60 protein-coding genes (2 of these 60 cut by a window edge) are annotated in these 54793 nt (G+C 76.0%); 36 read left to right on the top strand and 24 right to left on the bottom strand.

Features of this window, described 5'->3' with window-relative positions; genetic code table 11:
• Positions 1-200, bottom strand: the beginning of a protein-coding gene (locus tag D0Z06_RS03425; protein ID WP_199522103.1) for an ASCH domain-containing protein. Its footprint begins 307 nt before the window's first position; 200 of the gene's 507 nt are visible here — the first part of the coding sequence; its start codon is at positions 198-200; the stop codon falls past the left edge of the window.
• A 473-nt stretch (positions 201-673) separates the two neighbouring features.
• On the opposite strand from D0Z06_RS03425, the gene D0Z06_RS03420 reads away from it, so the two are divergent.
• Together D0Z06_RS03420 and D0Z06_RS03415 are read left to right on the top strand one after the other, a co-directional pair.
• A complete protein-coding gene (locus D0Z06_RS03420) occupies positions 674-1711 on the top strand; it encodes an alpha/beta fold hydrolase (protein ID WP_158579864.1) in 1038 nt (345 codons plus the stop codon).
• A gap of 44 nt (positions 1712-1755) precedes the next feature.
• Positions 1756-2445 (top strand): class I SAM-dependent methyltransferase, encoded by a 690-nt coding sequence (locus tag D0Z06_RS03415; protein ID WP_117375957.1) that lies wholly within the window; start codon positions 1756-1758, stop codon positions 2443-2445.
• A gap of 7 nt (positions 2446-2452) precedes the next feature.
• Here the strand turns inward: D0Z06_RS03415 and D0Z06_RS03410 are convergent, their stop codons facing one another.
• The 4 genes from D0Z06_RS03410 to D0Z06_RS03395 are packed head-to-tail and all read right to left on the bottom strand — an operon-like array spanning position 2453 to position 6064.
• Positions 2453-3085, bottom strand: coding sequence for a response regulator (locus tag D0Z06_RS03410; protein WP_117375956.1), 633 nt, complete (start codon positions 3083-3085; stop codon positions 2453-2455).
• Entirely contained in the window at positions 3082-4329 is a 1248-nt protein-coding gene (locus D0Z06_RS03405; RefSeq protein ID WP_233517421.1) for a sensor histidine kinase, read from the bottom strand. Before D0Z06_RS03405 ends, D0Z06_RS03410 begins: the two co-directional genes overlap by 4 nt.
• Entirely contained in the window at positions 4326-5165 is an 840-nt protein-coding gene (locus D0Z06_RS03400) for an ABC transporter permease (protein ID WP_117375954.1), read from the bottom strand. The genes D0Z06_RS03405 and D0Z06_RS03400 overlap by 4 nt, the downstream gene beginning before the upstream one ends.
• The gene (locus D0Z06_RS03395; protein ID WP_117376108.1) at positions 5162-6064 is read right to left on the bottom strand and encodes an ABC transporter ATP-binding protein; all 903 of its coding nucleotides are present in this window, start codon (positions 6062-6064) and stop codon (positions 5162-5164) included. The genes D0Z06_RS03400 and D0Z06_RS03395 overlap by 4 nt, the downstream gene beginning before the upstream one ends.
• 201 nt (positions 6065-6265) lie before the next feature.
• On the opposite strand from D0Z06_RS03395, the gene D0Z06_RS25650 reads away from it, so the two are divergent.
• From D0Z06_RS25650 to D0Z06_RS03345, 10 genes are all read left to right on the top strand, one after another.
• The gene (locus D0Z06_RS25650) at positions 6266-6736 is read left to right on the top strand and encodes a hypothetical protein (protein ID WP_199522102.1); all 471 of its coding nucleotides are present in this window, start codon (positions 6266-6268) and stop codon (positions 6734-6736) included.
• A gap of 204 nt (positions 6737-6940) precedes the next feature.
• Entirely contained in the window at positions 6941-8131 is a 1191-nt protein-coding gene (locus D0Z06_RS03385) for an inositol-3-phosphate synthase (RefSeq protein WP_233517420.1), read from the top strand.
• Positions 8128-9030, top strand: coding sequence for a hypothetical protein (locus D0Z06_RS03380; RefSeq protein ID WP_117375952.1), 903 nt, complete (start codon positions 8128-8130; stop codon positions 9028-9030). The genes D0Z06_RS03385 and D0Z06_RS03380 overlap by 4 nt, the downstream gene beginning before the upstream one ends.
• 67 nt (positions 9031-9097) lie before the next feature.
• Positions 9098-10150, top strand: a complete 1053-nt coding sequence (locus tag D0Z06_RS03375) for a methyltransferase domain-containing protein (RefSeq protein WP_233517419.1) — start codon at positions 9098-9100, stop codon at positions 10148-10150.
• Positions 10147-11250, top strand: coding sequence for a Gfo/Idh/MocA family protein (locus tag D0Z06_RS03370; RefSeq protein WP_117375950.1), 1104 nt, complete (start codon positions 10147-10149; stop codon positions 11248-11250). The genes D0Z06_RS03375 and D0Z06_RS03370 overlap by 4 nt, the downstream gene beginning before the upstream one ends.
• Positions 11154-12026, top strand: a complete 873-nt coding sequence (locus tag D0Z06_RS03365) for an MBL fold metallo-hydrolase (protein ID WP_117375949.1) — start codon at positions 11154-11156, stop codon at positions 12024-12026. Before D0Z06_RS03370 ends, D0Z06_RS03365 begins: the two co-directional genes overlap by 97 nt.
• Positions 12023-13471 carry a YcaO-like family protein gene (locus D0Z06_RS03360; protein WP_117375948.1) on the top strand — a complete coding sequence of 483 codons (1449 nt, stop codon included), beginning with the start codon at positions 12023-12025 and terminating at the stop codon, positions 13469-13471. Before D0Z06_RS03365 ends, D0Z06_RS03360 begins: the two co-directional genes overlap by 4 nt.
• Entirely contained in the window at positions 13468-14412 is a 945-nt protein-coding gene (locus tag D0Z06_RS03355; RefSeq protein ID WP_233517418.1) for a sugar phosphate isomerase/epimerase family protein, read from the top strand. The genes D0Z06_RS03360 and D0Z06_RS03355 overlap by 4 nt, the downstream gene beginning before the upstream one ends.
• Positions 14409-15617, top strand: a complete 1209-nt coding sequence (locus tag D0Z06_RS03350; protein ID WP_117375947.1) for a glycosyltransferase family 4 protein — start codon at positions 14409-14411, stop codon at positions 15615-15617. The genes D0Z06_RS03355 and D0Z06_RS03350 overlap by 4 nt, the downstream gene beginning before the upstream one ends.
• Positions 15617-16363 carry a PIG-L deacetylase family protein gene (locus D0Z06_RS03345; RefSeq protein ID WP_117376106.1) on the top strand — a complete coding sequence of 249 codons (747 nt, stop codon included), beginning with the start codon at positions 15617-15619 and terminating at the stop codon, positions 16361-16363. Before D0Z06_RS03350 ends, D0Z06_RS03345 begins: the two co-directional genes overlap by 1 nt.
• 65 nt (positions 16364-16428) lie before the next feature.
• Here D0Z06_RS03345 and D0Z06_RS25210 read toward each other — a convergent pair whose 3' ends face one another.
• The gene (locus D0Z06_RS25210; RefSeq protein WP_158579863.1) at positions 16429-16581 is read right to left on the bottom strand and encodes a hypothetical protein; all 153 of its coding nucleotides are present in this window, start codon (positions 16579-16581) and stop codon (positions 16429-16431) included.
• An 11-nt stretch (positions 16582-16592) separates the two neighbouring features.
• Positions 16593-17147 (bottom strand): S8 family serine peptidase, encoded by a 555-nt coding sequence (locus tag D0Z06_RS03340; protein ID WP_117376105.1) that lies wholly within the window; start codon positions 17145-17147, stop codon positions 16593-16595.
• 190 nt (positions 17148-17337) lie between these two features.
• Between D0Z06_RS03340 and D0Z06_RS03335 the strand changes: the two genes are divergently transcribed.
• The 5 genes from D0Z06_RS03335 to D0Z06_RS03315 all read left to right on the top strand — a co-directional run bounded on the left by D0Z06_RS03335 (position 17338) and on the right by D0Z06_RS03315 (position 22145).
• On the top strand, positions 17338-18849 hold the full coding sequence (locus D0Z06_RS03335; RefSeq protein ID WP_233517417.1) for an AlkA N-terminal domain-containing protein: 1512 nt from the start codon (positions 17338-17340) through the stop codon (positions 18847-18849).
• On the top strand, positions 18846-19367 hold the full coding sequence (locus D0Z06_RS03330) for a methylated-DNA--[protein]-cysteine S-methyltransferase (protein ID WP_117375945.1): 522 nt from the start codon (positions 18846-18848) through the stop codon (positions 19365-19367). Before D0Z06_RS03335 ends, D0Z06_RS03330 begins: the two co-directional genes overlap by 4 nt.
• 131 nt (positions 19368-19498) lie before the next feature.
• Positions 19499-20587, top strand: a complete 1089-nt coding sequence (locus tag D0Z06_RS03325) for a DNA recombination protein RmuC (RefSeq protein WP_233517416.1) — start codon at positions 19499-19501, stop codon at positions 20585-20587.
• Between the two features lie 80 nt (positions 20588-20667).
• Entirely contained in the window at positions 20668-21180 is a 513-nt protein-coding gene (locus D0Z06_RS03320; RefSeq protein WP_117375944.1) for a hypothetical protein, read from the top strand.
• A gap of 173 nt (positions 21181-21353) precedes the next feature.
• Positions 21354-22145 (top strand): DUF6542 domain-containing protein, encoded by a 792-nt coding sequence (locus tag D0Z06_RS03315; protein WP_147331972.1) that lies wholly within the window; start codon positions 21354-21356, stop codon positions 22143-22145.
• Between the two features lie 72 nt (positions 22146-22217).
• Here D0Z06_RS03315 and D0Z06_RS03310 read toward each other — a convergent pair whose 3' ends face one another.
• Positions 22218-23186 carry a 4-hydroxy-3-methylbut-2-enyl diphosphate reductase gene (locus D0Z06_RS03310; RefSeq protein ID WP_117375942.1) on the bottom strand — a complete coding sequence of 323 codons (969 nt, stop codon included), beginning with the start codon at positions 23184-23186 and terminating at the stop codon, positions 22218-22220.
• Positions 23187-23395: 209 nt separating this feature from the next.
• Here D0Z06_RS03310 and D0Z06_RS25645 point away from each other — a divergent pair, with 209 nt between their 5' ends.
• Genes D0Z06_RS25645 through D0Z06_RS03295 form a run of 3 tightly spaced genes read left to right on the top strand, consistent with a single transcriptional unit; the run spans position 23396 to position 26130 of the window.
• Positions 23396-24616 (top strand): hypothetical protein, encoded by a 1221-nt coding sequence (locus D0Z06_RS25645; protein ID WP_199522100.1) that lies wholly within the window; start codon positions 23396-23398, stop codon positions 24614-24616.
• Between the two features lie 57 nt (positions 24617-24673).
• The gene (gene xseA / locus D0Z06_RS03300; RefSeq protein ID WP_117375941.1) at positions 24674-25894 is read left to right on the top strand and encodes an exodeoxyribonuclease VII large subunit; all 1221 of its coding nucleotides are present in this window, start codon (positions 24674-24676) and stop codon (positions 25892-25894) included.
• On the top strand, positions 25891-26130 hold the full coding sequence (locus tag D0Z06_RS03295) for an exodeoxyribonuclease VII small subunit (RefSeq protein ID WP_117375940.1): 240 nt from the start codon (positions 25891-25893) through the stop codon (positions 26128-26130). Before xseA ends, D0Z06_RS03295 begins: the two co-directional genes overlap by 4 nt.
• A 51-nt stretch (positions 26131-26181) precedes the next feature.
• Here the strand turns inward: D0Z06_RS03295 and D0Z06_RS03290 are convergent, their stop codons facing one another.
• Both D0Z06_RS03290 and D0Z06_RS03285 read right to left on the bottom strand, forming a co-directional pair.
• Positions 26182-26433: a hypothetical protein gene (locus D0Z06_RS03290; protein WP_117375939.1), complete on the bottom strand. Its 252-nt coding sequence runs from the start codon at positions 26431-26433 to the stop codon at positions 26182-26184.
• Between the two features lie 143 nt (positions 26434-26576).
• Positions 26577-27179: a DUF4245 domain-containing protein gene (locus D0Z06_RS03285; protein WP_117375938.1), complete on the bottom strand. Its 603-nt coding sequence runs from the start codon at positions 27177-27179 to the stop codon at positions 26577-26579.
• A 57-nt stretch (positions 27180-27236) separates the two neighbouring features.
• Here D0Z06_RS03285 and glpX point away from each other — a divergent pair, with 57 nt between their 5' ends.
• A complete protein-coding gene (gene glpX, locus D0Z06_RS03280) occupies positions 27237-28295 on the top strand; it encodes a class II fructose-bisphosphatase (RefSeq protein WP_199522099.1) in 1059 nt (352 codons plus the stop codon).
• A gap of 95 nt (positions 28296-28390) precedes the next feature.
• A complete protein-coding gene (locus tag D0Z06_RS03275) occupies positions 28391-29023 on the top strand; it encodes a hypothetical protein (RefSeq protein ID WP_117375937.1) in 633 nt (210 codons plus the stop codon).
• Positions 29024-29060: 37 nt separating this feature from the next.
• Here D0Z06_RS03275 and D0Z06_RS03270 read toward each other — a convergent pair whose 3' ends face one another.
• Together D0Z06_RS03270 and D0Z06_RS03265 are read right to left on the bottom strand one after the other, a co-directional pair.
• A complete protein-coding gene (locus D0Z06_RS03270; protein ID WP_117375936.1) occupies positions 29061-29765 on the bottom strand; it encodes a DUF1707 SHOCT-like domain-containing protein in 705 nt (234 codons plus the stop codon).
• 84 nt (positions 29766-29849) lie between these two features.
• Entirely contained in the window at positions 29850-30971 is a 1122-nt protein-coding gene (locus D0Z06_RS03265) for a chromosomal replication initiator protein DnaA (RefSeq protein WP_117375935.1), read from the bottom strand.
• Positions 30972-31143: 172 nt separating this feature from the next.
• Between D0Z06_RS03265 and D0Z06_RS03260 the strand changes: the two genes are divergently transcribed.
• The 4 genes from D0Z06_RS03260 to D0Z06_RS03245 all read left to right on the top strand — a co-directional run bounded on the left by D0Z06_RS03260 (position 31144) and on the right by D0Z06_RS03245 (position 36410).
• Complete coding sequence (locus D0Z06_RS03260) at positions 31144-32547, top strand: class II fumarate hydratase (protein ID WP_117375934.1); 1404 nt, start codon at positions 31144-31146, stop codon at positions 32545-32547.
• 92 nt (positions 32548-32639) lie between these two features.
• Entirely contained in the window at positions 32640-33956 is a 1317-nt protein-coding gene (locus tag D0Z06_RS03255; protein ID WP_117376103.1) for a citrate synthase, read from the top strand.
• Positions 33957-34081: 125 nt separating this feature from the next.
• Positions 34082-34291 carry a hypothetical protein gene (locus tag D0Z06_RS03250; protein WP_117375933.1) on the top strand — a complete coding sequence of 70 codons (210 nt, stop codon included), beginning with the start codon at positions 34082-34084 and terminating at the stop codon, positions 34289-34291.
• A gap of 151 nt (positions 34292-34442) precedes the next feature.
• On the top strand, positions 34443-36410 hold the full coding sequence (locus D0Z06_RS03245; RefSeq protein WP_117375932.1) for an NlpC/P60 family protein: 1968 nt from the start codon (positions 34443-34445) through the stop codon (positions 36408-36410).
• Between the two features lie 142 nt (positions 36411-36552).
• Here D0Z06_RS03245 and D0Z06_RS03240 read toward each other — a convergent pair whose 3' ends face one another.
• The 9 genes from D0Z06_RS03240 to D0Z06_RS03200 all read right to left on the bottom strand — a co-directional run bounded on the left by D0Z06_RS03240 (position 36553) and on the right by D0Z06_RS03200 (position 43244).
• On the bottom strand, positions 36553-37320 hold the full coding sequence (locus D0Z06_RS03240) for a hypothetical protein (RefSeq protein ID WP_117375931.1): 768 nt from the start codon (positions 37318-37320) through the stop codon (positions 36553-36555).
• Positions 37317-37661: a hypothetical protein gene (locus tag D0Z06_RS03235; protein ID WP_117375930.1), complete on the bottom strand. Its 345-nt coding sequence runs from the start codon at positions 37659-37661 to the stop codon at positions 37317-37319. Before D0Z06_RS03235 ends, D0Z06_RS03240 begins: the two co-directional genes overlap by 4 nt.
• A gap of 129 nt (positions 37662-37790) precedes the next feature.
• Positions 37791-38891, bottom strand: a complete 1101-nt coding sequence (locus D0Z06_RS03230; protein ID WP_117375929.1) for a sigma-70 family RNA polymerase sigma factor — start codon at positions 38889-38891, stop codon at positions 37791-37793.
• 71 nt (positions 38892-38962) lie between these two features.
• Positions 38963-39454, bottom strand: a complete 492-nt coding sequence (locus D0Z06_RS03225) for a hypothetical protein (protein WP_233517415.1) — start codon at positions 39452-39454, stop codon at positions 38963-38965.
• Between the two features lie 193 nt (positions 39455-39647).
• Entirely contained in the window at positions 39648-39938 is a 291-nt protein-coding gene (gene csrA / locus D0Z06_RS27250) for a carbon storage regulator CsrA (RefSeq protein ID WP_255419328.1), read from the bottom strand.
• Between the two features lie 68 nt (positions 39939-40006).
• On the bottom strand, positions 40007-40411 hold the full coding sequence (fliW, locus tag D0Z06_RS03215) for a flagellar assembly protein FliW (protein ID WP_117375928.1): 405 nt from the start codon (positions 40409-40411) through the stop codon (positions 40007-40009).
• A 33-nt stretch (positions 40412-40444) separates the two neighbouring features.
• The gene (gene flgL, locus D0Z06_RS03210; protein WP_117375927.1) at positions 40445-41344 is read right to left on the bottom strand and encodes a flagellar hook-associated protein FlgL; all 900 of its coding nucleotides are present in this window, start codon (positions 41342-41344) and stop codon (positions 40445-40447) included.
• A gap of 5 nt (positions 41345-41349) precedes the next feature.
• Complete coding sequence (gene flgK, locus D0Z06_RS03205; RefSeq protein WP_117375926.1) at positions 41350-42762, bottom strand: flagellar hook-associated protein FlgK; 1413 nt, start codon at positions 42760-42762, stop codon at positions 41350-41352.
• On the bottom strand, positions 42759-43244 hold the full coding sequence (locus tag D0Z06_RS03200; protein ID WP_117375925.1) for a flagellar protein FlgN: 486 nt from the start codon (positions 43242-43244) through the stop codon (positions 42759-42761). The genes flgK and D0Z06_RS03200 overlap by 4 nt, the downstream gene beginning before the upstream one ends.
• A 166-nt stretch (positions 43245-43410) precedes the next feature.
• Here D0Z06_RS03200 and D0Z06_RS03195 point away from each other — a divergent pair, with 166 nt between their 5' ends.
• On the top strand, positions 43411-44331 hold the full coding sequence (locus tag D0Z06_RS03195) for a sigma-70 family RNA polymerase sigma factor (protein ID WP_233517414.1): 921 nt from the start codon (positions 43411-43413) through the stop codon (positions 44329-44331).
• An 82-nt stretch (positions 44332-44413) separates the two neighbouring features.
• Positions 44414-45394, top strand: a complete 981-nt coding sequence (locus D0Z06_RS03190; protein WP_117375924.1) for a hypothetical protein — start codon at positions 44414-44416, stop codon at positions 45392-45394.
• 610 nt (positions 45395-46004) lie between these two features.
• Here D0Z06_RS03190 and D0Z06_RS03185 read toward each other — a convergent pair.
• The 3 genes from D0Z06_RS03185 to D0Z06_RS03175 all read right to left on the bottom strand — a co-directional run bounded on the left by D0Z06_RS03185 (position 46005) and on the right by D0Z06_RS03175 (position 48875).
• Entirely contained in the window at positions 46005-46703 is a 699-nt protein-coding gene (locus D0Z06_RS03185) for a TylF/MycF/NovP-related O-methyltransferase (protein ID WP_199522098.1), read from the bottom strand.
• Positions 46704-46965: 262 nt separating this feature from the next.
• A complete protein-coding gene (locus D0Z06_RS03180) occupies positions 46966-47751 on the bottom strand; it encodes a class I SAM-dependent methyltransferase (protein WP_117375923.1) in 786 nt (261 codons plus the stop codon).
• Between the two features lie 44 nt (positions 47752-47795).
• Positions 47796-48875: a glycosyltransferase family protein gene (locus D0Z06_RS03175; RefSeq protein WP_117375922.1), complete on the bottom strand. Its 1080-nt coding sequence runs from the start codon at positions 48873-48875 to the stop codon at positions 47796-47798.
• 335 nt (positions 48876-49210) lie between these two features.
• Between D0Z06_RS03175 and D0Z06_RS03170 the strand changes: the two genes are divergently transcribed.
• From D0Z06_RS03170 to fliF, 8 genes are all read left to right on the top strand, one after another.
• Positions 49211-50035, top strand: a complete 825-nt coding sequence (locus tag D0Z06_RS03170) for a flagellin N-terminal helical domain-containing protein (protein WP_117375921.1) — start codon at positions 49211-49213, stop codon at positions 50033-50035.
• 102 nt (positions 50036-50137) lie between these two features.
• Positions 50138-51478: a flagellar filament capping protein FliD gene (gene fliD / locus D0Z06_RS03165; RefSeq protein WP_117375920.1), complete on the top strand. Its 1341-nt coding sequence runs from the start codon at positions 50138-50140 to the stop codon at positions 51476-51478.
• 52 nt (positions 51479-51530) lie between these two features.
• Positions 51531-51917 (top strand): flagellar export chaperone FliS, encoded by a 387-nt coding sequence (fliS, locus tag D0Z06_RS03160; protein ID WP_117375919.1) that lies wholly within the window; start codon positions 51531-51533, stop codon positions 51915-51917.
• The gene (locus D0Z06_RS03155) at positions 51914-52267 is read left to right on the top strand and encodes a hypothetical protein (protein WP_117375918.1); all 354 of its coding nucleotides are present in this window, start codon (positions 51914-51916) and stop codon (positions 52265-52267) included. Before fliS ends, D0Z06_RS03155 begins: the two co-directional genes overlap by 4 nt.
• Before the next feature lie 297 nt (positions 52268-52564).
• Positions 52565-52912, top strand: a complete 348-nt coding sequence (gene flgB, locus D0Z06_RS03150; protein WP_117375917.1) for a flagellar basal body rod protein FlgB — start codon at positions 52565-52567, stop codon at positions 52910-52912.
• Positions 52909-53313 (top strand): flagellar basal body rod protein FlgC, encoded by a 405-nt coding sequence (locus D0Z06_RS03145; protein WP_117375916.1) that lies wholly within the window; start codon positions 52909-52911, stop codon positions 53311-53313. The genes flgB and D0Z06_RS03145 overlap by 4 nt, the downstream gene beginning before the upstream one ends.
• A 2-nt stretch (positions 53314-53315) precedes the next feature.
• Positions 53316-53639 carry a flagellar hook-basal body complex protein FliE gene (gene fliE, locus D0Z06_RS03140; RefSeq protein ID WP_117375915.1) on the top strand — a complete coding sequence of 108 codons (324 nt, stop codon included), beginning with the start codon at positions 53316-53318 and terminating at the stop codon, positions 53637-53639.
• Positions 53639-54793 carry the 5' portion of a flagellar basal-body MS-ring/collar protein FliF gene (fliF, locus tag D0Z06_RS03135; protein ID WP_117375914.1) on the top strand. The gene runs 429 nt beyond the window's last position, so the window shows 1155 of its 1584 coding nt (coding positions 1-1155); it begins with the start codon at positions 53639-53641; the stop codon falls past the right edge of the window. The genes fliE and fliF overlap by 1 nt, the downstream gene beginning before the upstream one ends.

The following is a 54793-nucleotide window of genomic DNA, read 5'->3' as shown; positions in this document are numbered from 1 at the left end:
AAGTCGGCGACCAGCGCCGCGGTCGCCCGCTTGGGCCCGCGCAGCACCAGCGCGAGCAGCTCGTCGGCGAGCTCGGCGGAGTCGCCGAAGTGCTCCACGGTGTGCTCGTCGCCGGCGGTGACCGCCTCCGGCCGCGCGGCCGCGTAGCCGGCCCACAGCTCCGCGGCGGCGGCCCGGTCCTCGGGCGCCGGCGGGGTCACCGGGTCCGCCGGGCGGTGCGCGCCCGAACCGGGCCGGTCGCGGCGACGTGGCCGCCGACCACGACCGCGGGACCCGGCGGGGCCCAGGTCACGGCCGGGGGAACGCGGCCGCCGGCATCGCGGCGCACCGGTCGGCGGGGGTTCATCGCGCGGGCTCCTCGGCAGGGTGGGTGACGTCCTGGGCCGGTGGGTCTGCGGCAGCGGCCACGCGGGCGCCCGGATCGGCGGTCCGGCGGTCAGCCCGATGATCCACCCGGTCGACTGCGCGGTGCGGGTCGGGGCCGCTCGCGCGCGATCGATGTCCCGCTACCGGACAGCCCGCCGGCCGGGATGTCCGGTGCAGGGACGGCGATCGTCTCGTGGGCACCGGCACCGGACGGCGATCGTCTCGTGGGCACCGGCACCGGACGGCGGCCGCGACCGGACGGCGACCGCCCTCACGGCCCGCGGGACCCCTGGGGGAGACTCCCGCGGTGCGCACCTCCACCGCGGCCGCCGCCGGCCTGACCGCCGCCGGCCTCGTCGCCGGCACCGCCCTCGTCGCCGGCACCGCCCTCGCCCGCCGCCGCCGGGCCCGCACCGCCGCCCCGGTCCCCCCGCGCACCCCGGAGCCCCCACTGGACGGGCGCAGCCGCACCGTGCTGACCGAGGACGGCGTCCCCCTGCACGTCGAGGTGTTCGGCGCCGAGCAGCCGTCGGTCATCGTCGTCCTGGCGCACGGCTACGTGCAGTCCTCCCGGCTGTGGGCCGGCCAGGTCCGCGACCTCACCGCCGCGCGCCCGGACCTGCGCGTCGTCACCTACGACCACCGCGGCCACGGCTCCTCGGGCCCGACGCCCCGGGACCGCGCCACCATCGAGCAGCTGGGCCGCGACCTGGCGCGGGTCGTCGAGGAGGTCGCGCCGGCCGGCCCGGTCGTGCTCGGCGGCCACTCGATGGGCGGCATGACGCTCATGGCGCTGGCCGAGCAGCGTCCGGAGCTCTTCGGCGACCGGGTCGTCGCCACCGCCTTCGTCGCCACGAGCTCCGGCGACCTCGCCGCCGCGACGTGGGGCATGCCCGCGCCGGTGGCCCGTGTCGTGCAGCGGCTGCTGCCCCTGCTCAACGAGCGGGCGGTGCGCGCCGAGCAGGCCGGCCGGCCGCGCCGCGTCGGCGGGTTCGACATGCGGCTGATCTTCAGCCCGGACGCCCACCCCGGGGACGTCGCGGCCGCGCTCGAGGTGCACCGCGCCTGCTCGGCGGAGACGGTGGCCGCGTTCCTCCCCACCTTCACCGACCACGACCGCGCCCGGGCGCTGAAGACGCTGGCCGGCCTGCCGGTGCTGGTGGTCGGCGGTGAGCGGGACCTGCTCTGCCCACCCGACCACAGCCGGGTCATCGCCGACGCGCTGCCCGGGGCCGAGCTCGTCGTGCACCCCGGCGTCGGGCACATGGTGCAGATGGAGCGGCGCGCGGAGGTCAGCGAGCGGCTGGTCGCGCTGGTCGATCGGGCGGTGCCCGCGGCGGGCTGACCACACCGCGCACCGCGTGCCCCGGGGCTGGCTACCGTCGGGGCATGGCAGCGGAGGGGGACGCCGGCGTCGGGCTCCCGCCCGACCCCGGGCTCGACCCCGCGCTGACCGACATCGACGCCGAGCGCCAGCGGGCCGCCCTCCGGCGGACGGCGGCCTTCGTCGAGGAGCACATGCCCACCGCCCGCTCCGTCGGCGGGGCGACGCCCGTGGAGGGCAAGCTCCGGCTGCTCGACCTGGCGCTGGACCTCGCGCCCGCCGACGGCCTGGTCCTCGAGTTCGGGGTGGCGGGCGGGGACACGCTGCGCCGGATCGCCGCCCGCCGCGCGCCGGTGCACGGCTTCGACTCCTTCCAGGGGCTGCCGGAGGACTGGCGCACCGGCTTCGAGCGGGGCGCTTTCGCCGCCGACCCGCCCGACGTGCCCGGGGCCGTGCTGCACCCGGGGCTGTTCGAGGACTCGCTGCCGCGGTTCCTCGCCGGGCACCCCGGGCCGATCGCCTTCGCCCACCTGGACGCCGACCTCTACAGCTCGACGGCGACCGTGCTCCGGGAGGCCGCGGACCGCCTCGTCGCCGGCAGCGTCCTGCTCTTCGACGAGTACTTCAACTACCCCGGCTGGGAGCGCCACGAGCACCGGGCGTTCACTGAGTTCGTCGACCGCACCGGCCACGGGTTCGACTACGTGGCCTACAACCCGCTGTGGGAGCAGGTGCTGGTCCGGCTCACGAGCTGAGCCGCCGTCACGCGCCCGGTGCTGGCAGCAGGCCGCGCTCGACGGCGACCATGACCGCCCGGGTGCGGTCGTCGACGCCGAGCTTGGCGAACACCCGCAGCAGGTGGGTCTTCACCGTCGCCTCGCCGATGTACAGCTCCCGCCCGATCTCGGCGTTGGTCAGCCCGCGGGCCACCCCGGCCAGCACCTCCAGCTCCCGCGCGGTCGGCGCCTCGGGCGCGGGCGCGCGCAGGTGCGACACCAGCCGGGCGGCCACCGGCGGCGCCAGCACCGTCTCCCCGCGGGCCGCGGCGCGGACGGCGTCGGCCAGCTGCGGCAGCGGCGCGTCCTTGAGCAGGTAGCCGGTCGCCCCGGCGCCGACGGCCCGCACGATGTCGGCGTCGGTGTCGTAGGTGGTCAGCACGAGCACCCGCACGGCGGGGTGGGCCGCGCCGATGCGCTCGGTCGCGGTCACGCCGTCCATCCGCGGCATCCGCAGGTCCATGAGGACGACGTCCGGCGCGCGCTCGGCCACCAGGGCCAGCGCCTCCTGCCCGTCGCCGGCCTCGCCCACGACGGTGAGGTCCTCCTGCGCGTCGAGCCAGCCGACCAGCCCCCCGCGGACGACGGGGTGGTCGTCGACGACCAGCACCCGGATCACGGCCCCGCCCCGGACGCCGGCACCCGCACGGTCACCCGCGTCCCCGTCCCGGGCGCGGAGGCGACGTCGACGGTCCCGCCGACCTGCGCCACCCGGCCGCGCAGCCCCTCCAGCCCGGCGCCGGGCGCGGCCGCGGGGTCGAAGCCGACGCCGTCGTCCTCGACGTGCACCGACACCTGCCCGGCAACCCGGACCAGCCGGACCACCACCGCGGAGGCCCCCGCGTGCCGGCGCACGTTGGTCAGCGCCTCCTGGGCGCCGCGCAGCAGCACGACCTCCTCGTCGCGGCGCAGCTCCGGCCCGGTGCCGAGCGCGCCGGTGTCCACCCGCACGGCCAGGCCGGTCTCCCGGCCGAACCGCTCGGCCAGCCGGTGCAGGGCCTCCACCAGGGTCGACTCCTCCAGCCCCACCGGCCGGAACGCGGCCACCACCGCGCGCGCCTCGGCCAGGTTGTCGCGGGCCACCTCCTCGATGACCGCGAGCCGCTCCCGCGCGGCGGCCGGGTCCCGGTCCAGCTGGGCGGCCGCCGTCTGCGCGAGGACGACGATGCTCGTGTAGCCCTGGGCGAGGGTGTCGTGCACCTCCCGGGCCAGCCGCTCCCGCTCGGCCAGCACCCCGCGCTCGCGCTCGGCCGCGGCCAGCTCCGCGCGGGTGCGCTCCAGCTGGTCGATCAGCTGGGCCCGCTGCTCGCTCTGGTGCAGCACCCGGCTCACCCACAGGCCGAGCGCCAGGCTGAACAGCAGGCTGATCCCGGTGGAGACCAGGGCGTCCTGCGCGGCGTCCCCCGAGGCGGCGCTCGCCACCGGGCCGATCGCGCTGGCCACGGCCAGCAGCACCGTCCAGGCGATCCCGGTCGTCGTCCCGCCGACCACGAACCACACCTGCGGGTAGGCCAGGAACAGCAGGAAGAACATCGTCGGGTCGGTGAAGCCGAGCACCGCGAAGCCGGCGACCAGCACGGTGAGGTAGAGCGGGCTGCGCAGCCGCAGCCCGCCGGCCGCGATCGCCGGCGCGCCGGCCAGCGCGTAGGCGACGGCCAGCACGGCGAGGACGGCGAGCACCACCGGCCGCACGCCCTCGGGGCGGGTGGCGGTGGTGACCACCGCGAGGGTCCAGACCGCCGCGGAGATCACGTGCATCCCGGCCACGGTCGCCCGCCACCCGCGCTCGGAGAGCGGGAAGCCGCCGTCCCCCTCCCCCGGCTCGGGGAGGAGGACGGCGGCCCACGCGCGGCCGCGGGTCACGTCCCGCGCCGCCAGCGGAAGGTCCGGGCGCACACCACGGCGCCGATGATCACCCATGCGGCCAGCACGAGGGCAGTGGTCCCGTGCTGCCACGACCCCGCCTGCTCGGCGACGGCGGCGGAGTCGGGCAGGAAGACCGACCGCATGCCCTGCACCATCCACCTCAGCGGGAAGACCGCGGCCACCGTGTCCATCCAGCCCGGCAGGTCGGAGTCGATGAAGAAGACCCCGGAGATGAACTGCAGCACCACCGCGAAGGCGGGGATGCCGGCGCCGGCCGACCGGGCGCTGCCGACGACGCCCGCCACCGCGATGCCGAGCACGGTGCCGGCCAGGATGCCCAGCACGACCACCCACGCGAAGGTCAGCCAGCGGGCGGGCTCGGTGGGCAGCGGGACGTCGTAGGCCAGCCGGGCCACGGCGAGCAGCACGGTCAGCTGGACGACGGTGGTGAGCACGACCTGCCCGGCCTTGCCGATCCCGTAGGACAGCGGCGGGGTGCCGAGGGTCTGCAGCCGGGCCAGGTCGCCGCGGTCGCGCTCCTCGGTGACCGCGGTGCCGACCGCCTGGAAGCTGGTCAGCATCACGCCGGTGGCGGCGATGCCGGCCAGGAAGTACTGCGGGAACCCGACCCCGGGCAGCACCTCCTCGTCGCCGAAGACGGACGCGAAGATCACCAGCATGATGACCGGGTAGGCGAAGGAGAAGACGACCTGGCCGGCGTCGCGGACGAACAGCCGCAGCTCCAGGCCGATCCGGGCCAGGCCCACGGTGACCGCCGAGGGCGGCGCGGGCGGGGGCGCCGCGGCCGGGCGGGGCAGGGTCGGGGCGGTCATCGGGGCTCCCCCTCCGGGGTGGCGACCAGCCGGAGGTAGACGTCCTCCAGGCCGGGGCGGGTGACGGTCAGGCCGGGCACCTCGCCGGCCGGGGTGGCGGCGAGCAGGTCGCGCAGCAGCGCCGACGGCGCGGGGGTGCCGACCTCGCGGGTCGCGCCGTCCTCGGTCCAGCGCACGGTCGCGACCCGGCGCAGCTCCCCGCCGAGCTCGGTGGGCGCGGCCACCTCGACCAGCCGGCCGGCGGTGATGACGCCGACCCGGTCGGCCAGGTGCGCGGCCTCGTCGAGGTAGTGGGTGGTGAGCAGGACCGTGGTGCCGCGGTCGCGCAGCCCCTCGACCAGGCCCCAGAACGCGCGCCGGGCGACCGGGTCCATGCCGGTCGTGGGCTCGTCCAGGAACAGCAGCTCCGGGTGCCCCTGCACCCCGAGGGCCACCTCCAGCCGCCGGCGCTGGCCGCCGGAGAGCTTGTCCACCCGCCGCCCGGCGGCCTCGGACAGGCCGACGTCGGCCAGCAGCTCCGCGGTGGGCACCGGGGTGGCGTGGTACCGCGCGTAGTGGTCGAGGGTCTCCCGGACGGTCAGCGCGTTGCCCGCCCCGGTGGTCTGGCCCACCACGCCGATCCGGTCCCGCCACGCGCGGTCGCCGGTGGCCGGGTCCCGGCCCAGGACGGCCACCTCCCCGGCGTCGCGCCTGCGGACACCCTCGAGGACCTCCACCGTGGTCGTCTTGCCCGCCCCGTTCGGGCCCAGCAGCGCGAGAACCTCACCGCGCCGCACCTCGAGGTCGACGCCGTCCACGACGGCCCGTCCCCCGTACCGCTTGACCAGGCCGCGCACCCGCACGGCCGGCTCGTCGGGCGCGGTCCCCGCGGGGGCCGGCGCCGGCTGGATCGCTGTCATGGCGACGAGACTGCCGCCGGCCGCGGCCCGCGCGGGACGGCCGACCGGCCGGTCCACCGTCCACCGGCCGGTGGACGGCGCCGGCCCGCCGCTCGGCCGACCGGCCGCCGGGAGGGCGTCGGCGGTGGCCGTTGCATGACGCCCGGATGACAGCTCGCCGCCCAGCACGCGCCGCGACCCGGGTCACCCTAGCCTCGGTGCATGACATCGACACCGAGTCCCAGGGTGGCCGCCGGCCTGCTCGCCGGTGGTCTCGCCGTCGTCGGCCTGTCCGGGTGCGGTGGAACCGCGGAAGACGCGTCCTCGGCCGTCGAGAGCGCCGCGACCGCCGCCGAGTCCGCCGGCGAGGCGGCCCAGTCCGCCGCGGAGTCGGCCCGGTCCGCGGCGGAGTCGGCCGGGTCCGCCGCGGCGTCGGCCGCGGAGGACGCCGCCTCCAGCGTCGACTGCTCCGGCACCTCCTGCTCGGTCACCCTGACCGGGGAGGGCGCCCAGGTCGACGTCCTCGGCAACCGGATCGCCTTCAACGGCGTCCAGGACGGCCAGGCCAGCCTGACGGTCGGCGGCACCGAGGCCACTTGCACCCAGGGCCAGAGCGTCGCCGCGGGCCCGCTGAACCTCGAGTGCAGCACCGTCACCGCGGACGAGGTCACGCTCACCGCCTCCCTGGGCTGACCCCGGGTCGACCGGCACCACCTCCCCCACCCGGCGGGGTCCCGCGCGGCCGGCCCCGGTCGGGCCGGGCCGCGTCCGGCGGCCGATCGCGGACTCACCGCGCGGACCCCGGCGGCCTGTGCCAGGCTCGGTTGTGCGAGACCTGATCCAGCACAACCAGCGGAGGTTGCGTTGCACGGTACGTCCCGTCGAGTCGGCGTCGCGGTGGTCGGTCTGGGGGGTGCGGTCGCCACGACCGCGGTGGCGGGGCTGGAGCTGTTGCGGCTCGGCGCGGTCGACCCCGACGGGCTGCCCCTGGCAGGGGTGGAGGTCGGCGGGGTGCCCGTCGAGGTCGCGACCGGCCTGGCCGGTTACGGCGACCTGGTGATCGGGGGCTGGGACCTCGACGGCGCGGACCTGCGCAAGGCCGCGGAGCTGCACGGCGTCCTGGACCACCGGCAGCTGGAGCAGGCCGGCCCGGCGCTGTCCGCGCTGACCCCGTGGCCGGCGGCGGGCGACGCCGACTTCTGCCACAACGTGACCGGCGGCAACGTGGTGCTGGCGCGGACCCGCCGCGACCAGTCCGACGCCGTGCGCGCCGACCTGCGGCGCTTCCGCGAGGAGCACGGGCTCGACGGGCTGGTCCTGGTCAACCTGGCCTCCACCGAGCGCTGGCCCGACCCGGCCGCCCCCGCGTTGCAGACCGCGGCCGCCTTCGAGGAGGGGCTGGACGCCGACGACCGCTCGATCACCCCGGCGATGGTGTACGCCCACGCCGCGATCAGCGAGGGCGCCGGGTACGTCAACTTCACCCCGTCCCTGGCCGCCGACGTCCCGGCGCTGCTGGAGCTGGCCGCCGCCCGCGGGGTGCCGGTCGCGGGCAAGGACGGCAAGACCGGCCAGACGATGATGAAGACCGTCCTGGCCCCGGCCTTCCGCAGCCGCGCGCTGACCGTCGAGGGCTGGTACTCCACCAACATCCTGGGCAACCGCGACGGCCTGGCCCTGGACGACCCCGACTCCCTGTCGAGCAAGCTGCAGACCAAGGGCAGCGTCCTCGACTCGATCCTCGGCTACCCGGTCGAGGACCACGTCGTCCGCATCGACTACTACCGGCCGCGCGGCGACGCCAAGGAGGCCTGGGACGCCATCGACCTGGTCGGCTTCCTGGGCCAGCGGATGCAGGTCAAGGTCGACTTCCAGTGCCGCGACTCCATCCTCGCCGCCCCGCTGGCCATCGAGCTGGCGCGGCTGACCGACCTCGCCCAGCAGCGCGGCGAGGGCGGGGTCCAGGAGCAGCTGGGCTGGTTCTTCAAGGCGCCCATGACCGCCGACGGCGAGGTCCCCGAGCACGCGCTGCACCGCCAGGAGCGCGCGCTGCTCGACTGGCTCGCCGAAGGGGCCCCCACCCGGTGAGCGGCGGGCCGGCCCCGCTCGAGGAGCTGCGCCCGCTGCTGGCCGAGATCGGGGACGCCAAGCGGGTCCGGGTCGCCGGTGCCCCCGGCTCCCTGGCCGAGCAGGCCTTCGGCCGCGCCTGGGGCCGCCTGGTCGCCGGGGAGGACCCGGCGCTCGTCGTCCGGTCGGAGACCGCGGCGGCGGTGACCCGGGCCCGGCTGGCCGGGATCGACGGCGCGGTGCTGCGGACCGCGGGCCTGGAGGACGCCGAGGCCCTGGCCGTGCTGCGCCGGTCCTTCGACGAGGTCGCCGGGCCGCTGGACCCGGACCTGGCCGCGGACCTGCGCGGGGCCCTGGCGGTGGACCTCCCGCGGCCCGGGCCCCCGCCGCCGCCGGCCGAGGTGCTCAACCGGCAGCCGCGGGCCGGGGCCACCGCCCCCGGCCGGGCGCGGGTCGTGGTCGAGCCGCCCGAGAGCCACGGCGACCACTGCCTCACCGTGGCGGTGTACGGCGTCCTCACCGCGCCGCTGTTCGGCGCCGACCCGGTGCCGCCGTTCCTGGTCGGCCTCGCCCACCACCTGCACAACGTCGCGCTGCCCGACGCCGGCTTCGCCGGCGAGGTCCTCCTCGGCGGGGCCCTGCCCCGGGTGCTGGCCACCCTCGAGGAGCGGGAGCTGGCCGCCCTGCCCGGGCCGCTGGCCGCGCGGCTGCGGGAGGTCCTGGCGCTGCGCGCGGACGCCGGGCCCCCGGAGGCGCGGGCCTTCCACGCCGCCGACGTCCTCGACCGGGTGCTGCAGGTGCACCACCACGCCCGCGCCGCGGCGTTCACCGCCGAGCAGGCGCTCGACGACCTCGAGCTGGTGCACGCCGGGCCCGTGCAGGGCTTCCACCTCGAGGTGCTGGCGGCGGCAGGGCTGTGAGCGGGCGGCCGCGTGACGGGGAACGGGCGGGGAGCGGGGCGGGCCGCGGGAGCGGGCGGGTGACGTGGTGACCCTCGCCCCGCCCGTCCCCCTCGTCGACGGCATCCCCTTCGCCCGGGCCGGCCGCGAGGACCTCCGCGCCGAGGTCGCCGGCCTGGTCGCCGCCGGCGAGCCCGCGCGTGCCCGGGTGCTGCTGCTGGCCGACGCCGACGACTGGTGGACCGAACCCCCGCCGCCGGCCGAGCAGCTGGCCCGCGTGCCGGCCGCCCGGACCCTCCGGGAGGCCATGGACCTGCTCGGCATGGGCCGGGTGGCCGACTACTTCGCCCACCGCTGGTCGGACCCCACCCACCTGGCCGGCCTGGCCCTGCTGCAGCAGCACTGGCCCGGCCGGCGCCCGGTGGTCGACGTCGCCTGCGGCATCGGCACCCAGCTGCGCGAGCTGGCCCGCCGCGGCTGCACGGGGCTGGTCGGCGTCGACGTGGTGTGGGCCAAGCTGTGGCTGGCCCGCCGCTTCGTCTGCCCCGGCGCGCGGTACGTGTGCGCCGACGTCACCGCCGTCCCGGGGCTGACCGTGCCGGGCACCGCGGTGGCCGGCCTGGACGTGCCCCAGCCGGCCTACGTCCTGTGCTCGGACGCCTTCTACTTCATGCGCGACAAGCCGGCCGCCGCGGCCGCGCTGCACGCCCTGGCCGGCCCCGGCGGCACCGTCGCGGTCGGCCACGCGCACGTCACCGACCCCGCCGGCGAGCCGTCGACCCCGGAGGGCTACGCCGCGGTGCTCGGGGCCGACCTCCTCTACGACGACGGGGAGCTGACCCGCGCACTGCTCGAGGGCCGCCCGCCCCGCCCGGCGGCACCGGCCGAGCTGCACGGGAGCGAGGCGGTGGCCCTCGTCGCCGGTGACCCGCGCCGGCCGGCACCGGTCGACCTGGGCGAGCCGCTGCCCCCGCTGCGCCCCAACCCGCTCTACGTCGACGGGGTGCGCACCTGGCCCAGCGACCGGTACGGCGCCGAGTACGGCCCGCGGTCGGGGTACCTGCCCGAGCGCTGGCCGGACCCGCTGCCGCCCGACGCGGCCCGCCGCCGGCTCCTGGTCGACCTGCCGGAGGCCTGGTGACCCGCGCGGGGAGCGACGTCGTCGGCTGGGGCGTCGCCGGCTGCGGGTGGGTGGCCCGCGACCACGCGCTGCCCGCGCTGCGCGCCACCCCGGGGGCGGAGGTGGTGGCGCTGCACGACCGGGACGCCGACGCCCTCGCCCGGGTGGGCGGCGACACCCCCCGCGGCACCGACCTCGCCGCCTTCCTCGCCACCCCGGGCCTCGACGCCGTCTACGTCGCGGTGCCCAACGCCGCCCACCGGGCCGTCGTCGAGGCCGCCGCCGGCGCGGGCCGCGCGGTGCTCGTGGAGAAGCCGCTGGCCGCCGACGTGGCCGACGCCGAGGCGCTGGTCGCCGCCTGCCGGGAGGCCGGCGTGCTGCTGGGCACCGCCTACGACCAGCGCTGGCACCCGGCCCACGCCCGGCTGCGCGAGCTGCTGCCCGAGCTGGGCACGGTGACCGCCGTCCGCGTCGTCTACTGCTGCTGGCTGCCGGCCGACTGGACGCCGGACGGCGCCCCGCACGACAACTGGCGGGTCGACCGGGCCCGCGCCGGCGGGGGCGCGGCGATCGACCTCGCCCCGCACGCGCTGGACCTGGTCGGCGTGCTGCTCGGCGAGGACGTCGTGGAGCTGACCGCGCTGCTCCAGCGGCGGGTGCACGGCTACCCGGTGGACGACGGGGCGCTGCTGGCCGGCCGCACCGCCGGGGGCGTCCTGGTCGACCTGCACGTCGCCTACAACACCCCCGACGCCCTGCCCCGCCGCCGGCTGGAGGTCGTCGGCACCCGCGGCATGGCCGTCGCCGTGGACACGATGGGCCAGACCGCGGGCGGCTCGCTGACCCTGCACCGCCCCGAGCCGGTCGACGTCCCCTTCGCCGGCACCGCCCCGTTCGCCGCCCAGTTCGCCGCCTTCACCGCCGCGGTCGGGGGGACGGCGGCGGTGGACGTCGCCTGGCCCCACGACCCCGACCGCGACCTGCGCCTGCACCGCCTGCTGCTGCGAGCCCTGGAGGACGCACGATGGCCAACCCCTACCGCGGCCTGTTGCCCGACCTGCCCGCCTACGCCTGCACCAACTGCGGGCACTGGCAGCGCTGGCCGGCGCCCGGCCCGCTGACCTGCCCCGTCTGCGCCGACGTGCGCAACGCGCTGCCCGAGCACGGCTTCGAGTTCGTCACCGCCAAGCAGGCCGACGAGCTGGTCACCGGTTTCTGGCGGCCCACCGCGGTGGAGGGCGTCACCGAGTTCGGCACCGAGCCGCGGTTCGGCCTCGACAGCCGCGGGTGGGTGGTCGAGACCGACGCCGGCCTGGTCGGCTTCGAGTGCGCCCCCTGGTACACCGCCGACATGCTCGCCGAGCTGCGCCGGATGGCCGGCGAGAAGGGCGGCCTCGACGTCCTCGCCTCCAGCCACGTGCACGGCTACGGCGCGCTGTGGCAGCTGCAGGCCGAGCTGGAGCCGCGGGTGGTGTGCGTCGGGGTGCGCGACCTGGAGTGGACCAAGGCCTTCCGGGTCACCTGGCCCGCCGACGACGTCCTGGAGCTGGCCCCCGGCCTGACGCTGCACCGCACCGGCGGGCACTTCCCCGGCCACTCGGTGCTGCACGACACCCGCCGCGGGGTGCTCTTCTGCGGTGACTCGCTCAAGGTCGACCTCGACGACGACGGCACGCCGGTCGCCCTCTCCGCGCACAAGGCGTTCCACGCCCAGATCCCGCTCTCCCACGGCGAGCTGCGCGAGTACCTCGCCGTCGTCGCACCGCTGCAGTTCGACACCGTGGCCACGCCCTTCGAGCTGGTCCGCGGCGTCACCACCGACCACGTGGTCCGCCTGGTGCAGCGGCTGCTGGCCGGCCCGCCGGACGCCGCTCCCGTCGCGCTGGCGGAGCTGTGACCCCGGCCGAGCGGTACCGGGCCTCGTTCCCGCCGGTCGAGGAGTTCGCGGTCGAGGGCCTCGACGTCCTGGACGTGCCGCTGCACAGCGCCTTCCTCGTCGACTCCCCCGCGCACGCCGGCGGCAGCGGCCTGGGCTACGGCGCCACCCGCGAGGAGGCCCGCACCGGGGCGCTGGGCGAGATGGCCGAGATGGCGCTGTCGGCCCGGGCCCTCTCCGCGCGCCCGCGGGTGCAGGCCTCGTACGCGGAGCTGGTCCGGCAGGAGGGCCGCGACCGGGTGGCCGACCCGCGCACCCTCGCCCTGGAGGCGGGCAGCCCCTACGACGAGGACCGGCCGCTGCAGTGGCTGCCGATGACCCGGTGGTCGGACGCCGGGACGGTGTGGGTGCCCGCCGAGCTGGTCGCCTCCGGGCCGGCGGACCTGCCCGGCGACCCGCCCCCGGCGGGCTGGCTGACCACCGTGGTCACCAACGGCCAGGGCGCGGGCTTCGACGTCGACCGGGCGGTCGCGCACGCCCTGCTCGAGGTGCTGCAGCGCGACGGCAACGCCACCGCCTTCCGGGCCATGGACCGCGGCGTGGTGCTCGACCTCGGCGGGCTGCGCGACCCCGACGCGTGCGCGCTGCTCGACCGGCTGGCCGCCGCGGGCATCGAGGTGCTGGTCAAGCTGGCGAGCACCGCCTTCGGTGTGGTCGACGTGTACGCGGTCGGCTGCTCGCGGGACGGCTCCGAGCCGGTGCCGGTGATGGCGACCGCGTGCGGGGAGGCCGCGCACCCCGACCGGGACACCGCCGTCCGCAAGGCGCTGTTCGAGTTCGCCGCGGCCCGCAGCCGCAAGGCCTTCATGCACGGCCCGCTGGACCGGGTGGCCGCGGCCACCCCGCCCGGCTACCTCGACGCGTGGCTGGCCGGGCACCCGCCCGAGCGGCTGGTCGAGGAGGACCGGGCGCTGGAGGCGATGCTCGGGTGGACCCGGCAGGGCACCGCCGCCCTGGTCGACCAGCTGCGCGGCACGGTGCTCTCCCGGCGGGAGACCGTGCCGCTGACCGACCTCCCGACCTGGGCCGGCGGGGACCTGCTCGGCACGCTGACCGGGCGGCTGGCCGCCGAGGGCCTCGACGTGCTGGTCGACGTGCACCGCTCCGACGGCGAGGCGGTCGCGGCGAAGGTGCTCGTGCCGGGCCTGGAGGTGGAGACGATGTCCTACGGCCGGATCGGCGAGCGCGGCGTGCGCCGGCTGCTGGAGCGCGGCGACCCGCTGGTCGCCGTCGGCCCGGACCCGGGCGGCTGGGCGCGGGTGCACCTGACCGCCGACGCACACGAGCGCCTCGGCGGGCCGGCCTGGTTCGACCGGTCCGGGGCCGCGGCCCGGGTGGGGCCGCTGTACGCGCTGTACCGGGAGCCGGGCCGGCACGTGGCCGCGACGGCGGGAGCGGCCCGGTGACCGGCCGCGACGGCGGGAGCGGCCCGGTGACCGGCCGCGACGGCGGGAGCGGCCCGGTGACCGGCCGCGACGGCGGGAGCGGCCCGGTGACCGGCCTGCGCTACGCGTACAACACCAACGGGCTGACCTCGCACCGGCTGGACGACGCGCTGGCCCTGCTCGCCGACACCGGCTACGCGGGCGTCGCCCTGACCCTCGACGTGGTGCACCTCGACCCCTTCGCCGACGACGCGTTCGCCCAGGCCGAGCGGGTGCGGGCCCGCTGCGACGCGCTCGGCCTGGGCGTCGTGGTCGAGACCGGCGCCCGCTTCCTGCTCGACCCGCGGGTGAAGCACGAGCCCACCCTGGTCTCGCCGTCGGCCGCGGGCCGCGCCCGCCGGCTGGCCTACCTGCGGCGGGCCTGCGACCTGGCCGGCGTGCTGGGCGCCGAGGCGGTCAGCTTCTGGGCCGGGGTGCCGCAGCCGGCGGTCGACCGCGGGGCGGCGTGGCGGTGGCTGGTCGACGGCGTCCGCGCGCTGGTCGACAGCCACGGCGGGGCCGACTACGCCCTCGCCGTGGAGCCCGAGCCGGGCATGCTGGTCGAGGACTGCGACGGGTGGGCCCGGCTGGCGGCCGCCGCGCCGGGGATCACCCTCGCGCTGGACACCGGGCACTGCGTGGTCGCCGGCGGGTACGCCCCGGAGGAGGCCGTCGCCGCCTTCGCGCCGCACCTGGGCACGGTCGCCGTCGAGGGCATGCGCCGGGGGGTGCACGACCACCTGCCGCTGGACGAGGGGGACGTCGACCTGCCCGCCGTCCTCCGGGCGCTGCGGACGGCGGGTTTCGACCGGCTGGTCACCCTCGAGCTCTCCCGGGACGGGCACCGCGCGCACGAGATGGTGCCGCGGTCGATGGCGACCCTGCGGGCGGCCGAGGCGGCCGGCGCGGAGGAGGCGGCGTGAGGACCTGCTTCGTGAGCCGGCGCTACTGGCCGGCGGTCAGCGGGATGAGCGTGTACGCGGAGAACCTGCTGCGCGAGCTCGTGGCGCTCGGCCAGGAGGTGACGCTGGTCAGCCAGTACCGCGACGACGAGGCCGGCACGCGGGTGTACGGCGGCGGCCCGCCCCCGCCCGAGCGGGTGCCCGACGGCGTCGAGGTGGTGGCGCTGCCCAGCCGCGGGGAGACCGTCGTCCCGGCCGACTGGGAGGGCGACATCGACGAGATCGTGCGGACCGTCCTCCGGCTGCACGCCGAGGCGCCCTTCGACGTCCTGCACGCCCAGTACGGTTACCCGCCGGGGCTGGCGGTCCTGGCCGCGGCCCGCGAGACCGGCCTGCCGGCCGTGGTGAGCATCCAGGGCGGGGACGGGCACTGGGTGGGCACCTGCTGCGCGACCCACGCGCACGCTATGCGGACCGTGGTCGACGCCTCCAGCGCGGTGCTCATCGGCAGCGCCAGCTTCCGCGACGAGGTGGTGGGCAACCTCGGCTGCGACCCGGCGCGGTTCACGATCGTCCCGGGCGCGACCGACACCCGCCGGTTCACCCCCGCGGAGCGGCCGCTCGGGGCGTTGCGCGAGCCGCCGGTGCTGCTGTTCCACGGCCGGGTGGACCGGCGCAAGGGCGTGCTCGACCTGCTGGCGGCGCTGCCCGAGGGGGTGCGGCTGGTCGTCTCCGGCATCGGCCCCGACCTCGACGAGGCCCGGGCGCGGGCCGACGGGCGGACGACGTTCCTGGGTTACGTCCCGCCGGACGAGGCGCCGGAGGTCTACCGGTCGGCCGACGTCTTCGTCAGCCCCACCTACAGCGAGGGCTTCAGCAACACCCTGCTGGAGGCGATGGCCAGCGGGCTGCCGGTGGTGAGCACCGACAGCGTCGGCGTCGTCGACTGCCTGCGGCACGAGGAGAACGGTCTGCTGCACGCGCCGGGGGACGTCGCCGGGCTGCGGGCCGCGCTGGACCGGCTGCTCGCCGACGCCGGCCTGCGGGAGCGCCTGGCGGCAGCGGCGCTGGAGGAGGTGCGCCGGCTGTACTCGTGGCCGGTGCTGGCCCGTGCGGTCGACGCGGTGCACCGGGAGGTGGCCGGGACGACGCCGGGCCCGGGCTGGACGATGCCGGACGGCGTCGACCCCGCCTGCCGCTTCCGGGCGGCGGCGCACCTGCTGTGATGCGCGTGCTGGCGGTCAGCCCGCACCTCGACGACGCCGCGTTCTCCGTCGGCGGGACGCTCGCCGCCCTCGCCGACGCCGGGCACGAGGTCACCGTGGTCACCTGCCTGACCGCGAGCGTGCCCGACCCGGCCGGGTTCGCGCTGGCCTGCCAGCTGGACAAGGGGCTGCCCGCCGACGCCGACTACATGGCGCTGCGCCGGGCCGAGGACGCCGCCGCGATGGCCGCGCTCGGGGCCGTGCCGGTGCACTGGGACCTGCCCGAGGCGCCGCACCGCGGCTACGGCAGCGCCGCGGACCTGTTCGCCGGCGTGCGCGGGGACGACGACCTGTGGCGGGAGCTCGCCGCCCGCCTGGCCGCGCTCGAGGCCGAGCTGGGGGCCGACCTGGTGCTGGCCCCGCAGGCCCTCGGCGGGCACGTCGACCACCTGCAGGTGCTCCGGGCCGTGGCCGCGCGGGACCGACCGGTGCTGTGGTGGCGGGACAGCCCCTACGTGCTGCGCGACCCCGCCGCGGTCCCCGGCCCGCACCTGCCCGGCGGCCTGGCCCCGGTGCGGCTGCCGCAGGGCCCGGAGCGGCGCGCGGCCGCGTGCGCCTGCTACGGCACCCAGCTGGGCTTCCAGTTCGGCGGGGCCGACGGCATGCGGGCGGCGCTGGCCGGCCTGCCGGAGGTGCTGCTGGCGGGGGCGCGCGCCCGCGCCGTGCTCACCGACGCCGAGGTCGGGAGCGGGGCCGTCTCCCTCTAGCCGAGCAGCGGAGTGGATCCGTCGCGGTCACGCCCACGGATCCACTCCGCTCCGTCGCCGGGCGGTCACTGGACCGGCGCGTCCGGGGGCGGCAGCCGCACCTGCAGCTGCTCGTCGACGGAGCTGACGCCCTCGACGGCCAGCAGCGCGGGGCGGGCCCCGGCCGGCGCCCGGCCGGTGATGACGCCGAGGGAGCCGAGCACCCGCTCGACCTCCATGCCCGACGCGCTCAGCGCCTGGGCCAGCCGAACCCGCCCTCGCGGCGGTCGGCGTTGTTGCCGGCCGCGGCCACGATCAGCGAGCCCTGCTCGAGGGCCCGCCGCCCGGCGGCCGAGTAGGGCGGGTGGGCCTCCGCCACGTCGGCCCCGAGGGACATCGATATCACCGCGCAGCCGTTGGCCACCGCCCACTCGATGCCGGCCAGGATGCCGCCGTCGTCCCCGCTGCCCTCGTCGCCGAGCACGGCCAAAACGTGGTGCACCAACTCGGGGGAGACGGACAGGACCGGCCGGCCGGACGCCGCCCGCAGCGCGGCGAGCTGGTCGGGTGCGGCCGAGACGACCGCGATGCCGAGCCGGGCGAAGACCGTGGCACCGGCGTCGCGGAGGGTCTGCGCCGGCACCCGCCGGGAGTCGAAGTCGCGCGAGTCGGCGACGTCGTCGATCCCCGCGGCCGACCAGGCCACCGGCACGTCGTCCGGGGTGTCGGCGAGGACGAGGACCTGCCGCCCGGTGGTCCGCGCCCCGGGGCTTCGCGGACCGGCAGCGGCCGGTGGATCGATCACGGGACCCCCCTCGCCGAGCGGGCACCGGTCGGTCGGCCCCACACTCCCCCGGCCGCCGGGACGGCACCCGGCGGTGGGGGCAGTCTGCGGGGGCGGCCGCCCGGCCGCACGCCGGGAGCGCGGGGCGCCGCCCACGGTGACGTCCGGAAACCGCCGGTCGGCGCGCACCGCGGCTGCCATGCTCGGTCGCGTGACCCCGCCCCTGGACCCGGAGCGCTGCTACCGCGCGGTCGCCAGCCGGGACGCCCGCTTCGACGGCTGGTTCGTCACCGCCGTCGCCACGACCGGGATCTACTGCCGCCCGTCCTGCCCGGCGCGCACCCCGCACGCGGGCAACGTCTCCTTCTTCTCCACGGCGACCGCCGCCCAGGGCGCCGGCTACCGCGCCTGCCGCCGGTGCCGGCCGGACGCGGTGCCCGGCTCCCCGGAGTGGGACGTCCGGGCCGACGTCGTCGCCCGCGCGATGCGGTTGATCGCTGACGGCGAGGTCGAGCGCGCCGGGGTCCCCGGCCTGGCTGCCCGGCTCGGCTACTCCGAGCGGCAGCTGCACCGGCTGCTGGTGGCCGAGCTCGAGGTCGGCGCGCTGGCCCTCGCCCGCGCCCGCCGCGCGCAGACCGCGCGGGTGCTGGTGGAGACCACCGCGCTGCCGATGTCCGACGTCGCCTTCGCCGCCGGCTTCGCCAGCCTCCGGCAGTTCAACGACACCGTGCGGGAGGTCTTCGCGACCACGCCGAGCGAGCTGCGCCGCCGCGCCCGGCCCGGCCGCCCCGGCCCCGCCGGGGAGCTCACCCTGCGGCTGGCCGCCCGCGCCCCCTACGACGCGGCGGAGGTGCTGCTCTTCCTCGGCGTGCACGCGGTGCCCGGCCTCGAGGAGTGGGACGGGACGACGTTCACCCGGGTCCTCGACCTGCCGCACGGTCCCGCGGTGGTGGCACTCTCCCCCGCCCCCGGCGGCGGGCCGGCGGTCGTTGCGCGGCTGCGCCTGGCGGCCCTGCGCGACCTCGGGGTGGCCGTCGCCCGCTGCCGGCGGATGCTCGACCTGGACGCCGACCCCGTCGCGGTGGACGAGGCGCTGGGCGCCGACCCCGCGCTGGCCGGGCCGGTCGCCGCCGCGCCCGGCCGCCGCGTGCCCGGCGCGCCGGACGCCGCGGAGCTGGCGGTGCGCGCCGTCCTCGGGCAGCAGGTGTCGGTGGCCGGTGCCCGCACCCTCACGGCGCGGGTCGTGGCGGCCGCGGGCGCCCCGCTGCCCGAGCCCGCCGGCACGCTGACCGCGGCCTTCCCGCGCCCCGAGGCCCTGGCCGAGGCCGACCTGTCGGCGGTGGGGCTGACCGGCGCGCGCCGGCGCACGGTGCACGCCCTGGCCGCCGCGCTGGCCGACGGCGCGGTGCGCCTCGACCCGGGCGCCGACCGCGAGGAGGCCGGCCGGGCGCTGCGTGCCGTCCCCGGCATCGGCCCGTGGACGGCGGCCCTGGTGGCCCTGCGCGGCCTCGGCGACCCCGATGTGTGGCTGCCCGGTGACCTGGTGCTGCGACGCTCGCTGGCCGGCCTGGGCAGCAGCGACAGCGAGGCCGCCACCCGCTGGCGCCCGTGGCGTTCGTACGCCGTCATGCACCTGTGGGCGCGCGCCGCGCCGTCCCTCTTCCTCCGCCACCCCGCCACCCCGCCGACCTCCCCGGCCGCACCCCTCCGGAGCGCCTCGTGACCCCTTCCGCCCGATTCGCCACCGTCCCCACCCCGCCCGGGCCGTTCACGGTGATCGTGGGGGCCGACGGCGCCGTGCTCGCCAGCGGCTGGACCGACGACGCCGCCGACCTGCTGCCGGTCGTCCACCGCGCCCTGCGCCCGACCTGGGTCGAGCGCGCCGACCGGCTGGACCCGCTCGACGCCGTCGAGGCCTTCGTGGCCGGCGACGTGTCGGCGATCGACGCGGTGGTCGTCCGCCAGCGCTCCGGACCGTTCCTCGAGGACGCCTGGGAGGTGCTGCGGACCGTACCGGCCGGCGAGCCGGACACCTACGCGGCCTTCGCCGCCCGCTGCGGTCGGCCCTCGGCGGTGCGGGCGGCGGCCAACGCCTGCGCCCGGAACGCCGCCGCGCTGTTCGTCCCCTGCCACCGGGTGCTCGGCTCGGACGGCGGGCTGGGCGGCTTCCGCTGGGGGACGCCGGTCAAGCGCTGGCTGCTCGACCACGAGGCCGCGCACGCGCCGGCGCCGGTCGGCTGAGCCCCGGGGCACAGGAAGCTCTTCCCGCGTCGGGGGACCCTGGACGCGGGCACGGCTTCCTCTCCCTCGGCCCCCGCCGCCCGCGGGTGGCGGCGCGGAACTGTCGGCCGCATCCGGCACCCTCGGGCACCGTGGACGCCGTCTCGCTGCTCACCGGTCTCCTGCTCGGCGCGCTGCTGGCCACCGCCGCCACCCTCGGCGTGGTCGCCCTGGTCGCGCGCCGGCGGCCGGCCGACGACGGCCTGGACCCCGTGCACGAGTCGCTGGACCACCTGCACCGGCTGCTCGCCGGCATGGAGCGCGCCCGCGCCACGGCGCACGGGGAGCTGCGCGAGCAGATGGGCACCGTCGGCCAGGCCTCCTCGCTGCTGCGCCAGGAGACCGCGGCGCTGGTGACGGCGCTGCGCACCCCGCACGTGCGCGGTCGCTGGGGCGAGGTGCAGCTGCGCCGGGTGGTCGAGGTCGCCGGCCTGCTCGAGCACTGCGACTTCGTCGAGCAGCCGCCGAGCACCAACGACGAGGGCGCCGGCGTCCGGCCCGACCTGGTGGTCACCCTCGCCGACGGCCGGCAGGTCGTGGTCGACGCGAAGGTCCCGTTCACCGGCTACATCGAGGCGGTGCAGGCCGAGGACGCCGCCGTCCGCAGCCAGCGGGTCGCCGCGCACGCCCGCCAGCTGCGCGCGCACGTCGACGCGCTCGCCGCGCGGCGCTACCCCACCGCGTTCCGTCCGGCGGCCCCCTTCACCGTGCTGTTCGTCCCCTCCGACGGCTTCCTCACCACCGCGCTGGAGGCCGAGCCCGGGTTGCTCGAGCACGGCTTCGCCCGCGACGTGGTGCTGGCCACCCCGAGCACGCTGCTGGCGCTGCTGCGCACGGTCGCCTACTCGTGGCGGCAGGAACGGCTGGCGCGCGACGCCGACCAGGTGCTCGAGGTCGGCCGGCGGCTGCACGCCCGGCTGGCCACGCTGTCGGGCCACCTCACCCGGCTCGGGTCGGCGCTGTCGTCGGCCACCGCGCGCTACAACGAGGCGATCGGGTCCTACGAGGGTTCGGTGCTGGTCGCCGCCCGCCGCTTCGACGACCTGGGCGTGGCCGAGAGCCCGGTACCCGCGCCGCCGCCGGTCGAGGCGACCGTGCGCACGCTGCGCCCGCCGGTGCCGCCCGCGCTCGGGGACGGGCGGGCCGACCCTCCCGGCTGGGGCCAGGTTGCGGAACCGTGACATCGCCGGTCCGGGGGTGTCGCCGCCACCGGAGGCGGGGAGCGCAGAGGGGACGCCCGTGACCCGAGGAGGCCCTCCGCATGCCCGCACGCCGCACCGCCCGACTCGCCGCCGCGACCGGCGTCGCGGCACTCGCCCTGGGGCTCGGGGCCTGCAGCGAGGACGACCTCGGTGCCCAGGACCCCGACCTGGAGCCGGGGACGCCGGACGTCCGGGGCGAGGACGACCTCACCGACCCCTACACCGGGGACTACGACGCGGCGTGGGCCGAGGACTACGAGGCCTACCTCGACCAGGAGGTGACGCTGAGCGCCCGGGTCGGCGAGGTCCTCACCCCGCAGGTGTTCACCATCGAGCCGCCGCCGGAGGGCGGGGAGGCCCCCGAGCTGCTGGTCGTCACCGAGCAGGACGTGACCGACCTGTCGCCGGGCATCGCGGTCGTCGTCGCGGCCACCCCGCGGGAGGAGTTCGACCTCCCCGCCGCCGAGGAGCAGACCGGGACCGACCTCCCCGACGCCGACCTGGGGTCGTGGGACGGCGAGGCCTGGTTGGAGGCCGCCGCGGTCGAGACGTCACCCAGCGACGACGGCTGACGCTCCGGGGCGTCTCCCATCGCCACGGGCGGCTTTTGGCAGGTGTGGACAGTGCGCGTCGGCCCCGTCCTCCCACTGCCCGCCGCGCCCCCTCAGTACGGTGGCCTGCGACGGCGACCGTCCTCCCCGGCGGCCGCCCCGACCACGCCGACGGGAGGTGTGCCATGGCCTCGGTGAGCACGGCCGACACCTGGCGGGACCCCGGAGCCCGCAGCGAGCGCCGCTCCGGCCGGCCGCTCGCCGGCCCGCCCGTCCCCCCACCCGGGGACCGCGTCGCCCGCAGCGCGCGGCCACCGGTGCCCCCGCCGTCGGCGCGCCCCGACGGGCGGCCCCGGCGCACCGACCTGCCACCGCTTCCCGAGCACCTGGCCCGGCTGGCCCGCAGCCGCGGTGTCGAGCCCGGTCTGCCCGGTGCCGCCGAGCCGGTCCAGCACAGCCGGCCGGTCCAGCACAGCCAACCGGTGCAGCACAGCCGGCCGGTGCCCCGCGGCGAGCACCGCGCCGCCGCTCGCGGCCCCCGCGAGGCGGTCCCCCGGGACGAGGAGCCGCGCCCGCGCTCCCGCGGCGCCCGCGCCTCGGGCACCCGGCCGGCGCCCCCGGCCCCCGAGGGCGGCAGCCGGCTGCGCGGCGCGGTCGCCGTCCTCGCCGTCTTCCTGGTCACCCTCGTCGGGGCTGCGGTGGACTCGTTCCTCGGCATCGGCCTCGGGCTGGTCACCCTCGTGACGCTCACCGGCTCCGCCGCGCTGGCCACCGCCGTCGTGCGCCGGCGCGACCTCGTGACGACCGTCGTCGCCCCGCCGCTGGTCTTCGTCGCGGTCGCCGGCGTCAACATCGCGCTGGCGCCCTCGGCCACCTTCAACCTGGCCGCCGTCGCGACCCTGATGGTCCGGGGCTTCCCGAGCATGGCGCTGGCCACCGCCGCGTGCCTGGCCGTCGCGCTGGTCCGCTGGGCCGCCCGCCGCTGACCGACCGGCACCCCTGACGACGGTGACCCCCTCCCGAGCGGGAGGGGGTCACCGTCGTCCGCGGGGTCTCGCTCAGGCCGGGTCGGGCGCTTCGGCGCGGCGCTGCCGCAGCTCGTGGGGCAGCGCGAAGACCAGCCGCTCCTCGGCCGCCTTGACCGGCTCCACGTCGGCGTAGCCCCGCTCGGCCAGCCAGTCGAGCAGCTCGGAGACCAGCACCTCGGGCACCGAGGCGCCGCTGGTGACCCCGACCGTGCCCACGCCCTCCAGCCACGCCGCGTCGACCTCGGCGGCGAAGTCCACCAGGTGGGCGGCGCGCGCCCCGGCCTCGAGCGCGACCTCGACCAGCCGCACGGAGTTCGAGGAGTTCGTGGAGCCGACGACCAGCACCAGGTCGCAGGAGGGGGCCATCTGCTTGACGGCCTGCTGCCGGTTCTGCGTCGCGTAGCAGATGTCGTCGCTGGGCGGCGACTGCAGCAGGGGGAAACGCTCGCGCAGGCGGTCGACGGTGGCCAGCGTCTCGTCGACCGACAGGGTGGTCTGCGACAGCCACACGACCCGCTCGGGGTCGCGGACCTCGACGTCGTCGACGCCCTCGGGGCCGTCGACGAGCTGGATGTGCTCGGGGGCCTCGCCCGAGGTGCCCTCGACCTCCTCGTGGCCGCGGTGGCCGATGAGCAGGATGTCGTAGTCGTCCTTGGCGAACCGCTTGGCCTCGGAGTGCACCTTCGTGACCAGCGGGCAGGTGGCGTCGATGGTGCGCAGCTGGCGGACGGCCGCCTCCTGGTGCACCGCCGGGGAGACCCCGTGCGCGCTGAACACCACGACCGAGCCCTCGGGCACCTCGTCGGTCTCGTCGACGAAGACCGCCCCGCGCCGCTCGAGCGTGGCCACCACGTGCTTGTTGTGGACGATCTGCTTGCGGACGTAGACGGGGGCGCCGTGGATCTCCAGCGCCCGCTCGACCGCGACCACCGCCCGGTCCACGCCGGCGCAGTAGCCCCGGGGGTCGGCGAGCAGGACGCGTCCGCGCTGATCAGCCATGGCCCCATGGTAGAAGAAGGACCTCCCGGCCCCCCGCCCCTCGCCCGCTCGGGGCGGGCCCCTGCCGGAAGGCCTGCTGCCGCCCGGTGTTCGCACGTTCACACCCGGCCCCGCGGGAAGCCGCCACGCGGACGAGACGAGCACCACGATCCGGGGGTACGGACCCCGGAGGGTGTGTCGGCACGCGACCTCTGGGGCAGTCTGAGGCCATGTCGCGTGAGATCCCCCAGGTCGTCCGTGCCGCGGCCGGCCTGGCCGCCACCGTGCTCGACGAGGCCCGCAAGCTGCCCGGGGAGCTGCCCGGCCTCCCGGTGCGGGTGATCGGCCTGGCCATGCAGGCCACCATGCGCCTCCAGCAGCAGTACTCCGGGCTGGTGGCCCGCGGCGACGAGCTGTTCACCGGGCTGCGCGGCGAGGACGAGCCCGGGCTGGCGACCTTCGACGAGGACCTCCCCCCGGCACCGCCGGTCGAGGGGTCGCCGACGTCGGCACGGACGTCGGCCTTCGACCGCGCGGCCGCGGTCGTCCCCGACCGACCCCGCGCCGACGAGGGCACCACCGCCGAGGAGCAGGTGCCGCCGCTGGTGGACGACGAGGTCCTGGGCCTGCCCGACGACGAGCCGGGCGCCGAGGAGGTCGTCGAGGCGCTCGAGGACATCGCCGACGAGGTGCGCGAGGCCGGCATCCCGGCGGCCTCCGGCGCGCCGCAGCCCGGGCTGAGCACCGAGGACGAGCTCGAGACGGCGCTGCTCGAGGCCGACGGCGCCCCCGACGAGGCCCTGGTCGACGGTGGCACCGCGGACGTCGGCACGGTCGACGCCGACCTGATCGCCGAGGCCCCCACGACGCTGCCCGAGCCGCTCGACACCGGGAGCGAGCCGACCGGCGACGCCGTCCCGGCCGGCACCGCACCCGGCGAGCCCGAGGCGGCCGCCGAGCCCGACACCGCGCCCACCGACCCCGGCGGCTCGCCGGTCGGCGAGGCGGCCGGGGCCCCCGACGTGACCGGGGAGGTCGACGTGCTCATCCCGGACGGCGGGGTGACCACCGTCGAGGGCACGGTGACCGACGAGGGCGTGGCCGCCCCCGAGCCCGCCGCCCCCGAGCCCGCCGCCCCCGAGCCCGCCGCCCCCGAGCCCGCCGCCCCCGAGCCCGCCGCGGACGAGCCCCCCGCCCCGGCCGCCGAGCCCATCGGGGCGGGCGCCGCCGAGGCCGCCGACGGCGCACCGGTCGACGGCTACGAGTCCATGACCATCGCCCAGCTGCGCGGCCGGCTGCGGGGCTACCAGCTCGCCACCGTCGCCGACCTGCTCGCCTTCGAGGAGGCCCACGAGGCCCGCGAGCCGTACCTGCGGATGCTGCGCAACCGGCTGGAGAAGCTCGAGCGGCAGGCGGTCGAGTCCAGCCCCCTGGCCCCGCGCGGCACCTGACGGCGGAGCCGGGACCGGGCCGGCCGGGGTGTCGGAGCCGTCTGACACGCTCGCGGCATGACCGCTCCCCCGACACCGGACGCGCCGTGGCCGGTCCGCACGGTGGCCCGCAAGGTCGCCGAGTGGATCGGCCGCCTCGGCGAGGTCTGGGTCGAGGGGCAGGTCGCCCAGATCTCCCGTCGCGGCGCGGCCACCGTGTTCCTCACGCTGCGCGACCCGGCCGCCGACCTGTCGGTGCCGGTGACCTGCGCCCGCGACGTCGCCGACCGCCCCGGCCTGGAGCTCGCCGAGGGCGCCCGGGTCGTCGTCCGCGCCCGGCCGGACTACTACGTCGCCCGGGGCTCGTTCTCGTTGCGCGCCACCGAGATCCGCGCGGTCGGCCTCGGTGAGCTGCTCGCCCGCATCGAGCGGATCCGCCGGCTGCTGGCCGCCGAGGGCCTCTTCGACGCCGCCCGCAAGAAGCCGCTGCCGTTCGCACCGGCCGTCGTCGGCGTCGTCACCGGCCGGGACAGCGCCGCCGAGCGGGACGTGCTGGTCACCGCCCGCCGCCGGTGGCCGGCGGTGCGCTTCGCCGTCCACCACAGCCTCGTGCAGGGGGCGAGCGCCGCGGCCTCGGTCATCGACGGGCTCCGCCGGCTGGACGCCGACCCGGAGGTCGAGGTGATCGTCGTGGCCCGCGGCGGCGGGTCGGTGGAGGACCTCCTGCCTTTCTCGGACGAGGGTCTGGTGCGCGCGATCGCGGCCTGCCGGACCCCGGTCGTCACCGCGGTCGGCCACGAGACCGACACCACCCTGGTCGACCACGCCGCCGACGTCCGCGCCGCCACGCCCACCGACGCCGCGCACCGGGTGGTCCCGGAGATCGGTGAGCAGCAGCGGCTGGTCGACGGGCTGCGGGCCCGCGCGCGGCACCTGCTCGCCGCCCGCCTCGAGCAGCAGGAGCGGTGGCTGGACGGCGTCCGCAGCCGGCCGGTGCTGGCCGATCCGCAGCGGCTGCTGCACGGCCGGGCCGACGACGTGGAGCAGCTGCGCTCCCGGGCCCGCCGCACGCTGGTGCACCGGGTCGAGGGCGCCGAGCGGGACCTCGAGCACGCCCGCGCGCGGGTGGCCGCGCTCTCGCCCGCGGCGACGCTGCAGCGCGGCTACGCGGTCGTGCAGCGGGCCGACGGGGCGCTGGTGCGGGACCCGGCCGAGGTGGCCGACGCCGAGCGGCTGTCGGTCCGGGTGGCGGGGGGCCGGATGGCGGTCCGGGTGGACCGGGAGGATGGGGCGTCATGAGCGAGCCGACGGCGCCGACGGAACCCACCACGACCTACGAGCAGGCCCGCGAGGAGCTCGCCGACGTGGTCCGCCGGCTCGAGGCCGGTGGCCTGACGCTGGAGGAGTCGCTGTCGCTCTGGGAGCGCGGCGAGCAGCTCGCCGAGCTGTGCCGGCACTGGCTGGACCGGGCGCGCGAGCGGCTGGCGGCGGCCGGACCCGCCGAGGGAGCCGGCGGGGGTGCCGCCGGCGGCTGACCCGCGCGCGGAGGTCCGGCCGACCCGCGGACCGCACCGCGGCGGCGCGGGTCAGGCCGGCAGCCGCTCCGGGGCGCCGGCGGGCAGCGGCAGGCCGGCGGCGCGCAGCGCGGCCAGCAGCCGGTCGGCGGCGGCGTGCGGGTCGGCGGGGGCATCGCCCAGGAGCCCGGCGACGAGGTCGCGCAGGTCGGTCCCGGCGGCCGCGGGCCGGGCCGGGACCCGGGTCACCAGGCCGCAGGAGCAGGACCCGCCGGTGGGAGGGGGCCGGTGGTCGCCGCCGGCGCAGAGGGCGGGTCCGGTCATCGCAGGCTCCTCGCAGGACCGTGGCCTGGCGCAGGGGGCGCCGGCCGGGGTCCGAGCGTCCCGCGACCGGGCCGGGTCCGCGCGGGGAGGCCCGCTCCGGTCACCACCTCTCCCCGTGACCGTCACGCGATCGCAAAGAGCGCTCAGGGGGCGACCTGCTCCACGGCCGCGGCGACCTCCACCAGCTCGCCGTCCGAGGCCGACCCGGTGACCACCACGGTGGCGCCGTCGGCCTCGCGGGACAGCGCGGTCTCGCCGCGGGCGGTGGTCCAGCGGGTCCACGCCTCGCCGTCGACGTCCGTGCTGCCCTCCTGCTCGGCGTCGCCGAGGACGTCGGTGAGGGCGCTCGCCCGGGGGTCGTCGCTCACCGCGAACCCCGCGTACTCACCACCCGGCGTCAGGTAGCCGATGGCGAGCGTCACCGGGTCGCCCTCGCCGGCGGCGCCGGCGTCGGTGCGGACGCTCGTCGGCCGGTACCCCTCCGGCAGGTCCCCCGGGACGGGCAGCGGGTAGGAGGCCCGCGCGGCGGCGAGCTGGACCGACGACGTCGGGTCCACCGTCCGCACCCGTGCATCGGGGCCCTGCTGGAAGGCCACCCACCCGGCGATCAGCAGGCAGATGAGCACCAGCGGCGCCAGTGAACGGACCATGTTCGCCGCGCTCATCCGGTTGGCCCGCTCGATCGCCGGGGACGGCGGCGGGGCCGTCCCCCCGGGGGGCTGGCTGGTGGGGCCCGTGGTGCTCACCCCCCTAGGATGACAGCGCCGCTCCCGCACCCCGCGGCGGTGCGAACAGGAGGTCCTGTGTCCCTGCCCCTCCCCGACGGCCCGCTGACCGCCACCGACCGCAGCTTCCGCTCCGACCGCCCCGCCCCCGACCGCAACCTCGCCCTCGAGCTGGTCCGCGTCACCGAGGCCGCGGCGATGGCCGCCGGCCGCTGGGTCGGCCGCGGCGACAAGAACGGCGGTGACGGCGCGGCGGTCGACGCGATGCGGGCGCTCATCGGCACCGTGAGCATGCGGGGGGTCGTCGTCATCGGCGAGGGCGAGAAGGACGAGGCGCCCATGCTCTACAACGGCGAGCAGGTGGGCGACGGCAACGGCCCCGAGTGCGACGTGGCGGTCGACCCGATCGACGGCACCACGCTCATGGCCAAGGGCATGCCCAACGCGATCGCGGTGATGGCGGTCGCCGAGCGCGGCGCCATGTACGACCCGTCGGCGGTCTTCTACATGGAGAAGCTGGCGACCGGCCCGGCGGCGGCCGACGTCGTCGACATCACCGCCCCGGTGGCCGAGAACGTCCGCCGGGTCGCGCGTGCCAAGCACAGCTCGGTCGCCGACGTCACCGTCTGCATCCTGGACCGCCCGCGGCACGACGACCTCGTGCGCGAGGTCCGCGAGGCCGGTGCGCGGATCAAGTTCATCACCGACGGCGACGTCGCCGGGGCGATCGCCGCGGCCCGGGAGGGCACCGGCGTCGACCTGCTGCTGGGCATCGGCGGCACCCCGGAGGGCATCATCGCCGCCTGCGCGCTCAAGTGCATGGGTGGTGCCCTGCAGGGCCGGCTCTGGCCGAAGGACGACGAAGAGCGCCGCAAGGCGGTCGACGCCGGCCACGACCTCGACCGGGTGCTGCACATCGACGACCTCGTCCGCGGCGACGTGTTCTTCGTGGCGACGGGGATCACCGACGGCGAGCTGCTGCGCGGCGTCCAGTACCGGGCGGGGGGGTGCACCACGCAGTCGCTGGTCATGCGCTCGCGCTCGGGCACGATCCGGTCCATCGAGAGCCTGCACTCGCTGTCGAAGCTGCGGGCCTACTCCGCGGTGCCCTTCGACCGGGACGTCGAGGAGGACTGAGACCGGGCGGTCTCACAGGTCCGTCACAGGTTGGGCGGGAATCCTCCCCCGTACGGCCCGGCACGACCGCGACCGGGCTCCGGGAGGGGGAGAGCATGCGCACGAGGAACCTCGTCATCGGGGTGGGCGCCGCGGGGGCGCTGACGCTGACCGGCATCGGTGTGGCGGTGGCCGAGCCGACACCCACCCCCGCACCCTCGACCAGCTCGCCGTCCGCCACGCCGGACGAGGACGCCACGGCGGTCGAGGACGAGCGCCGGGCGGCCGTCGAGGAGGCGCTGGCCGGGCTCGTCGAGGACGGCACGCTCACCCAGGACCAGGCCTCTCGGATCGCCGAGACCCTCGCCGACTCACCCGCCGTCGGGCCCGGCTGGGGCTGGCACCACCGCTGGGACGGCGACGGCCCGCCGGACTGGGTCGACGGGGCCGACTTCGACGCCGTCTGGAGCGCGGCCGCCGAGGCGCTCGGCATGAGCACCGAGGAGCTGCAGTCCGCGCTCTCCGAGCCGGGGACCAGCCTCGCCGACGTCGCCGAGCAGCAGGGTGTCGACACCCAGGCGGTCGTCGACGCCCTCGTGGCCGAGGCGGAGGCCCGGATCGACGAGGCCGTGGCCGCCGGCTCGCTGAGCGAGGAGCAGGCCGCCGAGCTGCGCGAGCAGCTGCCCGACCGGGTCGCGGCCAAGGTCGAGGGCGGCTGGTGGGCGCACCGGGGCGGCATGGACGACTGACGACCCCGGCGCCGCCGCGGCCTGAGGCCCGCCGCCCTCAGGGCCGCGGCGGGGCCGGCGGGGGCGTCGGTGCCCGGGGGGCCGGCGGCGGGGTGGGCGCCGGCGGCAGGTGCCGGGCGGCGAGCCGCTCGACCAGCGCCCGCCAGCGGCTGGCCGACTCGCCGGGGGCGAGGCTGCGCAGCCGCAGGTCGCCGAAGACCGCCCGCGCCCGGACGACGATGCGCGGGGTGCCCTCCAGGCGGGGAACGGGCGCGAGGTCGACGACGCGGTCCCCGAACACGGTCCGGCCGATCAGCTCGGCGTCGACCCCCTCGGGCACCACGACGTCCACGTCCCCGAACCAGGTGCTCAGCTCGATCTCGATCCGCTGCTCGCGGGTGCGCAGGTCGCGCAGGTCGAGCCGGATGTCGCCGAAGACCGTGTGCGCCCGCTCGGGCGCCGCGCCGGCCCCGGTCAGCCGGATGTCCCCGAAGACGCTGTCGACCTGGCTGGGTGGCCGCGACCCGACGATCTCCACCTCGGGGCTGCCCTCGGCGGGCAGGTCGGCCACCGGGCCCGCCAGGTCCTCGGCCGTGACGGCGGCGTAGGCGGCCTCCACCCGCTCGCCGAACTCCCCCAGGTCGATGCGGCCCTCGGCCACGGCGCGCTGCAACCGGGCCACCACGGCCTCCCGGTCGGCGTCCGAGATGCGGACGGCGGGGGCGGGGTGCTCACGGTCGGGGGGCTGCTCGGCGGGCGTCACGTCCCTGACGCTAGCGCCGGGCACGGCGTCCGGGGGGCACCCCGGGGCCGGGGGGACCGGACCGGGGGCCGCGGGGAGCCGGGTTCAGCCGTAGAGCGCGGAGCAGGAGTCCACCGGCGCGTTGCGGCCGCCGCACGTCCGGCCGTACTCGGCGTACGGCTCCAGGGCGGGGTCGGCGAGCGCCAGGAGCTGGAGCAGGTCGCAGAAGGCGACCACGCCCTGCTGGCAGCCATCGGCCACCCCCTGGAGGTCGGCGTCGGCGCCGGTCGGGGCGGGCTGGGCGGCGGGCAGGTCGGCCGGGACCCCGCCACCGTCGCCGCCGTCGCCGTACCGCTGCCGGCAGCTGCCGCCGTCGGGCTCGTTGCGGCCGCCGCAGGTCTCCGCGTAGGCCTCGTACTCGGAGCCGACGGGCGTGCCGAGGTACAGCTCGTCGCACGCCGCCCAGTCCCCGCCGAAGCAGGACTCGGCGAGCGCGTCGAACCCCGGGTCGTCGCCGAGGTCGCCCGGGGGCTGCCCGGCCGGTGCCGCACCGGTGTCCGGGGACGGCGAGGACGCCGGGGGCGAGGGCTCCGTGGGCGACGGGGTGCCCGGGGAGGCGCTCGGCGACCCCTCGGCCGACGAGGTCGCGGCCGGGGTGGGGTCGGCGGCCGGGGCCGCGTCGTCGTCCCCCCGCAGCAGGAGGACCGCGGCGATGCCGCCGGCCACGAGCAGCACCACCGCGGCGACCACCAGGGCGATGACCGTGGTGCGCCTGCTCCTGCCCGGCCCGGCGGGGCCGCCCGGCGCACCCTGCGGCGGGCCGCCGTACGGGGGCTGCTGCCCCCAGCCCGGCTGCGGCCGGCCCCACCCCGGCGGGTGCCCGGAGGGGTCCTGCCCGCCGTACGGCTGCTGGGGGTACGACTGCTGCGCGTACGGCTGCTGCCCCCAGCCCGGCTGCGGCTGCCCCCACCCCGGCTGACCGCCGGGCGCCTGCTGGCCGTACCCGGGCGGCGCGGGGAACTGCTCGGTCCCCTGCCGGCCGGGCACCGGGGGCACCTGGCCCGGGCCGTAGTGCTGGGTCGGTGCCGCCGGCCGGTAGCCCGCGGCGGGTTCGCCGAGCTGCTGGGTCTCGTCGTCCGGACCGGGCGTCCCCTGTCCCTGCCGGTCGGGCTCGGTGCCCCGGGGGTCGGGGCCGCCCTGCGGCGGGTTCGGCGGCGGCTGGGACATGCGCGGGTGCTCCTCGGTTCCGGTGGACGGCGGGGGGATGCTAGAGGTCTTCCCGCGCCCTGCCGAGGCCGTCGCGCGCCGTCGGGCGGGGATCGTCGGCACCCCTTCCCCGGCGGCCTCTAGGGTCGCTGCCGGAGCACCGATCCCACCCAGACCACACCGGGAGCGCAGCGTGGCGGCAGAGCAGGACGCAACGGAGTACCGCGTCGAGCACGACTCCATGGGGGAGGTGCGGGTCCCGGCCTGGGCCAAGTGGCGCGCGCAGACCCACCGCGCGGTCGAGAACTTCCCGATCTCCGGGACACCCATCGAGCGCGAGCTCATCGCCGCCCTCGCCGCGATCAAGGGCGCCGCGGCCCAGGTCAACGCCGAGCTCGGCGTCCTGGACGCCGACGTGGCCGCCGCCATCGCGGACGCCGCCGAGACCGTCGTCCGCGGCGAGTGGGACGAGCACTTCCCCATCGACGTCTTCCAGACCGGGTCGGGGACGTCGAGCAACATGAACACCAACGAGGTCATCGCCACGCTGGCCACCGAGGCGCTGGGCCGCCCGGTCCACCCCAACGACCACGTCAACGCCTCCCAGTCGTCCAACGACGTGTTCCCGTCGGCGATCCACATCGCGGCCACCCGGGCGATCGTCCGCACCCTGGTCCCGGCCCTCCGGCACCTCGAGGCGTCCCTCTCCCGCAAGGCCGAGGAGTTCGCCGAGGTCGTCAAGAGCGGCCGCACGCACCTCATGGACGCCACCCCGGTCACTCTCGGCCAGGAGTTCGGCGGCTACGCGGCCGCCGTCCGGTACGGCGTCGAGCGGCTGCAGGCCTCGCTGCCGCGGATCGGCGAGCTGCCGCTCGGCGGCACCGCGGTCGGCACCGGCATCAACACCCCGCCCGGCTTCGCGGCGCGGATCATCGAGCGGCTGGCCGGCGAGCTGGAGCTGCCGCTGTCCGAGGCGCGCGACCACTTCGAGGCGCAGAGCTCCCGGGACTCCCTCGTCGAGGGCTCGGGGCAGCTGAGGACGATCGCCGTCGGCCTGGTGAAGATCGCCAACGACCTGCGCTGGATGGGGTCGGGGCCGCGCACCGGCCTGGGCGAGATCGCCCTGCCGGACCTGCAGCCGGGCAGCTCGATCATGCCGGGCAAGGTCAACCCGGTGATCCCCGAGGCCACGATCCAGGTCGGCGCCCAGGTGATCGGCAACGACGCCGCGGTGACCTTCGCCGGCACGACGGGGAACTTCGAGCTCAACGTCACCCTGCCGCTGATGGCCCGCAACGTGCTCGAGTCGATCCGGCTGCTGGCCAACGTGTCGCGGCTGCTGGCCGACCGCTGCGTCGACGGCATCACCGCGAACGTCGAGCGCTGCCGCGAGTACGCCGAGTCCTCGCCGTCCATCGTCACGCCGCTGAACAAGTACATCGGCTACGAGGAGGCGGCCAAGGTCGCCAAGCAGTCCCTGGCCGAGCAGAAGACCATCCGGCAGGTGGTGGTCGAGCGGGGGTACGTCGAGCAGGGCAAGCTCACCGAGGCCCAGCTCGACGAGGCGCTCGACGTCCTCTCGATGACGCACCCGTGACCGGCCGGGAGGGCGCGGCGGCGCGCCGTCCCGCCCTCCCGCCGCGGGGTGGGGACGCGGGGGCTACCGGAGCTGAGTAGCGTCCAGTGCTGATGAGCGAGACAGCGAGCGCACCCGCGGCCGGCAACCCCGACGTGTCCCTGCGCTACCCCGGTGGAGAACTGCCCCTCAGCGTGGTGCCGGCCACGGAGGGGTCCGACGGCCTGGACACGGGCAAGCTGCTGGCGACGACCGGGCAGGTCGCGCTGGACATCGGCTTCGTCAACACGGCGTCCTGCACCTCGGCCATCACCTACATCGACGGTGACGCCGGCGTGCTGCGCTACCGCGGCTACCCGATCGACCAGCTGGCCGAGCACTCGAGCTTCATCGAGGTCAGCTACCTGCTGATCTACGGCGAGCTGCCGACGGCCCGCCAGCTGGCCGACTTCGACACCCGGATCCGGCGGCACACCCTGCTGCACGAGGACCTCAAGCAGTTCTTCAAGGGCTTCCCGCGCGACGCGCACCCGATGCCCGTGCTGTCCTCGGCGGTCAGCGCCCTGTCGACCTTCTACCAGGACTCCCTGGACCCCTTCGACGAGGAGCAGGTCGAGATCTCGACCCTGCGACTGCTGGCCAAGCTGCCCACCATCGCGGCCTACGCCTACAAGAAGTCGGTCGGCCAGCCGTTCCTGTACCCGGACAACTCCCTCGGCCTGGTCGAGAACTTCCTGCGGATGACGTTCGGCTTCCCCGCCGAGCCCTACGAGGTCGACCCCGAGCTGGCCAAGGCCCTCGACATGCTGTTCGTGCTGCACGCCGACCACGAGCAGAACTGCTCGACATCGACCGTGCGGCTGGTCGGGTCGTCGCAGGCCAACCTCTTCGCCTCCGTGTCCGCCGGCATCAACGCCCTGTTCGGCCCGCTCCACGGCGGGGCCAACCAGTCGGTGCTCGAGATGCTGGAGGCCATCCAGCGCGACGGCGGCGACATCCCCCGCTTCGTCGCCCGGGTGAAGGACAGGGAGCCCGGCGTCAAGCTCATGGGCTTCGGGCACCGGGTCTACAAGAACTACGACCCGCGCGCGGCCATCGTGAAGCAGACCGCCGACCGGGTGCTCGACAAGCTCGGCGGGGACAACCAGATGCTCGACCTGGCGCGCCAGCTGGAGGAGATCGCGCTGTCCGACGACTACTTCGTCGAGCGCAAGCTCTACCCGAACGTCGACTTCTACACCGGGCTGATCTACCGGGCGATGGGCTTCCCGACCCGCATGTTCACGGTCCTGTTCGCCCTGGGCCGGCTGCCCGGCTGGATCGCCCAGTGGCGCGAGATGATCGCCGACCCGGCCACGAAGATCGGCCGGCCGCGGCAGGTCTACACCGGCGAGACCGAGCGGGCGTTCGTGGAGATCGGCAACCGCTGAGACACCGACCCCGTCCCGGGGCCACCTCGCACGCCCGGGGTGGGCCCCCGGACGGGGTCGGACGTCACCGGGACCCCGCCGTCCACCGCGGGCGGCGGGACCCCGGCGTCCGGGAAGGAGCCCGCATGACCGAGGCCTCGCCCGGCGACGACCTGGTGCTGCCGCCCGTGCCGCTGGCCACGGGCGGCGTCGTCCGGCTCGAGGGCACCCGGCACCGCGTCGCGCGGGTCGAGCTGGTCGTCTCGACCGAGGACGGCGCGATCGTCCGCATCCCCCTGGAGCAGCACCACGGCGGCTGGTGGCCGCCCGCCGACCGCACCGCCCGCCCCGGCTGACCGCCCGCCGATCGGGTGGGGTCCCTCCCCCTCCCGGGTGAGAGGGGCCCGACCCGCCCTCCGGCCGCCTCCCCCCTCCGTCGATACGTCGGCGAGGGCCCGTACCCGTACGGAGCCCGCCGCGTAGGACGAGACCACCGGGGGACGGGCAGTGCCGGCACCACGCACCACCGCCCCCCGCCGCGGCACCCCGACGGGGCGCGCCCCGGCACCGGCCCGCAGCGGCCGGCGACCGCAGCCGGGCACCCGGACCCCGACGTCCACCGGTGCTGCCCGTCCGCCGCTCACCCCGCGCGAGGCCGAGGCCCTGCGCGCCCTGCTGGCGGCCCGGGCGGCCACCGGCGGCACGGGCCCGGCACCGCAGCGGCCGCGGACCGCGGGGCCCGCGCGGCGCCGCCCGGCGGGCCGCCGCCGCCCGCGCCGCCGGACCCGCCGCCCCGGCGCGGGAGCGCGCCGCTGGTCGCAGCGGCTGGCCGTGGCCGCGCTCGGCCTCGTGCTCCCCGTCCTGGCGGGCCTGCTGGCCCCCGGCACCCAGCCCACCGGCAGCGCCGGTGAGCCGGTCGACGGCCCGGGCCTGGCCCTGGCCGCGCAGTCGAGGCTGCAGGAGGGCGCGGCGCGCTACCGGCAGGCCGCCCAGGAGCTCGGCGAGCGGCAGGACGACCTGCAGCGGGCGGCGGAGGCCGAGCAGACCGCCCGGGAGCGGCTGGCCGCCGCCCGGGTCACCGTCGGCGCCCGGGCTGCCGACCGGTACACCGCCGCCCCGTCGCTCGCCCACCCGCTGACCGGGCTGGACCTCTCCGACCCGGCGGCCACCGCGGACGTGCTCTGGGCGCAGGCGCTGGCCGACCGCGGCGCCGCCGAGCTGCAGCGCCTGGCCGTGCGGGCCGAGCGGGCCGCCACGGACCTCGGGACCGCCCGCCGGCGGGCCGCGGAGGCGCGGGCCGCCGCGGAGCTGGCCGCGCGGACCGCCGGGGCCGCCCTGGAGGGCGTGCGGGCGGAGGCGGCCGGGCTGGCCCCCGACGTCGCCGCCCAGCTGGCCGCGCTCGGCACGGCGACTGCCGCCGGCGAGCAGCAGGCCCGCAACGCCGACGCGCTGCGCCGCTGGCAGGAGCAGCTCGGCCTGCTCGCCGCGGCGGGCATCGACCCGCCGCCGGCCGCCGACCTGGCCGACCCGGCCGACCTGCCGTCCGGCCTGAGCCCGCTGCTCGACGCGGCGGGGCAGCCGGTCCCCGGCGTCGCCGTGGCGGTGGCGGGCAACCGCCCGGTCACCGTGCTCCCGGCGGAGACGGTCGCCGCGGTCAGCAGCGCGCTGGCCCAGCTCGGGGAGCCCTACGCCCCCGGCGGGGCCGGCCCCGACGTGCACGACTGCGGCGGGTTCACCGCCGGGTCCTGGCTCCTGGGCGGCCACGCCCTCCCCGCGGCGGCGGCCGACCAGTGGAGCACCGGCGCGGCCGTGCCGGTGGCCCAGCTGCAGGTCGGCGACCTGGTGTTCGCCGACGGCGGGCTCGACGTGGCGCTGTACCTGGGCGACGGGCAGGTGGTCGGCGCCTCGGCGGCGACCTACCAGGTCGGCGTCCGCCCGCTGACCGGGGTCGCCGGCGCCGTGCGGGTGACCCTCGCCGCCCCGGCCGCTCCCAACGCGGCCCTGCCGGCGGGCACGGCGGGCCGCGGGCCCTGCGGCGCCCCGCCCGCGCCGGTGGGGCCGGTGAGCCCCGCCTGGGGTGGCTGGTCCAACGGGGAGATCCCCGCCTCGGCCCTGTGCCCGATCGCCCGGGGGCACGCGCTGCGCTGCGACGCCGCGGCCGGCTACGCGGCCCTGGCCGAGGCGTTCGCCGCGGAGTTCGACCGGCCGCTGTGCATCACCGACTCCTACCGGTCGCTCGAGGCGCAGGTGACCGCGGCACGGGTGAAGCCCCGGCTGGCCGCGGCGCCCGGGACCTCCCACCACGGCTGGGGGCTGGCGGTCGACCTGTGCGGCGGGATCAACGTCGCCGGGACCGTGGAGTCGCGGTGGATGGCCGCCTCCGCCGGGGCGTTCGGCTTCGTCCAGCCCGGCTGGGCGCAGCCCGGCGGGGAGAAGCCCGAGCCCTGGCACTGGGAGTTCGGCCACCTGGCCTGAGCTGCTCGACGCCGGCAGCGGGGCTCGGGGCCCGGGGCTCGGGGCTCGGGGTCGGGGCCGGGGTCGGGGCACAGGAGGCTGTCCACCCGTCGGGCGGCCCGATGCGCGGGTAGAGCTTCCTGTGCCCCGGCCGGTGGGGCGGCTACAGCCAGCGGAGCCGGGGCAGCCCGGTCCAGGGCAGGCGCACGCAGGCCTCCCCCGTCTCCCCGGCCAGGCGGGCGGCCACCGCCGCTCCGGCGCAGGCCAGCGGCGAGTCCGGGGTGACGACGACGTGCAGGTCCCCGGGGTCCGCCCGTCCCACCCCGGCGGCGCGCAGGCGGTCCAGCAGCCGCGCTGGGGCGGCGAGCGCGGCGGTGGACAGCGCCGGGTGCCGCGCGGCCGACCACAGCGCCACCGGGCCCTCCAGCCGGAGGACGCCCTCGAGGGCGGTGGCACGGACGACCGCGCCGGCCCGGGCCCGCTCGACGACGCGGCGGTCGGCGCGTGGAGACGGCGTCCAGGGCACGGCCACGCCACCCCGCGGGACGACGACCCGCCAGCCGACGGCCACCCGGCGCCGGTCGGTCCACTGGAGCACGGCCACCCCGGCGGCGGACGCGACGGCGTCCGGCACCGGCCGGGACAGCACCCACGCGGTCAGGGCGGCCACCAGCCCGTCGTGGCCCGTGCCGGCGCCGGCGTCGGAGAGGTCCTCGGCCAGGTCGGCGAGCGGGACGCGCAGCCCGCGCTCGGCCTCCTCGACGACCAGGACGGGGCCGGTGCCGCGCTCGGTCACGACGGCCAGCCGCAACCCGGGGGCGGCCAGCCGCGGCAGCACCTCGTCGCAGGCGCGGCGCAGGTCGTCCACCGCCACGGGGGCGGCGCGCAGCCGGGACAGCAGGCGGGTGGGTCCCGGGACGGCCCCCGTCACGGGCGCCCCTCCCCCAGGACCCGCCGCAGCACGGGGGCGAGGTCCGGCAGGGCCAGCGCGGCGGCCCGCTCGCGCGCGGACAGCCGCACGGGGAGCACGTCGGCGTCCCAGCCGGTCACCCGCCGCACCCGCGCGGCGGGCGCCGGCCACACGACGTCCCGGGCGGCCGCCACGTGCAGCTCGGTGAGCACGTCGGCGAGGTGCACGGCGTCCACGGGGTGGACGCCGGGGTCCTCGAGCCCGGCCCGGACGGCCTCGGCCAGCGCCCTCCGGTGCCCGGCGCCCAGCCAGTGCGGCGCCAGGACGCCGGGCGTCCGGCCGTCGGCGGCCAGCGCGCTCACCGCCCGCCTCCCGCGCCCGGCGGCACGCACCCCGCCCCGCCAGGGCGGCGGCGGTCCGTGCGGGCGGTCACGGTTTCTGTATCGGCAGGGTGGAGGCCGGATCGACCCGGACTCCGATGTCCGCGCCGATCAGTCCGCGAGCTCGGTGAGCCGCTCCTTGAGCGCCTTCTCGACCCGGTCGGCGTGCACGTTCATGTTGCGCACGGAGGTGCCGAGGTCGGCCGACAGCTGGGTCTTGGTCCGGCCGCCCCAGGTGGTGAGGTACCAGGTGGCCCAGCCCAGGACGTTGGGCTGGCCGGCCCGCTGGTCCCGGCGGGCGGTCGGGTCGGGGGCGCAGGCGGCGGTCAGCGCGTGCGACAGCAGCGTCTGCTCGGCCTCGTCCATGATCTGGTCGGGGGCCTCGCTGGTGTCGGGCAGCATGATCTCGGTCGCGTCGGGCCCGCCGTCCAGCGACTGCAGGTTGCGCAGGCCGTTGAGGGTGGCCACCGTCTGGGAGTTGCGCCGCAGCGTGGCGACGCTCTGCCCCATGAAGGCGGCCAGCTCCCGCTCGCTGGGCCGGCGCTGGTGCTCGGCGACGAAGGCGGCGATCGCCTTCTGCTGCTTGTTCTCGGTGTCGGCCGCCGTCCGCCCGTGCGCGTTGCGCCCGAGGTCGTGCACCCACTTGGACAGCTGGGTGGCGAGGAACGCGCCGAACGGCACGCCCTTGGTCTCGTCGTACTGCGCGACCGCCTTGAGGATCCACTCGCCCACCTGCTGGGTGAGGTCGTCGGGGTCGGGCAGGTGCAGCCGGATCGTGCTCATGTTGCGCTGCAGCCGCTTGAGGCTGACCGGCAGGTAGTGGCGGCACAGCGCGTCGAGGTAGGCCGGCGGGAGGTCGCGCGGGGCGCGGCGCCGGACGTCGGCCTCGGCGCGCAACCCGATCGTGCTGCAGCCGTGGCCGGCGCACCAGGCCCGCACCCACTCGGCGAGCACCTGGCCGGTGCCCGGGGCCCCGTCCACCCGGTACAGGCCCTCCCCCTCGTCGAAGCTGACGGTGACGCCGTCGGGCAGGTCGGCCCGGAGCGAGGCCAGGGGCAGTTCGCGGTCGACGCGGAAGTGCACGCGGTCGCGGGGGGTGATGGGGGCCAGCGCGAAGCCGTCGGCCTCGGGGATGCCGCCGAAGACCAGCGGGGCGCGGGTCGGGCCGCTGCCCGGGGAGGTGGGGGTGGGGGTTGCGGGGGTGGTGGGCACCGGGGCTCCTGGCGACTGTGTGGGGAAGACGTGGCCGCGACGGGCGCAGGGGGCAGCGCCCGGGAGGGAGGTCAGGCGGGGACCTGCTCCGCCGGGACGGGGGGGACGGCGGCCCGCTCGGCGGGCACGCCGCCGGACAGCCGCGCCACCAGGCCGTCGGCGGCCACGCGCTCGGCGGCGCCCGGCTCGACCGTGTAGACCGGCATGTGGTCGTAGAGGGCGGTGAAGATCTCGCTGACGAAGGCGTAGGCGGCCTGCGCCTGGGGCGAGAAGCGCGCGACGGCGGCGCGCGGGCCGAGCTCGACGCCGACGGTCACCCGCACCACCCGGTCGTCCTTGGACAGCCCGGTCAGGCCGAAGGAGACCTCCGGGTGCCGGCCGGCCAGCTCGGCGAGCTCGGCCAGGCAGCGGCGCGTCGAGCCGCGGCGGGGCCGGAGCTGGACGTGGACCACGACCGTGTCCGCCGGTGCCGGGGCCTCCGGCCGGGCGGCGCCGGCGGGCGGCAGGGTCGGGTCACCGACGGTGGTGTCGGCGCCGAGGATGTCGACTGCGCTGCGTTCCATGGTGATCGCCCCCTGTGACGTTCGTGGGGGCAACTCTGGCGCATGGACGCGGCGTCAACGGCACAACACTCGCTGTGCCGATCGCAGTAGTCGACCGAGCTCTTCGGCAGGATCTGCCCGTGTCGGTGACACCTCCGACCCCACCGGTGCAGTGGTGAGCAGATCTCGCCAAAGACGGACCCGGTCGCTCCGGTCACATCTGTCGACTGCGCTCGCTCTCCGTGACCGTACCGTGACCTGCCGGGGGACCGGCGGCCGGGGTGGGCGCGAAGGCCGCCAGCGCCCCGAGGGTGTCCGCGGTGACCTGCGCGGCCAGGAGGTTGGCCTCGACGATCTGCCGGTAGACCTCCTCGCGGTGGATGGCCACCTCGCGGGGGGCCTTGAAGCCGAGGCGGACGGTGCCGCCGCGGACCTCGACGACGTGGACCTCGATGTCGTCGCCGATGCGGATCGTCTCGCCGACGCTGCGGGTGAGTGTGAGCACGTGTACCCCTCCATGGGTCGTAGGTGGCCTCCGTGGCAGGGCCGGCACCGGCGTGCCGCCCCTCTCCCCTATCGGCGCAGGGGACGCCGGATGGGATGGGCCGGGTCGGGCAGGACCACCTGGACGGCCTTCCAGGTCTCCGGGTCGACCACGATGGGCGCGCGCAGGTTCGCGGTGGCGGCCGACGGCCCCTCCGCGGGGACGGTGAGCAGGCAGAACAGCCGGGCCGCCGCCGGGTCGGCCAGGCCGAGGTCGGCGCAGGCCGATCGCGGCAGCACCGGCGCGTAACCTGGGAACCACATCGCCGGGTCCACCACCAGGAACCGCGGCCCGTCGACGGCCATCGACTGCAGCCAGAACAGCCGGCCGTCGCCGTCCGCGGTCACCAGGACGTAGTCCCGGTGCCCCGGGAACCCGGGCAGGGCCTCGGTGAAGTCGAGCAGGGGCAGCGTCGCGACCGCCGACAGCGTCATCGTGGGTTCACCTCTCCCGGGACCGGACGGCGGTCAGCGCAGGAACTCGACCAGCGAGGGCTGGATGGCCTTGGCGGTGGCCGCGAGGGCGGCCTGGTAGCCGGTCTTCTGCATCTCCAGCTCCATGATCGTCTTCGCCAGGTCGATGTCCTCGACGGACTTGAGGCGGTCGGTGAGGGTGAGCGCCTGGTCGGCGGTCAGGGACCCAGCGCCCTCGATCCGCTTGGCGCGCGCCCCGACGTCGGCCACCGCGGTGCGCATGCCCTCGAGGACGCCGTCCAGCGCGGCGAGCCGGTCGTCGATCTGCGCCCCGTCCCCCGCCCGCACGGCCGCGGCGGTCGTCGCCACGACGGCGAAGAGGTCCTCGCCGAGCGCCGGGTCGCCGAAGGCCTCGGCCCCCGTGATGTCGACGCGGATGGTCTCGGTGTCGGACACGCGCCGCAGCACCTGCTCGCCGGCCCCGCCGCCCCGCCCCTGGTAGACCCCGGCGTCGGTGTAGGCCGCGGTCGCGGACGCGATCCCGCCGAACAGCGGCCGGCCCTGCATCGAGGTGTTGGCCAGGCTCAGCAGGCTCTCCCGCAGCTGGTCCATCTCGACCGCGATCGCCTCGCGCGCGCTGTCGGGCAGGGCCGCGGTGTTGCCGGCATGCACGGTGAGGTCCCGCACCTTCCGCACCTGGCTGAGCATGGTGTTCAGCGTGGAGTCGGTGGCGTCCAGCCGGCTCCGGCCGTCGGTGATGTTCCGGGCGTACTGGGCGTTGGCCGCCTGGTCGTTGCGGGTCCGCATCGCCGCGTTCGCGGCGGTGGGGGAATCCGACGGCCGGGAGACGAGCTTGCCCGAGGTGAGCTGCTGCTGCATCTTCCCGATGGCGTCGAGGTTGCGGTTCAGGCCCTGGAGGCTGGTGAGCGTGACCGCGCGCTGGGTGATCCTCATCGCCGTCAGCGCCCGACCAGGCCGGTGCGGCTGATGAGGACGTCCAGGGCCTCGTCGATCGCGGTGACCATGCGGCTGGCCGCGGCGTAGGCGTGCTGGTACTGCAGCATGTTGGCCATCTCCTCGTCGAGGTTCACGCCGGCGACCGACTCCCGGGCCGCGTCGACGTTCGTGGCGACCACGGACTGGATGTCGAGGGTCCGCGCGCTGACCGACGCCTGCACCCCCAGCTCGACGATCAGCGCGCGGTAGGTGGTGTCCGGGCCGTCGGTCGCGAGCCTCAGCTGCCCGATCTCGTCGGCGATGCCGTTGTCGGTCGAGGCCCCGCCGCCCGCGGGCGGCAGCTTCGCGGCCACCACCGCGGTGGGCGAGCCGACCAGCAGCGTGAGCGAGCCCGCCGTCACGCTCGCCGGCGGCGGCGGTCCGAGCAGGTCGCCCCCCGGGTTGCCGTCCCGGTCGTAGCCGCTCCGGTGCAGGGCGTTGACCTGCTGGGCGAAGCCGGCGGCGACGGCGTCCAGACCCGCCCGGTAGGTCGGCACCACCTGGGTCATCACGGTCAGCCGGCCGGCCGCCGTCCCCCCGACGGGGACCGCCGAGCCGCCGGGGTCGGTCACGACCCGGGGCCGGTCGGAGGCGGTCATGGCGTCGATGCCGGTGGGGCCGGCGACGGTGAGCCTGGTGCTCAGCGAGCCGGCGACGAGGGTCGTGCCCCCGACGACGACGTCGAGCACGCCGCCCTCGCCGGGGCGGACGGTGGCGCCGACCCGGTCGGCGAGCTTCATGACCAGGACGTCGCGCTGGTCGGCGAGCTCGTTGGTCGGGTACCCGCTGCCCGTCGCGCGCTGGATGGCGCGGTTGAGCCCGGCCACCTCCGTGGCGATGCTGTTCACCTCGGCCACGAGCGCCGCGAGGCTGTCGTGCGCGCTCGTCCACTGGGTGTCCAGCGTGGCGCGGGTGGCGTGCATGCCGCTGACCAGCGTCTCGGTCCGCTGCAGCAGCTGGCTGCGGGTGGCGAGGTCCTGCGGGTTGTTCGCGACGTCCCCCCAGGCGGCCCACACGTCGGACAGCAGCGCCTGGACACCGGTGCTCCCCGGCTCCCGGAAGGCGTCCTCGACCGCCTCGAACGCGGCCGACTCGGTGTGCAGCTGCGCGGAGGTGGCGTGCTCGGCGTGCGCGCGGCCCTCGAGGAAGGCGTCGCGGATGCGGAGGACGTCGTCGGAGCTGACGCCGGACCCGACCCCCTGGCTGACCGAGTAGAAGGCGGGGACGACCGTCCCCCCCATCGCCCGCAGGTCCACCCGCTGGCGGCTGTAGCCCTCGCTGTTGACGTTGGCGATGTTCTGGCCGGTGACGTCGAGGCCGCGGCGCTGCGCCCAGAGGGCGGTGGTCGCGGTGTTGAGCGAGGAGAAGGAGTTCACAGCGCACCGTCCAGGGTCACCGCGCGGTGCGCCCGCTCGTCGGTGCGACCGGTCGCGCCGTACGTGCCGGCGGTGGGGGTGCGCACCGAGACGAAGGCGTCGCCGATGGCGGCCAGGCCCCCGTCGATGAGCTCGCGGTTGGCGTCCGAGAGGCTGCGCAGGTCGGTGACCAGGGCCAGGAGCGTCTCGTGGTGCTTGGCGAACAGGTCGTCCCACGGGGCGGGCGCGGCCTCGGCGAGTTTCCGCAGTGACGGGTTGATGCCGGTGCCCAGGCGCTCGGAGATGACCTCCGTGGCGGCGGCGCGCTCGACCTCGAGGCTACGGAGCTGGTCGAGGACGACCTCGATCTCGTGGGCGATGCGGGCCAACCAGCGGGTCTTGCCGCTGAGGATCAGGTACTGCTTCTCCTCGGCCTTGAACAGCAGCAGGTCCAGCAGCTCCTGCTCGCGCCACAGCAACGTCGACAGGTGCTGGTAGTCCATGCTCCCCACCGTCCTCCCGTCCCGGCGCCGCGGGCGGTGCCCCCGGCGTTCTCAGGGGGAGCCATCGGCACCGGCGACCAGGGCCTCAAGCCGAGGTCTCAAGTTCTGCCCCGGTTCTGCCGATCAGGCGTTCCCGTCCGGGCCCGGGACAGCCGAGAAGAGGGACGTGAGCCCCTCGCGTGCCCCGGCGACCGGACGGATCCCGACCCCGCGCCCGCCCTCCCCCGGCGGCCTGCCACCGCGGGACGTCGACGCGCTGGTCACCGAGCACCTGCCGCTGGCGGCGTTCGCGGTCAACGCGGTGGCCTCGCGCATCTCGCTGCCCAGCCACGTCAGCCGGGAGGACCTCGTCTCCTGCGCCCGGGTGGCCCTGGTCGAGGTGGCGCGGCGGTTCGACCCGTCGGCCGGCGCCTCCTTCGCCACGTACGCACTGGCCAGGCTGCAGGGCGCGGTCCTCGACGAGCTGCGCTCGGGCGACTGGGCCAGCCGGTCGGTCCGGGCGGCGGCCCGGCGCACCGACGCGGCCGCCGACGCGCTGGCCATGTCGCTGGGCCGGCCCCCGACGCGCGAGGAGCTCGCCGACAGCCTCGGCATGGCCCGCAGCGAGCTGGACTCCCTCCAGGTCGACGTGCACCGCGCGGTCATGGTGAGCATCGACGCGGAGACCGGCCCGGACGGCGGCTCGCTGGACCTCCCCGACACCGGGGAGTCCCCGGAGCGGGCGGTGCTGCGCAGCGAGCGCGCCCGCTACCTGCACCAGGCCATCCGCGCGCTGCCCGACCGGCTCGACGAGGTCGTGGAGCGCAACTTCTTCGGCGGGGAGTCGCTCACCGACATCGCCGCCGACCTCGGGGTGACGCTCTCGCGCGTCTCGCAGATGCGCGCCCGGGCCCTGACCCTGCTGCACGCAGCGATGAGCGAGGTGTGGGACGGCACGCCGGTCGCCCCCGACGGCGGCGTCCGCGCGCGCAACCAGCAGCGCTCGTACGTCGAGCGGGTGGCCGGCCGCAACGCCCCGCCGCCGCGCGGTGCGTGGGCCCCCGCAGTGGTGCCGGGCACGGCCAGGGTCACCTGGCAGACGGCATGACCGCTGGGCTGCTCCAGCCCTTCCTGCGGGCAGCGAGCCGACGCCTTCGCTGCCGAGGTGATGATCGAGAGGACCAGCATCGATGAGCATGCGGAACGTCAAGCGCGTGAGCTTTTTCTGCCCCACGCAACCCACCGGTGGGCCGGAAGCGATCCACCAAGCGAGCCATGCACTGAATCGCCAAGGCATCCGCAGCGACATCATCTACGTCGGAGGTGATGCGCACATCGACATCGGGGACGGCCGCCTGACGTATCGTCCCCCGTCGCACAATCCCGCACTCGAGGTCTACCGGACCTACGAGCCGAAGGTTTTCCGCGGTGGCGCCATGAGTCGCCAACACCTCTTCGTGCTCCCCGAGGTGTACGCGGGCGACGTCACCTCTCTTCGCGGCGCCAGCGTGGCCATCTGGTGGCTGTCGGTCGACAATGCGATGGTCACGACCGATGAGCCGACACTGCGCGCCCTGTTCGCCAATCACAAGGTCAAGCACTACTACCAAAGCGCTTACGCGCGTGACTACCTCGAGCGTTCCGGGGTTCCGACCAGCATGCCTCTGAGCGATTACACCACGCCGACCTTCACGGAATTGACGACCTCCGGGCCCAACGCCGAGACGGCCATCGCATTCAACCCGGTCAAGGGCGCAGACCTGTCCCACGTCTTCTTCGCGGCTCATCCAGAGTTTTCATGCATGCCCATCCGTGACATGACCAAGGACGAGATCGTGACCGCGCTTCGTCGAACCATGGTCTACGTCGACTTCGGACACTTGCCGGGAAAGGACCGACTGCCTCGGGAGGCCGCAGTCAGCGGAGCAGTCGTCTTCGTGCGACGCCTGGGCGCCGGACGGTTCGCCGAGGATTTCGCTATGCCCGACTTCTTCCGCTTCGACGAGACGGACGTGCACTCTGGCGAACTGGCCCGGCGGATCCTGGCCGTACACCAGGACCCTGCGCACTTCTGGACCCAACAGGAGGCCTTGCGTCAACAGGTCCGTGGCGAGCAGGCGGAACTCGACGATCAACTCCTAGCCCTGCGCGGGCGGCGGCGCGCCGCCTGACCGACCAGCTGCGCAGAGCGTTCGATGATCGGCGCAGCCCGATCGGTCGGCGCGGGCTCGCTGGGTCGGTCGTGCGATGTACCTGCGAACTCGCTGTGCGGTGACCAGGAATGGCGGCGCTGGTTCCGTCAGCGGCGTGCCGTCCGTGCCCGTCCTGAAACCTGGCCTACCGAGGTCGTACGTGCTCGAGCCGCGTGAACCACGGTGCCGGCGACCAGGACGACGCGACCGAACCGGTGCACCGTTCGTGACTACGCGGGCGCGGGGCACGGCATCGACGACCGCGGACTCACACCACGCGAGCCGACCGCTCCGACCTCACCGCTTCGCGTGCACATCCGCTGACATCCCATCGGTCGCGTGCGAGGACCCTCGACGTCGGGTCGCCGACGCCATCGAGAACAAGGCGTGGCGGCATCCGGCAGGTCCAGCCTTCACCGAGCCCGGAACGGCTCGACCATGCAGGAACACGGACTCCTGGCCAACGCAGCTGGACCCATCTTCCACATCGCCTTCCGCTGACGAGCGGTCAACTCTCAGCGGCGGCAGCAGCTCTGCTGCCCCTCTGCACCTGTCCGCCATCCCCGCAAGGCGGGGACGGCGGAAGCAGTCAACTGGTCAACTGGACGAGCACCTGTTCGTGCAGCGAGTTGTAGGCGATGTACTCGAACTCATGGCCGGTCCGCTCCAGAAATTCCGTGAATGCCTTGTGCTCGTGGTGTTGCCAGCCCGGGAAGTTGAAGTACTCGTCGAAGAGCAGGACCGTGCCAGCCACGAACCGACCCTCGCCCTGGTGGAAGATCGTCGCGGTCGAGCTGTACAAGTCCGCATCCATGTGGGCGAAGGCGATCGGTCCCGGGTGCTCGGCGAAAAACCCGGGGAGGGTGTCCTCGAACCACCCGATGTGCAACGTGGCCCCAGGAATCTCCGGTGGCGGAGCCGAGAAGTCCCCCTTCACGAAGCCGGTTCGCCAGTCCTCGGGCAGACCTTCGAAGGAGTCGAACCCGTGCGCGGGGGACCGCCGGCTGGTGATCCTGCGCAGCGTGTCGCCGGACGCGACTCCGAATTCGAGGACCAGCCCCTCATCCGGGGCCAGGTCGATGGCGTGGTCGAGCAGGTCACACTTGGCCTGGTATGCCGACGGCCCATCGAACGACCGCGCCCGCGGCATGTGCTCCTCGACGAATGCGGCCGTCTGTCGTAACGCAGCTCGTTGCCGCTCGTCGTCGATGTTGGTGAGCGATCGGCCATAGACGCCACCGACCTGCTGGAGCATTGCTTGAACGACTTGTTCGATGACCGTTGACACGGCGCGACCGTAACCGCCTCGAAGACCGTTCCTGACGACATCGCGCTCGAGTTGAGGAAGGCGATGTGAGTGGGAAGGGGGAGGTAAACCTTCACGTCGGTCCCGACCGCGACGCTCGGACGTCAACGCCACCGGAGGCGACGTCTCCGAGCTGTCGTCGGCCCGAGCGCAGCGACCCAACCGGCGACCGTGAAACACGCCAAACACGGCAGGGCGCCCCGGATCCTCGTCGAGGATCCGGGGCGCCCTGCACAGACGGAGATCAGGCTCGGGATGCGGACGGGAGTGGTGCGACACCGAGTGCCGCCGCTCGCAGTTCCGTCCAATCCTGCTGAGCGAGTTCCTCGCTCAGCGAGGCCCTGGCAACCCGCCCCTGACGCTCGGCCACGAGCGTCTCCCACCAGGCGCACTGCAGCAGTCGGTACGGGTCCACCGCCCTGGTTCGGCCGAGGACGCTCTCGGGCACATCCTGCGGGTCGCCGTCGGCCACCATGGCGGCCTCGATGTCGTTGTAGTGCTCAGCCAGCGCCGTCGACCGGGCGTCCGGGAGAAGCACCACGACAGTGCCGGTCGGCTCCGTGTCCACCTCCAGGACCACCAGGTCGGGCCGCAGGTGCCGGAGGACGTGGGTCACCTTGAACACGTCTCCGGTCCAGGCGACGGTCTGCCGGTCCCGCGCCGCCTCGACCACGTTCCTCGGCAGCATGTCGTCGAACACGATGACGCTGGTGCGTGCGCTGTAGGCCTCCACGTAGATGAAGTCCCGGAGCGCGAACTCAGCCAGGTGCATGCCGTCGATGAAGGCCAGATCGACCGGCTCCCCGTCGAACTTCTCCGTCGGGTTGTGCGATCGGAAGTAGTCGTCACTCGTCGCGCGTACGAGTTGGACGTCGCAGTCGATCTCGTGGACAACCGCGAACCCCGGGTCGATGCCGATGCTCGGCACCCGCGATAGCGCCAGGCTGGCGCCGGCGTCCACACCGATCTCCAGGTAGTTGCGGGGTTGCAGCCGTGCATGCAGCGCGGCGAGCAATTCGTGTCTGTCCATGACAAGTCTCCCCATGCGGCCGCAGCCGACGAGTCCTCGGCGGCCTAGGCGCCGATGCGGTCGGTTCGCGTGCGGATCTCCCGTGCTGTCCGCCAGGCGGCGGCCCACAGCTCGGCGGTGTGCTCGGTCAGATGTCGGGCCAGCACCTGCTCCCGGTTGGCCGCAGCCTGCTCCCGTCGCCAGTCCGGGCCCTCCACAGCCCGGATGATCGCGGCGGACCAGTCACGCGGCCGCTTGGCCCGGTAGCCCAGACCCAACCGCTCGTACTCCGCGCTCGGCGAGCGGACGGAGAAGACGCCGCGGGCGGAGTACTCCAGCACCTTGAGCCAGCTCTTGCAGTTGTTGAACGTGTCGATGCGCAGCGGTGCGACACCGATGTCGAACCGTTCACCGATGGCAGCGGAGTACCCGTCGACGTCCATGATCCAAGGCATCTCGATCGGCTCGTCGGTCAGACGCAGCAGTTCCTTGGCGTTGCCGGCCTGGCCGAGGATCGCGAACCGGCTCCTGCCCCGGGTCCAGTCGAGAGCGTGCTCGAGCCCCGACTCCATGGTCTGTAGGTCGTACGGGTGGGTGCCGACCGTGCCGGTCCAGCCGACGGTCACGATCTCCGGCTCCCGTTCGTATGCCGGCGGGAGCTCCGCGATCCGTCGTGGCATCGCGTTGGGCACCATCGCCCCGTGCCCCCGCGCTCCGTAGAGCGCCAGCAGGTTCGGGGTGGACACCGTCACGAAGTCGGCCTCCCGAGCACAGGTCTCCGCGATGCGACCGATGCCCTTGCGGATGAGGGCGTCGTGCCCCTGGTGGCCGGGTGGGACTGCCGTCAGGTGGTCGTCCACCTCGACGACGACGGCGACGCCCTGTGCCTGGAGCAGCCTCAGGCACTGGAGCATCTCGAGGGTCTTCGGCAACTGCAGGACCACGACATCAGCGCCCTGAGCGTCCACCTCCCGTACGACCAGCGGACCCGCCGGGTTCTCGCGGTCCGGTGCCATGACCGTCTTGAGGCCGCGCTGGACCGTCACCTCGACGCCGAGGCCGGCCTCGGCGACAGCCCGCGCAGGCTCGGCGATCCGGTGGAAGAGGGACCCGGTGAACATCGTGTGGGACAGCAGCACGTGCATGGTGGTCGGACGTCCTCACGGCGCCCGGGCTAGTGGGCGCAGTCCATCGCCCGCGGCGGGGGCCGGTCGGGCGGGGGGGCGGGAGACGGGTGCCTTGTTCAACGGCACACCGCCACCACCTTCACCGCCACCGCCACACCGATGCCTCCGGACACGCCGGACCCCACCTCGTGCGCCTCACGTGCCGCACGCGCCTCGATGTCCTCGGCGGGAACCGCAGGAAATTGCTGCCGCTTCGCCTCAAGGTGCCGCCACTGCCCGCCGAGAACAACCCTGCAAGGCCGCAGCACGGATGCAGCGGACACAGGAACGGGCCGATTCCAAGGAGGAACACCATGGCTCTGAGCGTCAACAACAACATCGCCGCCTTCAACGCGTACCGGAACCTGAACGTCACCGACGGGGCGATGGCCAAGTCGCTGGAGAAGCTCTCCAGCGGCCTGCGCATCAACCGCGCCGCCGACGACGCGGCCGGCCTGGCCATCTCCGAGGGTCTCCGCGCGCAGATCGGCGGCCTCAAGATGGCCGTCCGGAACGCGCAGGACGGCATCTCGGTCGTGCAGACGGCCGAAGGTGCGCTCACCGAGACGCACTCCATCCTGCAGCGCATGCGTGACCTCGCGGTGCAGGCGTCCAACGACGGTGCCCTGACCGACGCGGACAAGTCCAAGGCCAACGCCGAGTTCCAGGCCCTGTCCCGCGAGCTCGACGACATCGCCTCCAAGACCACGTTCAACGGCACGAACCTGCTCAGCGGCGGGTACACGGCCAAGAACTTCCAGGTCGGGGCGAACGCCGGCGAGACCCTGAGCGTCAGCATCAGCAGCATGGCCACGTCGGCGCTGGGCGTCACCAGCTCGGTGTCGATCGCCACCGCCTCCGGCGCCAGCGCCGCGATCACCGCGGTCGCCAGCGCCATCGGCATGGTCTCGACCCAGCGGGCCGAGCTCGGTGCGGTCCAGAACCGCCTCGAGCACAAGATCAACAACCTGAACGCCACCGTCGAGAACCTGACCGCGTCGGAGAGCCGCATCCGCGACACCGACATGGCCCTCGAGATGGTGAACTTCACCAGGTCGCAGATCCTGTCGCAGGCCGGCACGGCGATGCTCGCCCAGGCCAACCAGAGCACGTCGGGCGTCCTCCAGCTGCTCCGCTGACGTCCGGCGCTCAGCGCCTAGGCACCACAGCACCACCCGTGAGGGGGGAGGCCCCGGCCTCCCCCCTCACCCACATCCGCGACCCCACCCACGGAGGCACCGATGGCGAGCCTGAGCATCGACGGACTGGTCTCCGGGCTGGACATCACCAGCCTGATCAGCGCGCTCATGACCGCCGAGGCCCTCCCGCAGAACCGGCTGAAGACCCAGCTGAGCGCGGCGCAGTCCGCCGCGAGCGCCTACCGGTCGATCAACACCACGGTCGACGCGCTGCGCAGCGCCGCCGAGGAGCTCGCCAGGACCACCACCTGGACCGCCGCCAAGGCCGCCAGCTCCGCACCCAGCGTCGCCGTGGCCGTCACCGGCACGCCGCAGACCGGGCAGCTGAGCTTCACCGTCGAGTCGGTCGCGGCCGCCCACTCCGTCCTGAGCGTCACCCGCTGGACCGGCACGACCGCCGCCTTCGGCAGCGACCCGCTGACCGTCACCTCCGGCGGCACCACGACCACCATCACCGTCGGGGGCAGCGGAACCCTCGCCGACGCGGTCGCCGCCATCAACGCGCAGGCGCCCGGCCTGTCGGCCACGGCCGTCCGGATGGACACCGGCTCGTACGCGCTCATGGTCACCGCGAAGACCACCGGTGCCGGGGCGCAGTTCTCGATCGGCGGCGCCGGGACGACCACCACGCTCGCCACCGGGTCCGACGCGGCGCTGCGCCTGGGGACCGACCCGGTCAACGGGCCGAAGGTGACCTCGTCGTCCAACACCTTCGCCGACCTGCTCCCCGGCGGGACGCTCACGGTGAGCGAGAAGAGCGCGACCCCGGTCACCATCACCGTCACCGCGGACCCGGAGGCGGTCGCGGCGAAGGTCAAGGGCTTCGTCGACGCCGCGAACGCGGCCCTGGCGGAGATCGAGAGGCACGGCAACAACGACAGCGGCTCCACCGCCGTGCTCAAGGGCGACTTCGCGCTGCGGCAGCTCGCCGGGGAGATCCTCGACGCCGTCTCCTCCGCGGTCGGCCTCGACGGCTCGCCCGGCCGCGCCGGGGTGCAGCTGACCCGCACCGGCACGATCGCCTTCGACCAGACCGCCTTCCTCTCCGCGCTCGCGGCGGACCCGGCGCGCACGCAGCGGCTGTTCGCCGGCACCCCCGCCGAGGGCAGCACCGCCGCCGTGGACGGGGTCAGCCAGCGCCTCCAGGCCCTCACCAAGCGCGCCACCGACGCCACGACCGGCACCCTCTCGGTGCTGGCGAAGGGCAAGGACTCGCTGGCGGAGGACTTCCGGGACCGCATCGCGGACTGGGACCTCCGCCTGACCGCGCGCCGCGAGACCCTCACCCGCCAGTTCACCGCCATGGAGAGCGCCCTGGGCTCGCTGAGGTCGCAGTCCAGCTGGCTGGCCGGTCAGCTCGCGTCGCTGCCCAGCTCAAGCTGACGCGGCCACCGCCGATGCTCTCCCCAACGACCCTTCCCCAGGAGACCGATCGATGAGCACCGCGTCCCTCCGCTCCCGCTACCTCGGCGACTCGGTCGCGACGGCCTCGCCGCAGCGCATCCTGGTCATGCTCTACGACCGGCTCGCGCTCGACCTCGAGCGCGCGGAGAGCGCCCTGGTGGCCGGCGACCGCGCGGAGGCCGGCACCCAGCTGCAGCACGCGCAGGACATCGTCATCGAGCTGCGCAGCAGCCTCAAGGTCGACGCCTGGGACGGCGGTCCCCGCCTGGCCGCGCTCTACGCCTGGCTCCTGACCGAGCTCGTGCAGGCCAACGTGAAGGGTGACCGCAACCGCGTCGGCTCGGCGCGCAAGGTCGTCGAGCCGCTCCGCGACGCCTGGCGGCAGGCCGTGGCGTCGCTGGCCTCGACGCCGGCATGAGCACCGGGCCGGACTCCCCCGCCGCCGACTGGACCACGGTCCTGGAGGCGATGGAGGGCGAGGTCCTGGCCGCGCAGCGCACGATGGCTCGCGACGCGGGTTCCCGCGAGCGGGCCGAGGAGATCGCCGCCTGGGGACGCCGGGCCCAGGACTGGGTGCCGCCGTCGAACCTGGGCCCGGTGCCACCGGACCTGCGGGAGCGGGCCGCCCGGCTGCTGCAGCACCAGCTCGCCGTCGCCGAGGCCCTGGTCGAGGCGATCACCCAGAGCCAGCGCCAGCGCGACGTCGCCGCCCGCATGTCCTACGGACCCAGCCGGCCGGTCGCCTCCTTCATCGACCAGGCGATGTAGCACCACGCACCCCACCCGCCCCGAGCCCCCCGAGGCCGCCGTGACCCGGCGCGCCTCGGGGGGCTCGCTGCGTTGCGGGGGTCTCCCGCGGCCCCGTTCGTCACAGCCGTCCCGCCGCCCCCACCGGGCACTCGTGTGGGTGGTCGCCGTCAGGCCGGGCGCCCCGCGTGCCGATGGGGAGAGGGCACGGACAGCGCACCTCTCGCCACGGATCGGCGGCCCCTCACTCGCTCGCGAGTGTCTCCTGCGTACCCGGAGGCCGATCGTGTCCTGCCGTCCTGCCCGCGGAACCACCCGATGATCGGGGACGTCACCTCGACCACGCTGCACGCCGCCCTCACCGGCCTGGCCCAGCGGCAGCGCACCACCGCGGACAACATCGCCAACGTCAACACCCCCGGCTTCCTGGCCGGCCGGGTCGACTTCGAGTCCAGCCTGCGCGGCGCCCTCGCCGACGGCCGGACGCCGACGATCTCCGGCGGCACCGTGCGCCGCTCGCTGGAGCCGACCAACACCAACGGCAACAACGTGAACCTGGACGGCGAGACCGTGCTCGCCACCGAGACCGGGCTGCGCTACCAGTTGGCCCTGGGCGCCCTCGACGGCAAGTACAGCGTGCTGCGCACCGCGCTGCAGGCGAGGTGACCGTGTTCGACAACCTCGGCATCGCCGGCTCGGGCCTGCGCGCGCACCGCAAGTGGCTCGACGCCGTGTCGGACAACATCGCCAACATCAACACCGTCAACCCGGCCGGCGAGGAGGCGTTCCGCGAGCGCTTCGTCGTCGCCCAGGCCGTCGACTACGGCTCCGGCGAGGGCGGCGTCCGCGTCGCCCGCACCGAGTTCGGCGACGGCGAGGGGCGGATGGTGTACCAGCCGGAGCACCCCCTGGCCGACGCGGAGGGCTACGTGCGGTACCCGGACATCGACCTGGCCGACCAGATGACCGGCCTGATGATGGCCCAGCGCGGCTACCAGGCCAGCATCGCCTCGATCGAGCGGGCGACCGACGCCTACCAGGCCGCGCTGCGGCTCGGGAAGGGCTGATCATGACCTCGCCCGTCGACGGGATCTCCGGCGCGCTGGCGGCCCTGGCCCCCGCTCCCCCGGTGGCCGGCACGGCCGCGCCCGGCGCGGCCACCGGGGCCTCCGGGGCCGGCTTCGCCGCCGCGCTGACCACCGCGCTCGACCAGCTGCAGGCCACCCAGTCCGCCAGCGACGCCCTCGCGGTGCAGGCGGCCACCGGCGACCTGCGTGACGTGCACGACTACATGATCGCGGCCAACGAGGCCAAGCTCGCCACCGAGATGGTCGTGAACGTCAAGAACCGGGCCGTCGAGGCGTTCAACGAGATCATGAGGATGCCGGTCTGATGCCACCCGCCCTCGCCGGCCAGCTCGCTCGCGTGCGCTCGGCGCTGACCGCGATCAGCCTCGGCCAGAAGGTCGTCATCGGCCTGCTCGCCGCCGGCCTGGTGCTGGGCGGGCTGGTCTTCTACCGGTGGATCACCACCCCGACCTACGCGCCGCTGTTCTCCAACCTGGCCTCGACGGACGCCTCGGCCATCGTCGACGAGCTGAACGCCTCGGGCGTCGGCTACGAGCTCGCCGACGGCGGGTCGACGATCATGGTGCCCAACGACCAGGTGTACGACCTGCGCCTGTCGATGAGCGGCAAGGGGCTGCCGGCCGGTTCGGAGACGGGGTACGCACTGCTCGACGAGCAGGGCATCACCAGCAGCGAGTTCCAGCAGCAGGTGCAGTACCAGCGCGCCATCGAGGGCGAGCTGGCCATGACCCTCGAGTCGCTGGACGGCGTCCGCTCCGCCGTGGTGCACGTGGCCCTGCCCGAGGACGAGGTGTTCGTCAGCGACCAGGGCGAGCCCACCGCCTCGGTCCTGCTCGACCTGGCCGCGGGCACCACGCTGAGCGGCGAGCAGGTCCAGGCGGTCACCAACCTCGTCTCCTCCAGCGTCCAGGACATGGAGCCCGACCAGGTCACCGTCGCCGACTCCACCGGCCGGGTGCTGTCCGCGCCGGGGCAGGGGGTCACCGCCGCGGCCGGCGACGCCCGCTCGCAGCTGGAGCAGGAGTACGAGGGCCGGCTCGCCGGCAACGCGCAGGCCATCCTCGACCGGGTGCTCGGCCCCGGCCGCGCCCAGGTCTCGGTGCGCGCCGACCTCGACCTCTCCCAGCGGGAGAGCACCTCCACCACCTACCAGTACGACGGGACCACCCCGCCGATCTCGGAGAGCACCACGACCGAGGAGTACGCCGGCGACGGGACGACGGTCGGTGGGGTGCTGGGCCCGGAGAACACCGCGGACGCCGCGGGCGGGGCGGGGACCTCCACGTACAACAAGGAGTCGTCGACCACGAACAACTCCGTCGGGCAGACCGTCGAGACGGTCACGGGCGCGCCCGGCACGATCGACCGGCTCACCGTGTCGGTGGTCATGGACGCCACCGTCGCCGGCAACCTCAACCAGAACCAGGTGCAGGACCTGATCGGCAACGCCGTCGGGCTG

The sequence above is a fragment of the Geodermatophilus marinus genome (assembly GCF_003428645.1).
GTDB lineage: Bacteria > Actinomycetota > Actinomycetes > Mycobacteriales > Geodermatophilaceae > Geodermatophilus.
The sequence above is the reverse complement of the archived record's forward strand: the minus strand, read 5'-3'. Positions and strand labels throughout refer to the sequence as shown.

Bases quoted from the DNA above. Each gene is read 5' to 3' on its own strand.
- D0Z06_RS03170 (WP_117375921.1), top strand. From the start codon at position 49,211: ATGGCTCTGAGCGTCAACAACAACATCGCCGCCTTCAACGCGTACCGG.
- D0Z06_RS03190 (WP_117375924.1), top strand. From the start codon at position 44,414: ATGAGCATGCGGAACGTCAAGCGCGTGAGCTTTTTCTGCCCCACGCAA.
- D0Z06_RS03275 (WP_117375937.1), top strand. From the start codon at position 28,391: ATGCGCACGAGGAACCTCGTCATCGGGGTGGGCGCCGCGGGGGCGCTG.
- D0Z06_RS03255 (WP_117376103.1), top strand. From the start codon at position 32,640: ATGAGCGAGACAGCGAGCGCACCCGCGGCCGGCAACCCCGACGTGTCC.
- D0Z06_RS03200 (WP_117375925.1), bottom strand. From the start codon at position 43,244: ATGGACTACCAGCACCTGTCGACGTTGCTGTGGCGCGAGCAGGAGCTG.
- xseA (WP_117375941.1), top strand. From the start codon at position 24,674: ATGACCGCTCCCCCGACACCGGACGCGCCGTGGCCGGTCCGCACGGTG.
- fliW (WP_117375928.1), bottom strand. From the start codon at position 40,411: ATGACGCTGTCGGCGGTCGCGACGCTGCCCCTGCTCGACTTCACCGAG.
- D0Z06_RS25210 (WP_158579863.1), bottom strand. From the start codon at position 16,581: ATGGAGGTCGAGCGGGTGCTCGGCTCCCTCGGCGTCATCACCGGCCGG.
- D0Z06_RS03290 (WP_117375939.1), bottom strand. From the start codon at position 26,433: ATGACCGGACCCGCCCTCTGCGCCGGCGGCGACCACCGGCCCCCTCCC.
- D0Z06_RS03265 (WP_117375935.1), bottom strand. From the start codon at position 30,971: ATGTCCCAGCCGCCGCCGAACCCGCCGCAGGGCGGCCCCGACCCCCGG.
- D0Z06_RS25645 (WP_199522100.1), top strand. From the start codon at position 23,396: ATGTCGCGTGAGATCCCCCAGGTCGTCCGTGCCGCGGCCGGCCTGGCC.
- D0Z06_RS25650 (WP_199522102.1), top strand. From the start codon at position 6,266: ATGACATCGACACCGAGTCCCAGGGTGGCCGCCGGCCTGCTCGCCGGT.
- D0Z06_RS03180 (WP_117375923.1), bottom strand. From the start codon at position 47,751: ATGGACAGACACGAATTGCTCGCCGCGCTGCATGCACGGCTGCAACCC.
- D0Z06_RS03225 (WP_233517415.1), bottom strand. From the start codon at position 39,454: ATGGAACGCAGCGCAGTCGACATCCTCGGCGCCGACACCACCGTCGGT.
- flgL (WP_117375927.1), bottom strand. From the start codon at position 41,344: ATGAGGATCACCCAGCGCGCGGTCACGCTCACCAGCCTCCAGGGCCTG.
- fliE (WP_117375915.1), top strand. From the start codon at position 53,316: ATGACCTCGCCCGTCGACGGGATCTCCGGCGCGCTGGCGGCCCTGGCC.
- D0Z06_RS03320 (WP_117375944.1), top strand. From the start codon at position 20,668: ATGCCCGCACGCCGCACCGCCCGACTCGCCGCCGCGACCGGCGTCGCG.
- D0Z06_RS03155 (WP_117375918.1), top strand. From the start codon at position 51,914: ATGAGCACCGGGCCGGACTCCCCCGCCGCCGACTGGACCACGGTCCTG.
- D0Z06_RS03295 (WP_117375940.1), top strand. From the start codon at position 25,891: ATGAGCGAGCCGACGGCGCCGACGGAACCCACCACGACCTACGAGCAG.
- D0Z06_RS03365 (WP_117375949.1), top strand. From the start codon at position 11,154: ATGGCCAACCCCTACCGCGGCCTGTTGCCCGACCTGCCCGCCTACGCC.
- D0Z06_RS03395 (WP_117376108.1), bottom strand. From the start codon at position 6,064: ATGACAGCGATCCAGCCGGCGCCGGCCCCCGCGGGGACCGCGCCCGAC.
- D0Z06_RS03415 (WP_117375957.1), top strand. From the start codon at position 1,756: ATGGCAGCGGAGGGGGACGCCGGCGTCGGGCTCCCGCCCGACCCCGGG.
- D0Z06_RS03250 (WP_117375933.1), top strand. From the start codon at position 34,082: ATGACCGAGGCCTCGCCCGGCGACGACCTGGTGCTGCCGCCCGTGCCG.
- D0Z06_RS03400 (WP_117375954.1), bottom strand. From the start codon at position 5,165: ATGACCGCCCCGACCCTGCCCCGCCCGGCCGCGGCGCCCCCGCCCGCG.
- flgB (WP_117375917.1), top strand. From the start codon at position 52,565: ATGATCGGGGACGTCACCTCGACCACGCTGCACGCCGCCCTCACCGGC.
- D0Z06_RS03345 (WP_117376106.1), top strand. From the start codon at position 15,617: ATGCGCGTGCTGGCGGTCAGCCCGCACCTCGACGACGCCGCGTTCTCC.
- fliS (WP_117375919.1), top strand. From the start codon at position 51,531: ATGAGCACCGCGTCCCTCCGCTCCCGCTACCTCGGCGACTCGGTCGCG.
- D0Z06_RS03175 (WP_117375922.1), bottom strand. From the start codon at position 48,875: ATGCACGTGCTGCTGTCCCACACGATGTTCACCGGGTCCCTCTTCCAC.
- fliD (WP_117375920.1), top strand. From the start codon at position 50,138: ATGGCGAGCCTGAGCATCGACGGACTGGTCTCCGGGCTGGACATCACC.
- D0Z06_RS03310 (WP_117375942.1), bottom strand. From the start codon at position 23,186: ATGGCTGATCAGCGCGGACGCGTCCTGCTCGCCGACCCCCGGGGCTAC.